Annotated in this window: 55 protein-coding genes, 1 tRNA gene and 1 riboswitch (1 of these 57 running past the window's edge); of the genes, 18 read left to right on the forward strand and 38 right to left on the reverse strand. The window is 68.0% G+C overall.

The genetic code is table 11. From position 1 onward, the window contains the following. Positions 1-244 precede the first annotated feature (244 nt). The 3 genes from VD964_RS29430 to VD964_RS29440 are packed head-to-tail and all read right to left on the reverse strand — an operon-like array spanning position 245 to position 2,752. Positions 245-1,495 (reverse strand): CCA tRNA nucleotidyltransferase, encoded by a 1,251-nt coding sequence (locus VD964_RS29430; RefSeq protein ID WP_324871979.1) that lies wholly within the window; start codon positions 1,493-1,495, stop codon positions 245-247. A gap of 43 nt (positions 1,496-1,538) precedes the next feature. Beyond that, positions 1,539-2,216: a CoA pyrophosphatase gene (locus tag VD964_RS29435; protein ID WP_324871980.1), complete on the reverse strand. Its 678-nt coding sequence runs from the start codon at positions 2,214-2,216 to the stop codon at positions 1,539-1,541. Positions 2,217-2,248: 32 nt separating this feature from the next. Further along, entirely contained in the window at positions 2,249-2,752 is a 504-nt protein-coding gene (locus VD964_RS29440; RefSeq protein ID WP_324871981.1) for a DUF1285 domain-containing protein, read from the reverse strand. 382 nt (positions 2,753-3,134) lie between these two features. Between VD964_RS29440 and VD964_RS29445 the strand changes: the two genes are divergently transcribed. From VD964_RS29445 to VD964_RS29465, 5 genes are all read left to right on the forward strand, one after another. Next, positions 3,135-4,100, forward strand: coding sequence for an AAA family ATPase (locus VD964_RS29445; RefSeq protein WP_044549782.1), 966 nt, complete (start codon positions 3,135-3,137; stop codon positions 4,098-4,100). A 21-nt stretch (positions 4,101-4,121) separates the two neighbouring features. Then, positions 4,122-5,051 carry a DUF58 domain-containing protein gene (locus tag VD964_RS29450; RefSeq protein ID WP_324871982.1) on the forward strand — a complete coding sequence of 310 codons (930 nt, stop codon included), beginning with the start codon at positions 4,122-4,124 and terminating at the stop codon, positions 5,049-5,051. A 186-nt stretch (positions 5,052-5,237) separates the two neighbouring features. After that, positions 5,238-7,961 carry a DUF4159 domain-containing protein gene (locus tag VD964_RS29455; protein WP_324871983.1) on the forward strand — a complete coding sequence of 908 codons (2,724 nt, stop codon included), beginning with the start codon at positions 5,238-5,240 and terminating at the stop codon, positions 7,959-7,961. Then, positions 7,961-10,066 carry a hypothetical protein gene (locus tag VD964_RS29460; protein WP_324871984.1) on the forward strand — a complete coding sequence of 702 codons (2,106 nt, stop codon included), beginning with the start codon at positions 7,961-7,963 and terminating at the stop codon, positions 10,064-10,066. The genes VD964_RS29455 and VD964_RS29460 overlap by 1 nt, the downstream gene beginning before the upstream one ends. 132 nt (positions 10,067-10,198) lie before the next feature. Next, positions 10,199-10,273, forward strand: a tRNA-Gln gene (locus VD964_RS29465). Positions 10,274-10,318: 45 nt separating this feature from the next. Here the strand turns inward: VD964_RS29465 and VD964_RS29470 are convergent. Further along, complete coding sequence (locus VD964_RS29470) at positions 10,319-11,500, reverse strand: MFS transporter (RefSeq protein WP_324871985.1); 1,182 nt, start codon at positions 11,498-11,500, stop codon at positions 10,319-10,321. 141 nt (positions 11,501-11,641) lie between these two features. On the opposite strand from VD964_RS29470, the gene VD964_RS29475 reads away from it, so the two are divergent. Beyond that, on the forward strand, positions 11,642-12,544 hold the full coding sequence (locus VD964_RS29475; RefSeq protein WP_324871986.1) for a LysR substrate-binding domain-containing protein: 903 nt from the start codon (positions 11,642-11,644) through the stop codon (positions 12,542-12,544). 87 nt (positions 12,545-12,631) lie between these two features. Here the strand turns inward: VD964_RS29475 and VD964_RS29480 are convergent, their stop codons facing one another. The 3 genes from VD964_RS29480 to VD964_RS29490 form a co-directional block, all read right to left on the reverse strand. Next, positions 12,632-13,141 (reverse strand): single-stranded DNA-binding protein, encoded by a 510-nt coding sequence (locus tag VD964_RS29480; protein ID WP_324871987.1) that lies wholly within the window; start codon positions 13,139-13,141, stop codon positions 12,632-12,634. A gap of 304 nt (positions 13,142-13,445) precedes the next feature. Continuing rightward, positions 13,446-13,874, reverse strand: coding sequence for a response regulator (locus tag VD964_RS29485; RefSeq protein WP_324871988.1), 429 nt, complete (start codon positions 13,872-13,874; stop codon positions 13,446-13,448). Positions 13,875-14,079: 205 nt separating this feature from the next. Next, entirely contained in the window at positions 14,080-14,790 is a 711-nt protein-coding gene (locus VD964_RS29490; RefSeq protein WP_324871989.1) for a hypothetical protein, read from the reverse strand. Positions 14,791-15,223: 433 nt separating this feature from the next. Here VD964_RS29490 and VD964_RS29495 point away from each other — a divergent pair, with 433 nt between their 5' ends. After that, the gene (locus VD964_RS29495; RefSeq protein ID WP_324871990.1) at positions 15,224-16,822 is read left to right on the forward strand and encodes a hypothetical protein; all 1,599 of its coding nucleotides are present in this window, start codon (positions 15,224-15,226) and stop codon (positions 16,820-16,822) included. Between the two features lie 72 nt (positions 16,823-16,894). Here VD964_RS29495 and VD964_RS29500 read toward each other — a convergent pair whose 3' ends face one another. The 3 genes from VD964_RS29500 to VD964_RS29510 all read right to left on the reverse strand — a co-directional run bounded on the left by VD964_RS29500 (position 16,895) and on the right by VD964_RS29510 (position 19,418). After that, positions 16,895-17,452: a hypothetical protein gene (locus VD964_RS29500; protein ID WP_324871991.1), complete on the reverse strand. Its 558-nt coding sequence runs from the start codon at positions 17,450-17,452 to the stop codon at positions 16,895-16,897. Further along, positions 17,449-18,096 (reverse strand): hypothetical protein, encoded by a 648-nt coding sequence (locus VD964_RS29505; protein ID WP_324871992.1) that lies wholly within the window; start codon positions 18,094-18,096, stop codon positions 17,449-17,451. The genes VD964_RS29500 and VD964_RS29505 overlap by 4 nt, the downstream gene beginning before the upstream one ends. Before the next feature lie 149 nt (positions 18,097-18,245). Further along, positions 18,246-19,418 carry an acetoin utilization protein AcuC gene (locus tag VD964_RS29510; RefSeq protein ID WP_324871993.1) on the reverse strand — a complete coding sequence of 391 codons (1,173 nt, stop codon included), beginning with the start codon at positions 19,416-19,418 and terminating at the stop codon, positions 18,246-18,248. Positions 19,419-19,498: 80 nt separating this feature from the next. After that, positions 19,499-19,605: riboswitch (TPP riboswitch) on the forward strand. A gap of 41 nt (positions 19,606-19,646) precedes the next feature. On the opposite strand from VD964_RS29510, the gene VD964_RS29515 reads away from it, so the two are divergent. The 4 genes from VD964_RS29515 to VD964_RS29530 all read left to right on the forward strand — a co-directional run bounded on the left by VD964_RS29515 (position 19,647) and on the right by VD964_RS29530 (position 23,053). Next, the gene (locus VD964_RS29515; RefSeq protein ID WP_324872044.1) at positions 19,647-20,396 is read left to right on the forward strand and encodes an ABC transporter ATP-binding protein; all 750 of its coding nucleotides are present in this window, start codon (positions 19,647-19,649) and stop codon (positions 20,394-20,396) included. Further along, positions 20,393-21,160: an ABC transporter permease gene (locus tag VD964_RS29520; protein ID WP_324871994.1), complete on the forward strand. Its 768-nt coding sequence runs from the start codon at positions 20,393-20,395 to the stop codon at positions 21,158-21,160. Before VD964_RS29515 ends, VD964_RS29520 begins: the two co-directional genes overlap by 4 nt. 16 nt (positions 21,161-21,176) lie before the next feature. Beyond that, positions 21,177-22,118, forward strand: coding sequence for an ABC transporter substrate-binding protein (locus VD964_RS29525; RefSeq protein ID WP_324871995.1), 942 nt, complete (start codon positions 21,177-21,179; stop codon positions 22,116-22,118). A 107-nt stretch (positions 22,119-22,225) separates the two neighbouring features. Then, complete coding sequence (locus tag VD964_RS29530; RefSeq protein ID WP_324871996.1) at positions 22,226-23,053, forward strand: universal stress protein; 828 nt, start codon at positions 22,226-22,228, stop codon at positions 23,051-23,053. Between the two features lie 163 nt (positions 23,054-23,216). On the opposite strand, the gene VD964_RS29535 is transcribed toward VD964_RS29530, so the two are convergent. The 12 genes from VD964_RS29535 to VD964_RS29590 all read right to left on the reverse strand — a co-directional run bounded on the left by VD964_RS29535 (position 23,217) and on the right by VD964_RS29590 (position 36,324). Next, positions 23,217-24,029 carry an inositol monophosphatase family protein gene (locus VD964_RS29535; RefSeq protein WP_324871997.1) on the reverse strand — a complete coding sequence of 271 codons (813 nt, stop codon included), beginning with the start codon at positions 24,027-24,029 and terminating at the stop codon, positions 23,217-23,219. A 37-nt stretch (positions 24,030-24,066) separates the two neighbouring features. Further along, positions 24,067-24,678 carry a hypothetical protein gene (locus VD964_RS29540; RefSeq protein WP_324871998.1) on the reverse strand — a complete coding sequence of 204 codons (612 nt, stop codon included), beginning with the start codon at positions 24,676-24,678 and terminating at the stop codon, positions 24,067-24,069. Positions 24,679-24,762: 84 nt separating this feature from the next. Continuing rightward, on the reverse strand, positions 24,763-25,068 hold the full coding sequence (locus VD964_RS29545) for a hypothetical protein (RefSeq protein ID WP_194914752.1): 306 nt from the start codon (positions 25,066-25,068) through the stop codon (positions 24,763-24,765). Positions 25,069-25,265: 197 nt separating this feature from the next. Continuing rightward, complete coding sequence (gene hflX, locus VD964_RS29550) at positions 25,266-26,534, reverse strand: GTPase HflX (RefSeq protein WP_324872045.1); 1,269 nt, start codon at positions 26,532-26,534, stop codon at positions 25,266-25,268. A gap of 52 nt (positions 26,535-26,586) precedes the next feature. After that, complete coding sequence (hfq, locus tag VD964_RS29555) at positions 26,587-26,835, reverse strand: RNA chaperone Hfq (RefSeq protein ID WP_012974114.1); 249 nt, start codon at positions 26,833-26,835, stop codon at positions 26,587-26,589. A 63-nt stretch (positions 26,836-26,898) separates the two neighbouring features. Beyond that, the gene (locus VD964_RS29560; protein ID WP_324871999.1) at positions 26,899-27,627 is read right to left on the reverse strand and encodes an HAD family hydrolase; all 729 of its coding nucleotides are present in this window, start codon (positions 27,625-27,627) and stop codon (positions 26,899-26,901) included. A 179-nt stretch (positions 27,628-27,806) separates the two neighbouring features. Continuing rightward, on the reverse strand, positions 27,807-29,207 hold the full coding sequence (locus tag VD964_RS29565; protein ID WP_149221641.1) for a sigma-54-dependent transcriptional regulator: 1,401 nt from the start codon (positions 29,205-29,207) through the stop codon (positions 27,807-27,809). Further along, positions 29,197-31,515: a PAS domain-containing sensor histidine kinase gene (locus tag VD964_RS29570; protein WP_324872000.1), complete on the reverse strand. Its 2,319-nt coding sequence runs from the start codon at positions 31,513-31,515 to the stop codon at positions 29,197-29,199. Before VD964_RS29570 ends, VD964_RS29565 begins: the two co-directional genes overlap by 11 nt. A gap of 205 nt (positions 31,516-31,720) precedes the next feature. After that, a complete protein-coding gene (gene ntrC / locus VD964_RS29575) occupies positions 31,721-33,166 on the reverse strand; it encodes a nitrogen regulation protein NR(I) (RefSeq protein WP_324872001.1) in 1,446 nt (481 codons plus the stop codon). Then, positions 33,166-34,365 (reverse strand): two-component system sensor histidine kinase NtrB, encoded by a 1,200-nt coding sequence (locus VD964_RS29580; RefSeq protein ID WP_324872002.1) that lies wholly within the window; start codon positions 34,363-34,365, stop codon positions 33,166-33,168. Before VD964_RS29580 ends, ntrC begins: the two co-directional genes overlap by 1 nt. Positions 34,366-34,379: 14 nt before the next feature. Further along, positions 34,380-35,366 carry a tRNA dihydrouridine synthase DusB gene (gene dusB / locus VD964_RS29585; protein ID WP_324872003.1) on the reverse strand — a complete coding sequence of 329 codons (987 nt, stop codon included), beginning with the start codon at positions 35,364-35,366 and terminating at the stop codon, positions 34,380-34,382. 130 nt (positions 35,367-35,496) lie between these two features. Continuing rightward, a complete protein-coding gene (locus tag VD964_RS29590; protein ID WP_324872004.1) occupies positions 35,497-36,324 on the reverse strand; it encodes a cytochrome C assembly family protein in 828 nt (275 codons plus the stop codon). Positions 36,325-36,528: 204 nt separating this feature from the next. Here VD964_RS29590 and VD964_RS29595 point away from each other — a divergent pair, with 204 nt between their 5' ends. From VD964_RS29595 to VD964_RS29605, 3 genes are read left to right on the forward strand one after another with little or no spacing between them, the layout of a single operon-like run. Continuing rightward, on the forward strand, positions 36,529-37,701 hold the full coding sequence (locus VD964_RS29595) for a bifunctional 2-C-methyl-D-erythritol 4-phosphate cytidylyltransferase/2-C-methyl-D-erythritol 2,4-cyclodiphosphate synthase (protein ID WP_324872005.1): 1,173 nt from the start codon (positions 36,529-36,531) through the stop codon (positions 37,699-37,701). A gap of 38 nt (positions 37,702-37,739) precedes the next feature. Further along, positions 37,740-38,243 (forward strand): CinA family protein, encoded by a 504-nt coding sequence (locus tag VD964_RS29600; protein ID WP_324872006.1) that lies wholly within the window; start codon positions 37,740-37,742, stop codon positions 38,241-38,243. A 41-nt stretch (positions 38,244-38,284) separates the two neighbouring features. Then, complete coding sequence (locus VD964_RS29605) at positions 38,285-38,473, forward strand: 4-oxalocrotonate tautomerase (protein WP_324872007.1); 189 nt, start codon at positions 38,285-38,287, stop codon at positions 38,471-38,473. 45 nt (positions 38,474-38,518) lie between these two features. Here the strand turns inward: VD964_RS29605 and VD964_RS29610 are convergent, their stop codons facing one another. From VD964_RS29610 to VD964_RS29650, 9 genes are all read right to left on the reverse strand, one after another. Continuing rightward, positions 38,519-38,974 (reverse strand): type II toxin-antitoxin system RatA family toxin, encoded by a 456-nt coding sequence (locus VD964_RS29610; RefSeq protein ID WP_324872008.1) that lies wholly within the window; start codon positions 38,972-38,974, stop codon positions 38,519-38,521. A gap of 36 nt (positions 38,975-39,010) precedes the next feature. Beyond that, entirely contained in the window at positions 39,011-39,967 is a 957-nt protein-coding gene (gene lipA / locus VD964_RS29615) for a lipoyl synthase (protein ID WP_109085480.1), read from the reverse strand. A 62-nt stretch (positions 39,968-40,029) separates the two neighbouring features. Next, a complete protein-coding gene (locus VD964_RS29620) occupies positions 40,030-40,515 on the reverse strand; it encodes a DUF29 domain-containing protein (RefSeq protein WP_324872009.1) in 486 nt (161 codons plus the stop codon). Positions 40,516-40,558: 43 nt separating this feature from the next. Then, positions 40,559-41,956 carry a dihydrolipoyl dehydrogenase gene (gene lpdA / locus VD964_RS29625; RefSeq protein WP_324872010.1) on the reverse strand — a complete coding sequence of 466 codons (1,398 nt, stop codon included), beginning with the start codon at positions 41,954-41,956 and terminating at the stop codon, positions 40,559-40,561. 15 nt (positions 41,957-41,971) lie between these two features. Further along, on the reverse strand, positions 41,972-42,274 hold the full coding sequence (locus VD964_RS29630) for a chorismate mutase (protein WP_324872011.1): 303 nt from the start codon (positions 42,272-42,274) through the stop codon (positions 41,972-41,974). Between the two features lie 19 nt (positions 42,275-42,293). Then, positions 42,294-43,631: a pyruvate dehydrogenase complex dihydrolipoamide acetyltransferase gene (locus tag VD964_RS29635; protein ID WP_324872012.1), complete on the reverse strand. Its 1,338-nt coding sequence runs from the start codon at positions 43,629-43,631 to the stop codon at positions 42,294-42,296. Positions 43,632-43,647: 16 nt separating this feature from the next. Continuing rightward, complete coding sequence (locus VD964_RS29640; protein ID WP_324872013.1) at positions 43,648-45,063, reverse strand: pyruvate dehydrogenase complex E1 component subunit beta; 1,416 nt, start codon at positions 45,061-45,063, stop codon at positions 43,648-43,650. A gap of 120 nt (positions 45,064-45,183) precedes the next feature. After that, positions 45,184-46,203, reverse strand: a complete 1,020-nt coding sequence (gene pdhA, locus VD964_RS29645; protein ID WP_310113615.1) for a pyruvate dehydrogenase (acetyl-transferring) E1 component subunit alpha — start codon at positions 46,201-46,203, stop codon at positions 45,184-45,186. Positions 46,204-46,395: 192 nt separating this feature from the next. Then, complete coding sequence (locus VD964_RS29650; protein ID WP_324872014.1) at positions 46,396-46,767, reverse strand: FtsB family cell division protein; 372 nt, start codon at positions 46,765-46,767, stop codon at positions 46,396-46,398. A 371-nt stretch (positions 46,768-47,138) separates the two neighbouring features. On the opposite strand from VD964_RS29650, the gene VD964_RS29655 reads away from it, so the two are divergent. After that, positions 47,139-47,450 carry a hypothetical protein gene (locus tag VD964_RS29655; protein ID WP_324872015.1) on the forward strand — a complete coding sequence of 104 codons (312 nt, stop codon included), beginning with the start codon at positions 47,139-47,141 and terminating at the stop codon, positions 47,448-47,450. Between the two features lie 82 nt (positions 47,451-47,532). On the opposite strand, the gene modC is transcribed toward VD964_RS29655, so the two are convergent. Genes modC through modA form a run of 3 tightly spaced genes read right to left on the reverse strand, consistent with a single transcriptional unit; the run spans position 47,533 to position 50,169 of the window. After that, on the reverse strand, positions 47,533-48,651 hold the full coding sequence (gene modC / locus VD964_RS29660; RefSeq protein WP_324872016.1) for a molybdenum ABC transporter ATP-binding protein: 1,119 nt from the start codon (positions 48,649-48,651) through the stop codon (positions 47,533-47,535). 2 nt (positions 48,652-48,653) lie between these two features. Then, positions 48,654-49,349, reverse strand: coding sequence for a molybdate ABC transporter permease subunit (modB, locus tag VD964_RS29665; protein WP_324872017.1), 696 nt, complete (start codon positions 49,347-49,349; stop codon positions 48,654-48,656). A 10-nt stretch (positions 49,350-49,359) separates the two neighbouring features. After that, complete coding sequence (modA, locus tag VD964_RS29670; protein ID WP_324872018.1) at positions 49,360-50,169, reverse strand: molybdate ABC transporter substrate-binding protein; 810 nt, start codon at positions 50,167-50,169, stop codon at positions 49,360-49,362. 228 nt (positions 50,170-50,397) lie between these two features. Here modA and rpe point away from each other — a divergent pair, with 228 nt between their 5' ends. After that, entirely contained in the window at positions 50,398-51,051 is a 654-nt protein-coding gene (rpe, locus tag VD964_RS29675; protein WP_324872019.1) for a ribulose-phosphate 3-epimerase, read from the forward strand. A 91-nt stretch (positions 51,052-51,142) separates the two neighbouring features. On the opposite strand, the gene VD964_RS29680 is transcribed toward rpe, so the two are convergent. Beyond that, a complete protein-coding gene (locus VD964_RS29680) occupies positions 51,143-51,964 on the reverse strand; it encodes a DUF4142 domain-containing protein (RefSeq protein ID WP_324872020.1) in 822 nt (273 codons plus the stop codon). 246 nt (positions 51,965-52,210) lie between these two features. Here VD964_RS29680 and VD964_RS29685 point away from each other — a divergent pair, with 246 nt between their 5' ends. Continuing rightward, positions 52,211-52,468 carry a GlsB/YeaQ/YmgE family stress response membrane protein gene (locus tag VD964_RS29685; protein WP_324872021.1) on the forward strand — a complete coding sequence of 86 codons (258 nt, stop codon included), beginning with the start codon at positions 52,211-52,213 and terminating at the stop codon, positions 52,466-52,468. A 104-nt stretch (positions 52,469-52,572) separates the two neighbouring features. Here VD964_RS29685 and VD964_RS29690 read toward each other — a convergent pair whose 3' ends face one another. From VD964_RS29690 to VD964_RS29700, 3 genes are all read right to left on the reverse strand, one after another. Next, the gene (locus VD964_RS29690) at positions 52,573-53,376 is read right to left on the reverse strand and encodes a PhyR family response regulator anti-anti-sigma factor (RefSeq protein WP_324872022.1); all 804 of its coding nucleotides are present in this window, start codon (positions 53,374-53,376) and stop codon (positions 52,573-52,575) included. Positions 53,377-53,619: 243 nt separating this feature from the next. Then, positions 53,620-54,165: a thermonuclease family protein gene (locus VD964_RS29695; RefSeq protein ID WP_414637300.1), complete on the reverse strand. Its 546-nt coding sequence runs from the start codon at positions 54,163-54,165 to the stop codon at positions 53,620-53,622. 4 nt (positions 54,166-54,169) lie between these two features. Further along, the gene (locus tag VD964_RS29700; protein ID WP_324872024.1) at positions 54,170-54,943 is read right to left on the reverse strand and encodes an SOS response-associated peptidase; all 774 of its coding nucleotides are present in this window, start codon (positions 54,941-54,943) and stop codon (positions 54,170-54,172) included. A 160-nt stretch (positions 54,944-55,103) separates the two neighbouring features. Here VD964_RS29700 and VD964_RS29705 point away from each other — a divergent pair, with 160 nt between their 5' ends. After that, on the forward strand, positions 55,104-55,739 hold the 5' end (the start) of the coding sequence (locus tag VD964_RS29705) for a xanthine dehydrogenase family protein molybdopterin-binding subunit (protein WP_324872025.1). 1,698 nt of this gene lie beyond the right edge of the window; 636 of the gene's 2,334 nt are visible here — the first part of the coding sequence; its start codon is at positions 55,104-55,106; the stop codon falls past the right edge of the window.

Consider the following 55,739-nt stretch of genomic DNA (forward strand, 5'->3'; position numbering starts at 1 on the left):
AGGATGATGGCTCGGCGATCGTCGCCGCCGTCAAGCCCTGCGCCTGCGGCGCACCGCGAAGCGGCGATGGGGCTTGACCGCGCCGCCGAGCCGATCCCAAACGCATCCATGCCAGATATGCCGAAAAAGGCCGCCCCCCCCCGACACACCGTCAAGCCTAAGCCTGACCTACTGACAGTCCTACTTTGCGCAAACCACTGACATTTCTATCCGGTTGCAACATTGCCCCCCCTTTCGGCCAAGCTCAAGTTTGCTGCTCGCCGGTCAGACCGCGTGCAATCTCCAGGCAAACTTCCCGGCCCGGCTGGAAATCCTCGGCGATCCACCAGCCCTCAACACGTTTCAGCATTTCGCCGACCGCCGGGCCGCGCGGGATGCCGAGCTCCAGCAGGTCGCGGCCGGCTATCGGCAGGCGAAGGTTCGGCAGGTCGCCGGCCACGGACATCGCCGCGCGCAACGCGGTGAGGTCGAGCGGGCCGTCATGGACGGCGGCGGCAACCAGGAGCAGGTCGCAGAACAGGTCGCCATCGCCGATGCGGTAAAGCCCCTGGCGCAGCGCCTTGCGGTCGTCGGACGGCATCAGAACCATCGGCGGTTCGACAAGCGCCAGCATCCGGTCGCGCTCATGGTTGGACAGCCGGAGCGCTTCCGCCGCGCGCAACGCTCCCGGTCGGTCGCTGTCCAGCACCGCGGCCAGCCGGCGGGTCGGATCGGGCATGATGCCCAAGTCGCGCTCCACCGCGATCAGCCGATCCAGTCGGTCGGTATCCATCGCCTCCGGCAGCAAGTGGACCATGATCCCCTGCCCCATCATCAGCCGCCAGACCGCCGCTGCGCAAGCTGCCGTCAGCAGGCGGAACAGCTCTCCCCGCACCCGTTCGCCGGACAGCGTCGGCAGGCGCGGCGCCAACTCGCGGCAGGCGGCCATAGCCTCGGCATCGGGTTCGCCGCGGCCGTAATGGGCGTGGAAGCGGAAGAAGCGCAGCAGGCGCAGCACATCCTCCTCGATCCGCCGCCGCGCCTCGCCGACGAAACGGACGCGGCCGGCGGCAAGATCGGCCAGACCGCCGAACGGGTCGAACATCGCGCCGTCCGGCGTGCAGCTCAGGGCATTCATCGTCAGGTCGCGGCGGGCGGCGTCCTCCACCCAATCGTCCGTGAACTCTACGCGGGCATGGCGGCCATCCGTCTCAACATCGCGCCGCAGCGTGGTGATCTCGTAGGGCTTGCCGCCGCACAGCGCGGTGACGGTGCCATGGGCGATGCCGGTCGGGATGACGCGGATGCCGGCGGCCTCCAGCAGTTCAATCACCCGCTCCGGCGGCGCGTGGGTGGCGATGTCGATGTCCTTGACCGGCCGGCCGAGCCACGCGTCCCGCACGCAGCCACCGACGAAGCGCGCATCGGCGCCGCCCGCGTCGAGGGCGGCGAATACCGCCCGGCTTTCGGGCGCGGTCATCCAGGGCTGGGGCGACAGGCGTGCGGCAACGGTCATGGTGCGCGACGCTATCCGATTCCCGATGGCCGTTCCACCGCCGTCAGAGCGGACCGGAGGATGCCCCGCCCTCCCCGGCTTCGCGCGCGGCGGCACCCAGCACGTCGCGCAGGTTCACCAGCATGCCGGCGGTCGCGCCCCAGATGTAGCGCTGCGGATATGGAAAGGCGTAGAACCAGCGCGGCTTGCCCAGGAATTCGCGGCTGTGGCGCTGCGGGTTGGACGGGTCGAGGATGAAGGACAGCGGCACCTCGAACACCTCCGCCACCTCGGTCGGGTCGGGCGTCAGGATGAAGGGCGGAGTCACCACCCCCACCACCGGCGTCACCCGGAAACCGGTGCGGGTGACATAGGTGTCCAGCCGGCCGACGATTTCGATCCGGCCGCGCTCCAGCCCGATTTCCTCCGCCGTTTCGCGCAGCGCGGTATCCTCGGGGCCGTCATCCTCCGGCTCCATCCGGCCGCCGGGAAAGCTGATCTGGCCGGCATGGGAGCTCAGCGTCGCGGTGCGCTGGGTGAAGATGACGGTCAGTTCCTCCGGCCGGTCGACCAGGGGGACCAGCACCGCCGCCTCGCGCAAACTATCCGGCGGTCCCATCTCCGGGTTCAGATCGTGATCGCCGCGGATTTTGGCCGCGTGCCGGGGCGCCGTCCGGTTGGACCGGACCGCGTTCTCCACCGCCGCATCAATCGCCTCAACGGGCGTCTCATCGGGGCTCATCGCCGGAAAGCGCCGGCGGACCTCCTCCAGGCTCAGTCGCCAGGCAGCCTGCCCAGCGCGAAGAAGACCTTGTTGCTCCATAGACCCACCTCGGACTCGCCGGTTTCGGTGCGGCGCGCCTCGCTGCGCTCCACCATGTCGTAAAACACGGGCCGCAGGATTCGCGCCTCCAGCCGGCTTCTGATCTGGATGTAGGGTGCCGGCTCCCCGGTTTCAGGGTTCACGGCTACACGGATCGGATGGTCGGGGCCGGCCTCCACCCAATGGTCGAGGTTGGTGCGGAATGACAGGACCTGATCGGCCCCGCTGCCCGCCACCGTCATCTCCACGGCGACGAAGGGTGCATCCTCCACCACGATCCGGCCGCGTTCGACCGGCGTGATCAGCCAGTAATCGCCCTCGTCATCGCGCTGCAGAACGGTGGAAAACAGCTTTGCCAGTTCGATCCGGCGGATCGGATCGCCATTGTGGAACCAGGTGCCGTCACGCGCAATGCGGATGTCGTACTGCTCCAATGTCGGAGTCCGGCCCAGCACGGACGGAACATCCGGCGGCGTTTCCGAAGCGGTTGGCCCATCTGCGCGCTTGTCTTTCGCCATCGCGTTACCGACCTTCATGGAATTGGGAACCGTTTTGTCCCCGAACATGCGTATTTTCGCCACACTCGACCGTTAGGTCCACTCCAATGGTCCGTCGGCCCTACCCGGTCCGGCAGCAGGATCCGGAAAATGGGTGTCGACAACGCGCAGGAACAGGGCCAACCATGCGGATCCCGTGTTTCCCGTCGCGGACGACCGCGACTGCCACGCCGAACCGGCCCATCTCGGGGCCAGCTCATCATCGGGGGAGCAGCAGACCTTGAGCGCACAGGACATCCTGAGGGGGCAGCCTCCCGTGCCGGAGGACCCGCAACGGCTGATGGAGGAGATCGAGGCGCTGGGCGATCGTCTGGCGTCCGTCCGCGACCGTATCGGCCGCGTGATCTTCGGCCAGCAGGAGGTGATCGATCGCACGCTGGTCACGCTGCTGGCTGGCGGCCATGTGCTGCTGATCGGCGTTCCCGGCCTTGCCAAGACGCGGCTGGTGGAAACGCTGGGCATCGTGCTGGGCCTCGCCGAAAAGCGCATCCAGTGCACGCCCGACCTGATGCCCGCCGACATCCTCGGCTCCGAAGTGCTGGAGGAGGGCGACAACGGCCGCCGGTCCTTCCGCTTCCTCCCCGGCCCGGTGTTCAGCCAATTGCTGATGGCTGACGAGATCAACCGCGCCAGCCCGCGCACCCAGTCGGCGTTGCTGCAGGCGATGCAGGAGCATCGCGTGTCGGTCGCCGGCCAGTACCATCCGCTGCCCCAGCCCTTCCACGTCCTGGCCACCCAGAATCCGCTGGAGCAGGAAGGCACCTACCCGCTGCCGGAAGCCCAGCTCGACCGCTTCCTGATGCAGATCGACGTCGAATACCCGGACCGCGAGGCGGAACGCCGGATGATGATCGCCACCACGGGTTCCGCCGACGAGCGCGCGGTGACGGTGCTGTCCGCCGCCGACCTGCAGGCGGCGCAGCGCCTCGTCCGCCGCGTTCCGGTGGGCGAAGGGGTGGTCGACGGCATCCTCGACCTCGTGCGCCGCGGCCGGCCGGAAATGTCGGAGCTGATGGAGGTGCGCCAGCACGTCGCCTGGGGTCCCGGCCCGCGCGCCAGCCAATCGCTGATGCTCGCCGCCCGTGCCCGCGCGGTTCTGGACGGCCGGCTGTCGCCCTCGCTGGACGATGTGGTGGCGCTGGCCAAGCCGATCCTGAAGCACCGCATGGCGCTGAATTTCGCCGCGCGGGCGGACGGGGTGACGCTGGACGACGTCATCGACCGCCTCTGTGCCCCCCTGATGTGACCCCTCCAGAGCGGAGCCGCGATGCCGCGCAGCCCAGCCCCACAGCCGAAGACCCCGGCCAAGACCCCGGTGGCAACGACGCTGCTCGCCCGCCATCGTGCGGAGGAGCTGGCCTCGGCCCTCCCCCCGCTTCTGGTCGCGGCGGAGCGGGTGGCCGCCACAGTTGCCCAGGGCGTGCACGGCCGGCGCCGCGTCGGGCTGGGCGAAACCTTCTGGCAGTTCCGCCGCTACCAGCCCGGCGACGCGCCGTCGATGATCGACTGGCGCCAGTCGGCCAAGACCCAGCCGGTCTATGTGCGCGAGAATGAATGGGAGGCGGCGCAGAGCGTCTGGCTGTGGCGCGACCGCTCGCCTTCCATGGATTTCCGCTCCGCCCCCGGCCTGCCGACCAAGCGCGAGCGGGCCGACCTGCTGACGCTCGCCACCGCCGTCCTGCTGGCGCGCGGCGGCGAGCGGGTGGCGCTGCTGAACAGCGGCGTGCGCCCCGATCATGGCAAGACCGCCATCGACCGCATCGCCCGGCTGATGACCGACCCGCGCGCCGTCGCGTCGCCGGATCCCCTGCCGCGGGTGGAGCCCCTGCCCCGCCATGCCCAGACCGTGCTGTTCGGCGACCTGCTGTCCCCCTTGCAAGAAATCCATGCCGCCGTCGCCGGCCTGACCGGCCGCGGTCTGCGCGGCCATCTGGTCCAGATCCTCGACCCGGCGGAAGAGACGCTGCCCTATGACGGCCGCGTCGATTTCTACGGGATGGAGGGCGAGCAGAACCTGCTGGTCCCACGGGTGGAGGCGGTGCGCGAGGCCTACCGCGAACGCCTGAAGGCGCAGCAGGATGGTCTGGCCGCCCTGGCACGCACCGCAGGATGGAGCTTCGCCGTCCACCGCACCGACCGTTCCCCGCAATCCGCGCTGCTCACCCTCTGGGGTGCGATGGCGATGGAGGCGGTGTGAAGCGGCGGCCGGAGTCCCCTCCCCCGCATTCACCGTCATCTCCGCGCAGGCGGGGATCCAGGCCTCCCTGCGGCGCCACGCAGCCCAAGGTCCGGATCCCCGCCTGCGCGGAGATGACGGTCGCTTACAGCCGCAGGCCCGTATGGCTTGTGCGGCCGATCCCCTCCCCCTCTTGAAGACGCGCCAATGCTGGGTCTCGGACCGATCGCCTTCGCCGCCCCCTGGGTCTTGACCGCACTGGCCGCCTTGCCGGTCCTGTGGTGGCTGTTGCGCGTCACGCCGCCGGCGCCGCGCGCCATCCAGTTTCCCGCCATCCGCCTCCTGCGCGACCTGACCGCGCAGGAGGAGACGCCGGCCCGCACGCCCTGGTGGCTCCTGCTTCTGCGGCTGATCGTGGCGGCGCTGATCATCCTGGCGCTGGCCGGGCCGCTGCTGAACCCGCGCGCGGCGCTGCCGGGCGGCGGACCGCTGTTGCTGGTCGTCGACAATGGCTGGGCCGCCGGCCGCGACTGGCCGACGCGCAAGCGCACGATGGACGAGATGATCGCCCAGGCCGAGCGCCAACAACGCCCGGTCATCCTGCTGCCGACCGCCCCGCCGGCCGATGGCCAGCCGATCCATGCCAGCGCCGTCCTGCCCGCCACCGAGGCCCGCCGTCTGGCCCAGGCGCTGGCCCCCCTGCCCTGGCCGACCGACCGCGCCGCGGCGCTGGAGGCGCTGAAGGCGGTCGCCGCCCAGGCGAACGGCAGCGGCTCCATCCACGCGGTCTGGCTCAGCGACGGTGTCGGCGACGGGCGCGCCGCGGCGTTGGCCGCCGGGCTGCAGCGGCTGGGCTCCGCCGATGTGCTCGACGATTCGGCAGAGCGCCCCCCTCACCTGCTGCTTCCGCCGTCGAGCGAGGGGACGGTGCTGACCGCCCGCATCGTCCGCGCCGACCCGTCCCGGCCGGAGCCGGTGACCGTCCGCCTCACCGCCGCCGATGGCCGCCTGCTGACCCGGCAGACCGTGGCTTTCGAGCCCGGCCAGAAGACGCGGGAGGTGCGTCTGGACGTGCCCACCGAGCTGCGCAACGACGCCGCCGCCCTGCGGGTGGAGGGCGACACCACCGCCGGCGCCACCGTGCTGCTGGATGAGCGCTGGCGCCGCCGTCCGGTCGGGCTGGTTTCCGGCCGGTCGGAGGGGGAAAGCCAGCCGCTGCTGTCGGACCTCTATTACCTCGAGCGCGCATTGTCGCCCTACAACGAGGTGCGGCGCGGCGACACGCTGGACCTGCTGAAGCGCGATCTTGCCGTGCTGATCCTGTCCGACATCGGCGCCCTGACCGGCAGCGAGGTGCAGGACATCGAGGATTGGGTGAAGAAGGGCGGCGTTCTGCTGCGCTTCGCCGGGCCGCGTCTGGCCCAGCATGCCGACACGCTGGTGCCGGTCCGCCTGCGCATCGGCGACCGTGCCCTGGGCGGCGCCCTGTCCTGGTCGGAGCCGGCGCGGCTGCAGCCCTTCCCGGCCAAGTCGCCCTTCGAAGGGCTGACGATCCCCGCCGACGTTCAGGTCAACCGTCAGGTTCTGGCCGAACCGGCGCTGGATCTGGCCGACCGCACCTGGGCGCGTCTGGCCGACGGCACGCCGCTGGTGACCTCGCAGAAGCGCGGCGACGGCTGGATCGTGCTGGTCCACACCACGGCAAATCCGGACTGGTCGAACCTGCCGCTGTCGGGCCTGTATGTCGACATGCTGCGCCGGCTGGTGGCGCTCAGCGGCGGCGTGACGGGCACCGCGGCGACCACCTCGCTCGACCCGGTCGAGGTGCTGGACGGCACCGGACGGCTGGTGCCGCCGCCGCCCACCGCCTTCCCGATTCCCGGCAATGCCGGCGCCGACGTGATCGGACCGCGACATCCGCCGGGCTTCTACGGGACCGATGATGCCCGCCGCGCCCTGAACCTGTCCTCCGCCGTCACCACGATCGACCCGCTGCCGCCCCTGCCGGCCGGTGTCGGGCGCGACGGCTATGGCGGCCGCGGAGAGGTGCCGTTGAAGCCGTCGCTGCTGGCGGCGGCGCTCGCCCTGCTCTCCATTGACCTGCTGATCGCGCTGGCGCTTCGCGGCCTGCTGCGCGCTCCCCGCCTCCGCCGCGGGGCCGGCGGCGCGGCGGCCGCGCTGCTGCTGGCGGCCGCACTAACCGCCGCACCTCAGCCGGTCCGGGCGCAGGACCAGGACAATGCCGTGAAAGTGACGGCGGAGACCTATCTCGCCTATGTCCAGACCGGCGACAGCGGCGTCGACGACACCTCGCGCGCCGGGCTGGAGGGGCTGGTCAGCGTTCTTGGCCTGCGCACCGCGGTGGAGGCGGCGGGAGCGGTCGGCGTCGATCCCGAGCGGGACGAGCTGGCCTTCTATCCCCTGCTCTATTGGCCCGTCTCCGACCGGCAGAGGCCGCTGTCGGATCAGGCGCGCCAGCGGGTGAACGAATACATGCGCAGCGGCGGCACCATCCTGTTCGACACCCGCGACCAGGCGCCGGGCGGCGGTTCCGGCATTCTGCAGCGTCTGGTCCAGGGGCTGGACATCCCGCCGCTGGCGCCGGTGCCGCAGGACCATGTGCTGCGCAAGTCCTTCTATCTGCTGACCGACTTCCCCGGACGGCAGGCCGGCGGCCAACTGTGGATCGAGGCGCGGGAGGGGCCGGCGAATGACGGCGTCTCCTCCGTCGTGATCGGCGGCAACGACTGGGCCTCCGCCTGGGCGGTCAGCCGCAACGGCCAGCCGATGTACGCGGTCATCCCCGGCGGCGAGCGCCAGCGCGAGATGGCCTATCGCTTCGGCGTGAATGTCGTGATGTACGCCCTGACCGGCAACTACAAGGCCGATCAGGTCCATGTGCCCGCCATCCTGGAAAGGTTCGGCCAGTAATGCCCGTCGATCTGCTCTCCGGACTTTCGGTGGCTCTGGCGCCGCTGCTGCCCTGGCCGGTGCTGGGCGCCCTGGTCGGCTTCGCCCTGCTGGTGGTGCTGGTCGCCGCCTTGCGCCGGGCGCGCGGCACGCTGCTTCGCCTGCTGGCCGTCATCGTGCTGGCGCTGGCCCTGATCAACCCGTCGCTGGTGCAGGAGAAGCGTGACCCGATCAAGGATGTCGCGGTGGTCGTGGTCGACGATTCGCCCAGCCAGGCCATCGGCGACCGCCGCGCCCGCACCGACCGGGCGGTGGAACAACTGACCGAACGGCTGAAGCGCTTCGACGACCTGGAGGTGCGCGTGGCGCGCACCGGCGAAGGAGCCGAGACCGGCGGCACGATCAACGAGACGCATCTGTTCGACGCGCTGAACCGCGCGATGGCCGACGTTCCGCGCCGCCGCATGGCCGGTGCGGTCTTCATCACCGACGGTCAGGTGCACGACGTTCCGCAGGTGCCGGGCAAGCTGGCCGACATCGGCCCCGTCCACACCCTGCTGACCGGCGACCGCAACGAGGGCGACCGCCGCATCGCCATCGTGCAGGCGCCCAACTACGGCCTTGTCGGCAAGTCGGTGGAATTGACCATCCGCGTCGACGACATGCCCGGACGACAGTCCCCCGACGCCGCGGTGACCCTGCGCCAGGACGGCGGCGCGCCCGGCACCATCCGCGTTCCGGTGGGACAGGACGTACGGATCGACCTGCCGGTCACCCATGGCGGGCAGAATGTTCTGGAACTGGAGGTGGAGGCGGCGAAGCAGGAGCTGACGCTCGCCAACAACCGCGCCGCAGTGGTGGTGAACGGCGTCCGCGACCGGCTGCGCGTTCTGCTGGTCTCCGGCGAGCCCCATGCCGGCGAGCGCACCTGGCGCAATCTGCTGAAGGCCGACCCGGCGGTCGATCTGGTCCATTTTACCATCCTGCGCCCGCCCGAGAAGCAGGACGGCACGCCGATCCGCGAGTTGTCGCTGATCGCCTTTCCGATCCGCGAGCTGTTCGAGGTGAAGCTCGACGAGTTCGACCTGATCATCTTCGACCGCTACCGCCGCCGCGGCGTGCTGCCCCAGATGTATCTGGAGAACATCGCCGACTATGTCCGCAAGGGCGGCGCCCTGCTGGAGGCGTCGGGCCAGGGCTATGCCTCCCCGCTGTCGCTCTACCGCACGCCCCTGGGCGCCATTCTCCCCGCCGCCCCCAATGGGCAGACGGTGGACCGCCCCTTCCTGCCGACCGTCACCGATGTCGGCCGCCGCCATCCGGTGACCGCCGGACTGCCAGGTGACCGCATCGATGCCCCGCCGACCTGGGGCCGCTGGTTCCATCAGGTCGATGTCGCCCCAAATGGCGGCACCGTGGTCATGCAGGGGGCCGACAACCGCCCGCTTCTGCTGCTGGACCGCGTCGGCAAGGGCCGGGTGGCGCAGCTTGCCTCCGACCAGATCTGGCTGTGGAGCCGCGGCTTCGAAGGCGGCGGTCCGCAGGCGGAGCTTTTGCGCCGTCTCGCCCACTGGCTGATGAAGGAACCGGAACTGGAGGAGAACGACCTGCGCGCCCGCGTGGACGGCAACCGCATCACGGTGGAACGCCGTTCCCTCACCCCGGATCCGCGCTCTGTCACCCTCACCGATCCGTCCGACCAAACAAGCACGCTGCAACTGGCCGACGACAAGACCGGCCGCGCCATCGCCACGGTGACGGCCAGCGCGCCCGGCATCTACCGCATATCAGACGGGGAGCGGACGACGCTGGCCGTGGTGGGCGCGGTCAACACGCCCGAACTGGCCGACGTGCGCTCCACCGGTGACCGGATGCAGCCGGTGGCCGAGGCGACCGGCGGCGGCATCCACTGGATCACCGACACCGACAGTGGGCCCAACCCCGGCATCGACGTGCGCCGCACCCAGGCCGACCGCAGCCAGAGCGGTTCCGGCTGGATCGGCCTGCGGGCCAACGGCGACTATACGGTGACCGGTGTCACCGAAGTGCCGCTGCTACCGGTCGGTGCGGTTCTGGCCCTGGTGTTGGGCGGCCTGTTGATGGCGTGGCGCCGGGAGGGACGCTGATCGGTCGGGAGGTGACCTGCCGGGAGGCTGTTTTCGCGGCGAAAATTTTTCGAAAACAGCCTGTTGCGTTCGGCCGGGCTTCCGATTATGGTGCCGCTCCTTCCGGCGATATGAGTTGATCGCCGCGCCGGTTGGGGCGTCGCCAAGTGGTAAGGCAGCGGTTTTTGGTACCGCCATTCCCAGGTTCGAATCCTGGCGCCCCAGCCAACTTTCCCTCCGGTTTTTCAAAGTCGTGACTGCCGGCCTGCGCTATCAGCAGACAGCCGGCTCGGCCCGTTCACGCCGGTCGAGCGCGCCGCTCGCCAGCGTCAGGACCAGCCCGCCCAGCACGAACAGTCCGCCGATCCAGGGTGTGGCGCCGAGGCCGAGCGGCGACGACACCACTTGTCCGCCGAAAAAGGCCCCCGCGGCAATACCCAGGTTGAAGGCAGCGATGTTGAGCGCGGATGCCACGTCCACGGCGCCCGGCGCATGGCGCTGCGCCAACTGCACGACATAGAGCTGAAGCCCGGGGACGTTGGCGAAGGCCAGCGCGCCCATGCCGGCGAGCGTGATCAGCGCCGGGATCTTGGCGTCGGCGGTGAAGGTGAAGACGATCAGCACCAGCGCTTGCAGGGCGAACAGCCAGGCCAGCGCCCGCACCGGCCGGCGGTTGGCGAGCCGGCCGCCAATGACGTTGCCGACGGCGATGGCGGCACCATACAGAACCAGCACGAGGCTGACGGTGGCGCTGGAGAATCCGGTGATCGTCTCCAGGATCGGCGCCAGGAAGGTGAAGGCGACGAAGGTGCCGCCATAGCCGAGTGCGGTGATCGCGAAGGCCAGCAGAAGCCGCGGCTTCGCCAGAACCGCTACCTGCGCACCCAGCCCGGCGGCCGGAGGCTGGCTGAGGCGGGCGGGAACCAGGGCCGCGACACCCAGGCCGCCGATGACGCCCAGGGCCGAAACCGCCAGGAAGGTGGCGCGCCAGCCGAAGGTCTGGCCGATCCAGGTGCCCAGGGGCACGCCGGTGACGATGGCGATGGTCAGGCCGGAGAACATCATGGCGATGGCGGAGGCGCGCTTGTCCTCCGGCACCAGATCGGCCGCGATGGTCGACCCGACGGAGAAGAAGACGCCATGGGCGAAGGCGCTCAGCACCCGCGCCACCAGCAGGGTCTCGTAATTCGGACTGACGCCGGCCAGCAGGTTGCCGGCGACGAAGACGCCCATCAGCCCGAGCAGCAGCGGCTTGCGCCGGATTCTCCCGGTTAGGGCGGTCAGGACCGGCGCGCCGAAGGTGACGCCGAGGGCATAGACGCTGACCACCATCCCCGCCAGCGGCAGGCTGACGTCCAGGTCGCCCGCCACCGTGGGCAGAAGGCCGACGACGACGAACTCGGTCGTCCCGATCGCATAGGCGCTGATCGCCAGCGCCAGCAGTGCGAGAGGCATTTCAAAAGTCTCCATTCGAAGGACTGTCCCGGCAGGGACTGCTCTGGGGAGACCATGTGCGTCATAAGGTCTGGAACGGGAATGCCCGCTGTGTTCCCATGATCTTGTCGTCCAGTGACAAGGTTGGTGAAAGATGGTTCGATGAGCGATCCTCGTGCCTGGGAAATGCGGGTGTTCCTGCGGGTGGCCGCCCATGGCAGTTTCAGCGCGGCCGGTCGCGATGTCGGCATGACGCCCTCCTCCACCGCAAAGCTGATCACCCGGCTGGAGGAGCGACTGGGCGTGCGGCTGGTGGAGCGGTCGACCCGGAAACTTCGCCTGACCGCGGAAGGTGAGCTTTACCGCGAACGGGCCGAGGCTCTGCTGGGGGAGATGGACGCGCTGGACGCCGAGATCGGCGGTGGCGCGCGTACGCCGACCGGACTGATCCGTGTGAACGCCTCAGTCCCTTTCGGCCAGCATTGCCTGCTGCCGCTGTTGCCGGAATTTCTACGCGATCATCCCGGCATCACGATGGATGTGACGATGACTGACGAGGTGGTGGACCTCTATGCCGCCCGGGTGGACGTCGCCTTCCGCGCCGGTCCTTTGAGCGATTCGGCGCTGCTGGTCCAGAGGCTTGGCGTGGTGCGCCGGCGGATCGTCGCCTCTCCCGCCTATCTGGAGCGGCGGGGCGTGCCGCAGACCGCGGCCGACCTGGAGGCGCACGACTGCCTGGGCTTCAACTTCCGCCGTGCAGCCGCGGTCTGGCCGCTGAAGTCCGGAGGGCGGCTGGTCGACCGGGAAGTGCCGACACGCATCCTGGCGAACAATGGCGAGACGGTCCGGCACATGGCGCTGCTGGGCCTGGGGCTGGCGCGGCTGGCCGACTATCACGTGCGCGACGATCTGCGCGACGGGCGGCTGGTGGCGGTGCTGGACGATGTGCTGGTGGACATGGAGGAAATCCACGCCGTGTACACCGGCCGCGACCGCGCTCCGCGCCGTGTCCGCGCCTTCCTGGACCACATGGCACCGCGTCTGCGGTCGCGCTTGGCGGAGTGACCGCGGAACAGTTCCCGTTTCCCGAAAACGACATCGGCCGGATGACAGGCATCCGGCCGATGAGGTGTGCCGTTGAAGCGTTCAGCCTCAGAACGGGATTTCGTCGTCGAGGTCCTCGTGACGGGGCGGAGCGCCGCCGCCGCCGCCGCTGCGGCCGCCCGACGAACCGCCGCCATAGTTGCCGCCGCCGCTGCCACCACCATAGCCGCCGCTTCCACCGCCGCTTCCACCGCCACGCGATTCGTAGCCGCCACCACCGCCGCCGAAGCTGCTGCCGCCGCCCTCTTCACGGGCGCCGCCGGTGAAGTCGATCTCGGCGACGCGGACCGACAGGCCGGCGCCGCGGGTGCCATCGCGCTTCTCGTACTCGCGCAGGGTCACCTCGCCCGACACGACGACGCTCTTGCCCTTGGTCAGGTGCGGAGCGAGCGACTCGGCGCGGCGGCCCCAGATGGAGCAATCGACCCATTGGGTCGTCTTGCGATCACCGAAACCGACGTCATTGGCGACGCGGAAACCCAGCACCTTCTCCCCGCTCTGGGTCGTGCGCAATTCGCCGTCCGCGCCCAAGCGTCCCGTAAACGTCCAAACATTCATCGCTCGTTGCTCCTAAGCGCGAGTGTCCCAGCATCCATGCCGACCCGTCAGGATGCCCGGCGGAGGCACCCAGATGCCGAGGGTTCCCATTCGCAGGGCCGGCTGTTCAATGGCGACCATCCCCCCGGTCCCGCGCAACGAAGCACGAGGGACCGACGCCGGTCAACCGCCGTCGGAAATGCACTGGCGATCCCCGGACTGGCGCACTCGCCCTGCCGTTCCGGACCAGAACACTCCATGAACAAATATAGCAGAGCAGCAGGCGCCGGAAAACCGTTTCCTTCGAAGTAGCGCCGGTAACCGGTCAGCGCAGACGCCGCGCCGCCAGATCCAGTGCGACTTTCAGCTGCGCATGGGAGAAGGGCCTGTGGACGACGCCGAGCGGATAGGTCTCGGTGATGCGGGCCATGGTGCCGTGGTCGCTGTTGCCGGACAGAAAGATGCAGCGCAGGCCATGGTCCAGGTTCAGCCGCCGGGCCACCGCGATGCCGTCACCGCCGCCGAGCCGGACATCAAGCAGCGCCAGATCCGGCCGTTCGCGCAGAGCGAAATCCGCTGCTTCCGCCTCGGTTCGGGCGACACCGCAGACGGTATGGCCAAGGTCGCTGACCACCACCGCCAGGGCATCGGCGGCTGTCTCGTCATGCTCCACCACCATCACGCGCAGCGGTTGGCCGGGCGCGCGGGCGCGGTAGGTTGACTGCGTTTTGGCGATGGCGTCGATCCTGAGCATGCGACCGACCTCCGGGAGACAGGGCGTTGAGCGACAAGCGACGAATTTTGGCAAAATTGCGCTTAATGCTACGCCGTTTGTACTACACCACCCCGAATTTGCAAGATCAATCGTTCAGGATCTGACCTTTTTCGCCAATCGGTGCAGAAACACATCACCTCGAGTCGGATGGCCTCGGACAGCAGCAGCAATGCCGGAAAGATGGTCAGCGTCCTGCCGGGCCGAGCCAGTCGATGCCGCCGGGCGGGCGTGGTCTGCCGGTTCCATTGCTGCGCGCCGTCGCCGCCCTTGACGGCGGCGGCGGCGGAACAGGCTCGCCGGAGAGCCAGGCGGCCTGGGCATCGGCAGGCGAAGTGGGGGCCGCGGGCAAAGCTGCCGGCGTCTGGGCAGGTGGGAAAGGCGAGACCGGTTCGGCGGTGGTCGGCGTGGATGAGCCCGCTGCCGGACGGAACGGCTCGGCCACCGGAGCCTGCGCGGTCGGTGCCGCCAATGCCTTTTGCGCCGGCCGGGCCGGCAGATCTGCCGGCAGGTCGCCCGGTGATGCGGCCGGCTGGACGGATGGCGGAACGTGGGCCACGGGGTGAGGCCGGGACGGAGGCGTTTCCTCATCCCATGCCTCGCCCCAGGCGGGCGGCGGCGCAGAGGGGCGCAGGCGTGGCGCCTCCGCGGCCCCCATCCAGGAGGGACGCTCGTCGTCGGCCAGCGGGCCGGTGCTGGTGTTGAGCTGCCGCGCCTGCTCGCGAATCTCCAGCAAGGTGGTTACCGCGAGTTGCAGCAGTGGGGCCAGGACCATGGGATCGGCCATTTCCTCCGCACTCAGGGCGGCGAATCGGTCGCGGACATCCTCCACTGCCTGTTCCACACCGTCACGCAACGCGCCGGCCTCGTGGGCCAGCCGTTCTAGATCCTCGCGCAACGCAGAGATCTCGCAGGCCTGCCGCAACTCGTGGAAACCAATTCCCGCCCCCGGTGCGGATGCGGATCGCCGGTCCCGTGACGAACCAAAATCGTGAGGCATCCTGCCCAACCCCGGTTCCAAGCCCAGCCCAGTGAAAACAGACGTCGCGACGAATACAGCCGGACGTGCGTACTGCAAACCGCGCAACCGGACAGCGGTTCCAAAAGCCGACGTCATGGCGCGGTCAGCCGGAGCGTCGGCGAAGTTGCCGCACGTCACGGCCGGCGCCCCCAATCGGAGAGCGATGTTTAGCGCCGTTGAAGTCGTTTGGAAACCGTTTGCGCGTGATGGCCGCTTGTACTATTTTTTCGGCCCCAGGGGAAAGGATTCCTTGTGATCCAACGTCCCGGCGCCTCCCCGCCGCCATTTCATCTTGCCGGAATCCCATACGGTGTCGATCGACCGCTCGGAACTTGAACGGCTCCTTGCCGATCGCCCGGCTGGCAACCGCAGCGCCATGCAGGCGGTGCGCGAAAGCTATGCCGATATCGGACTGATGCGCGAACGCGGTCTGTCCTGGGCCGAAATCTCCGATCTGCTGGCGAAGCTGGGCATTACCGCCCGCGACAGCCAACCGATCTCGCCGGTCACCCTGCGCTCCGCTTTCTTCCTGGTCGGGAACGAGGGACGTGGTGAGGCGGTCGGCGACCATGGCGGTGCCGCCGCGGCAATGCCGGCGGAAACGCTTGCCGCCGTCCACGAGGCTGCGCTGTCGGCCGGGCTGATGGGCGAGGACGAAGAGCCCCCGGAGACCGCCCTGATCGCCGGCTCCGATCATGCCGACGAGGCCGCCGCAGTGTCCGTCGACGCTGCTCCCGTCCCGCCGCCGGCGAAGACGCCTGAAGCCGACCCTGAAGCCGACATGGAATCGGCCGACTCCGTCCCCGAACCCGAACCCGAATCCGAACCCGCCTCCCCTGCCCCGAGCCTGCTGGCTCCGGCTGCGAAGGAGGCTGAGGATCAACCGGCGGCGGACGGTGAAACGGGCGCGGAGACCAGTGCCCCGGAACCGGAAGCCGCTGTAGAGAGCGACGCGGAAGAGGCACCGGCCCCCGAACCTGTACCTGAACCGACCCCCGAGCCGGCCGCGCGGCCGGCTCCCCAACCGACGTCCACGGCGGCCGCGCAGAACACCGGCTCCTTGATGTCCCCCCCGATGCTCCAAGACGACTCAACAAACGTACACTGGAAAGGCGATCGCATGCTGGGCACGATCTTCGTCCTCAATGACCGCGGCGGCGTCGGCAAGACGCTGCTGTCCCATCACCTGATGGCGACCGCCATGCTGGAAGGCCTGCAACTGAAGGTCGTCGAGTACGAGGTGAACGAGCGACTCGCCCGCCTGTTCGGCCCGGACGTGGTCGAACACCGCCGCATCACTCAGGACTTCATGAACATGATGGGGTCGGGCGACGGCTTCTACGAGTTCTGGGACCTGATCGGGCCGGAGCTGCAGCGCGGTGGCCGCCTGTATGATTTCGGCGGTAACATCTCGCAGTGGTTCTTCAACTGGGCCGAGGTGTCGGGCTTCGACTATTACGTCGGCGACGGCGAGCGGCTGACCTTCATGGTGCCGGTGACCGTCGATCTCGCCTCGCTGTCCACCGGCATGACCACGCTGGAGCGGGTGGCAACCATCGCGCCGAAGGCCAAGCGCGTCCTGGTGGAGAACGGCTTCTCCGGCCCCTTCTCGCAGCTCGAGGACAGCCAGTATGCCCGCCGCAAGGCGGAGATGGTGGAGCGCGAGGGGCTGCAGGTCATCTCCATGTCGCCCTGCGCCGCCCCCGCCTGGGCCCGCCTGACCGGCCACCGGCTGGATCAGGTGGCGACGATGACCCGCGAGGACCTGGTGAAGCTGGGCATGACCCCGCCCGTCGCCTCCCGCTCGCTGATCATCATCCATGAATGGCTGCGCAACATGCGTCAGGCGCTGTCGCCCTACCTGCACGACGCCTTCCGCCAGACCCCGGCGACCGCCAAGGCACGCTGAGACTTACGACCTCACCGGTCCGCTCTTCGAAGCCCTTCTTCCCCCGCGGGAGAAGGGCTTTCTCTTTGCCGGTCAGGCCGCAGCGTTGCGGGCGGCGCTTGCGCTGTAGAGGTCTTCCTTCACCGCCGTCACCGATTTCACCTGATAGCCCGGCCTTGCGCTGAACCGGCGGGTGGCGCGTTCGGCGGCCTCGCGTTCCGATTCCGCCCAAACCAGATAATCGCGTCCGCGCGCCCATTCGACGGCCAGCGGGTGGGCGGCGTCGATCTCGCCGATCTGCTGGTTCACCATGGTGACCAGCCATTCCTTGTCGCCGGGGTTGCGGCGGTCGGTCAGGATCAGGATTTGCGGACGGCGGCGGTTCTGCGCCTCGGTCAGGCGCTGATGCACCTCGACCTGCTTCTTGCGCAGTTCCACCATGTCGCGGACCAGCTCTTCGATCTCGCCATGGAGGTTCTCCTCCTCCCGGTGCAAGCGATGGATGGTCGCGTCCAGCTTGTCCAGCGTACCGCGGACGCCGCGGACGCGCTGCCGGGCCTGCGACACCCGCTGTTCGACCGACAGCAGCACGTTGCCGAGCCATGCGCCGATGGCGATGATCCCCAGAACGATGATGAAGTTGATCATCATGTGGCTGCGCCGGATGTGACGGCGCCGGATATGGCGGAAGCGGCCTTGGCCCGCGCCGTCGCCGGGGGCTGGGGTGCGCCGCCCTTCGCACCCCCCTTACCGCCGCCGGTCCGCGCGTCGCCGCGCATGAACGACTTCTGGAAGCCCAGCTTGAAGGGAAAGGCGACGTCGACCATCTGCTTGGCCTCGTCGAAGCTGGACGCCCACACCTCCGCCACATTGGCGCAGCGCCAGATCGGGTTGACCGGCCCGCGGTCACCGGCGGCCCGCGCGGCGGCCGATGCCTTCTCCTGCGTGACGGTCGCGACGAACTTCATCAGGCCGGCCTGCGGATCGCCGACCTCATGCACGAACAGCGGCGGCTGTTCCGCCAGATCCCTGATCTGCTTTTCCGCCTTGCGGATGTCGGTTTCCAGCCGGTGGCGTTCGGAAGACTGGCTGTTGCGGCGCTGGACCAGTTGATTGACGCGGTTCTGAAGCTCGTGCGCCTCGGCATGCAGCACGTAGACGCGGTTCTCGATCTGCTCCAGACCGCTGCTCTTTTCCAGGATGTTCGGCAGGAAATCCTTCAGCATCATGGCGACCGGGACGGCGGCCAGCATGATGATGACGATGGCGATCAGGAACAGCGTCGTGTTCGACATCCGCCCGCCCGTTCTCCTCCGGTAATCCGCACCGCCCGACCTGCCGGACTGGGCGCGATCAGCATCGGTGCGGAACTTCGAGGATCAACGAACAATCCAACCCCGTCAACGAATCGTCTCGGCTTCGCTCCAAATTCGTCGGAAATGAGTCAGGATGCCGCCATCTCCGCCACCCGCCTCACCGCATCGCGCACCGGTCCCGGCCGGCGTTCGTCCGCCAGGGTGGTGAACCAGTGCTCCGGCGGGTTGCGACCGGCGGCGCGGTTCCAGGTTAGGGCGCGCAGCACCGCTTCCGCCTCCGCCGTCGGCGGCACGGCAGGGTCGATCCCGTTCATCACCGCCCAGATGCCGGCCCAGCAGCGCCCGACCGTCCAGGGGTTGTAACCGCCGCCGCCGACCACCAGCACCCGCGGCGCCAGCGGCAGCAGGGCCGCCACCGCCTCCCACAGCGCATGGTTGGACAGTTCCAGCCGGCTCAGGGGATCTTCGGCCAGGGCGTCGGCGCCGGTCTGGATCACCATCGCCTGCGGACGGAAGGCACGGGCCAGCGGCAGCACCGCGGCCTCCATCACATGCTCCATCTCGCTGTCGTTGAAGCCCGGCGGGACCGGCAGGTTGCGGGCCATGCCGCCGGCCCGGTCCTCCGCCTTGCCGGTGTAGGGCCAGCGTCCGTCCTCGTGGATGGAGATGGTCAGCACCCGGTCGTCGTCGGCGAAGGCCTCCTCCACCCCGTCGCCATGGTGGGCGTCGAGGTCGACATAGAGAACCCGCTCCAGCCCATGGTCGAGCAGTTCCAGGATGCCCAGCACCGGCGCGTTGAAATAGCAGAAGCCGCTGGCCCGGTCGCGGCGCGCATGGTGCGTGCCGGCCGCCGGCGCATAGACCAGCCCGGCCGGACGGTCGCCCAGGATGCGCGCCGCCTGCAGGGCCGACCCGCTGCTGTGGGCCGGCCGCCGGTACATTTCGGCGAACACGGGATTCTCCAGCTTGCCGAGATTGTGGCGGGCCGCCGTCGCCTCGTCCACCCGCTGCTCCGCCTCCGCCCGCTTCAGCGCGGCGATGTAGTCCGCCGTGTGGAAGCGGGCCAGTTCGCGTTCGCTCGCCACATGGGTGTCGAGATAGACCTTGTCGGGCAGCCACCCCATGGTGCGGCTGAGGTCGATGACGGTCGATACGCGCGGGATCGCCAGCGGATGCTTCGGGCCATAGGTCGAGCCGCGATAGATGTCGCCGCCGATGAACAGAGGGGTGCGGAGAGGCGTGGTCAGGGGATGATCTCCATCGGTCCCGCCAGAAACTAGGCGGAGCTGCGCGCCGGTCAAGCGGCACCCCGCCGCTTCCGCGCTTTGGAAGGGCCAGCGGCAATGCTTGCGGTCACGGATCGTCCGCGCCTATAGTCGCCGCCTTCACTGGGGGGAGCCGATGGGCGGCTGAGAGGTCCCGTTGCGGGACGACCCCTGGAACCTGATCCGGTTCATGCCGGCGTAGGGATCAGTGATGCCAGACCGCACGCGCACCCTCTCCGCCCTTCCGCCAGGCTTGCCGCGATGATGGCCCAAATGCCGGCGATTCCGCCGCTTTCGGTGACCGTCTCGCAGGCGCGGCTGACCTATGGCGGTACGCTGCTGTTCTCCGATCTGACGCTGGATCTGCCGGCGGGGCGAACCACCTGCCTGTTGGGGCCGAGCGGCGTCGGCAAGACCACGCTGCTGCGCATCCTCGCCGGGCTGGCCGAACCGGAGCCGCCGACCTGCGTCGCCACCGGCGACGGGCAACCCCTGGCCGGCCGCATCGCCTACATGGCGCAGCAGGATCTGCTGCTGCCCTGGCTGACGGTTCTGGACAATGTCCTGCTCGGCGACCGGCTGCGTCACCGCCGCCCTGATGCCGCGCGGGTGGAGCGTGCCCGTGCGCTGCTCGACCGCGTCGGTCTGGCGGGGCGGGAGCGCGACCGTCCGGCCGCCCTGTCCGGTGGGCAGCGGCAGCGGGTGGCGCTTGCCCGCACGCTGATGGAGGACAAGCCGCTGGTCCTGATGGACGAGCCCTTCTCCGCGCTCGACGCCATCACGCGGCTGCGGCTGCAGGAGACGGCGGCGGAAACGCTGGCCGGCCGCACCGTCCTGATGGTCACCCACGACCCGCTGGAGGCGCTACGCATCGGCGACCGCCTGCATGTGATGACCGGCCGCCCCGCCGTCATGGGATCGGCGCTGGAGCCGTCCGGTCCGGTGCCGCGCCGGGTCGACGATCCCGGATTGCTGGCGCTGCAGGCGGAGCTGCTGCGGAGGCTGGCCGAATGAGGGCGCTGCTGCGCGCCCTGGTCACGCTCGCCGTGCTGGTCGCCGGCTGGCAGGCGCTGGTCTGGGCCACCGGGCTGCCGCGCTATCTGCTGCCCGGTCCGTTGGCCGTGGCCGATGCAATGCGGCGGCAGGCACCCCTGCTGTGGAGCCATGGGCTGACCACCCTGTCCGAGATCCTGATCGGGCTGGTGGCCGGGGTGGCCCTGGGCGGCGTCAGCGCGCTGCTGCTGGCGCGGTTCCGCACGGCGCGGCGCTGGCTGATGCCGCTGCTGTTGGTCAGCCAGGCGATCCCGGTTTTTGCGTTGGCGCCGCTGCTGGTGCTTTGGCTGGGCTACGGCATGGCGTCCAAGATCGCCATGGCCGTGCTGGTCATCTATTTCCCGGTGACGACCGCGCTGTTCGACGGGCTGCGCCGCACCGATCCCGGCTGGCTCGACCTTGCCCGCACCATGGGCGCCTCGCCCGCCGCGATCCTGTGGAACATCCGCCTGCCGGCCGCCCTGCCCGCCTTCTGGTCGGGCGTGCGGGTGGCCGCGGCGGTGGCGCCCATCGGCGCGGTGATCGGCGAGTGGGTCGGGTCGTCCTCCGGCCTCGGCTACCTGATGCTGCACGCCAACGCCCGCATGCAGATCGACCTTCTGTTCGCCGCGGTGCTGGTGCTGGGGCTGTTCGCGGTGACGCTCTATGCCGCCGTCGACGCGCTGGCCCGCCGCGCCCTGCCCTGGCAACCCGATACCCAACCGGCCGAAGACACCAATCCTTGAAGGGGAGAATGACCCGATGAAGCACCTGTTCGCCGCCGGCCTGATGGCGGCCGGCCTGATGACCGCGCTTCCCGCGCTGGCCCAGGACAAACTGTCCGTGATGCTGGACTGGTTCGTCAACCCGGACCACGCCCCGCTGGTGGTGGCGCAGGAGAAGGGCTTCTTCAAGGATGCCGGTCTTGAGGTGACCCTGACCGCCCCGGCCGATCCCAACGACCCGCCGAAGCTGGTCGCCGCCGGCGGTACCGACCTTGCCGTATCCTACCAGCCGCAGTTGATCCTGCAGGTGGCCGAAGGGCTGCCGCTGGTCCGTGTCGGCACCCTGGTCTCGACTCCGCTGAACTCCGTCGTCGTGCTGCGCGACGGGCCGGTGAAGACGCTGAAGGACCTCAAGGGCCGCAAGATCGGCTTCTCCATCGCGGGCTTCGAGGATGCGCTGCTGGGCGCCATGCTGGAAAAGCACGGGCTGAGCCTGAAGGACGTGGAGTTGGTGAACGTCAACTTCTCGCTGTCGCCGTCGCTGTTGTCGGGGCAGGTCGATGCGGTGGTCGGCGCCTTCCGGAACTTCGAACTGAACCAGCTGGACATCGAGAAGCATCCCGGCCGCGCCTTCTATCCGGAGGAGGAAGGGGTGCCGCCCTATGACGAGCTGATCCTGGTCGCCCACAAGGCCAAGGCCAACGATCCGCGCTTCAAGCGCTTCCTGGCGGCGGTGGAGCGGGCGACGCTCTACATCCTGAACCATCCGGAGGAATCGCAGGCCGCCTTCGTCAAGGGCCGGCCGGAGTTGAACGACGAACTGAACCGCCGCGCCTGGGCCGACACGCTGCCGCGCTTCTCTCACAGCCCGGCCGCCCTGGATGCCGAGCGCTACACACGCTTCGCCGAGTTCCTGAAGGCGCGCGGCATGATCAAGGAGGTGGCGCCGGTCGACCAGTATGCGGTGGTGGTGAAGTAATCAGCAGCTTGACGAGATTGCCTTCCGGGCCGGCGGCGCGTTACCTAGAGGAAAACCGCTCCGCCGCCCAATGATCGGCGACAGCATAAATCGGGAGATGCAAGGGTATGCCGATCAAGACCATCCTGCTGCACATGGCCAACGACGACGCCCACGCCGGCCGGATGGCCGTTGCCGCAGCGCTGGCCAAGCAATTCTCCGCCCATATCCAAGCGCTCTACGTCGCCACCCCGGTGTCGATGCCGGCGGGCGCCACCGGCCGGGCTGCGTCATACGTCTTCATGGCGGAAGCCACCGCCGTCGCCCACGAGAATGCCGAGCGGATCGAGCGGGAGGTGCGGCAGGCGCTGAACGGCCTGTCCTTTGACTGGACGGTCGAGGAAGGCGATCACGTCGAATTGCTGGCCGAACGGGCTTCCTACGCCGATCTGGTCGTGGTGGCGCAATCGGCGGCAGTCCGGGCGGGGGAACGCGTGTCCCTTCACAACATCCCCGACCGCCTCCCCCTGGAGACCGCCACCCCGGTGCTGGTCCTGCCGCCGGGCCAGCCGGCGACCGCCGCCATCGGCCGGCATGTGCTGGTCGCCTGGAAGAACAGCCGCGAATCGGCCCGTGCCGTCCGCGCCGCCATGCCCTTTCTGGAGACGGCGCAATCCGTCACTGTCCTGACGGTGGAGCCGCCCGGCCAACGCAGCGACGAGGCGGCCGTGCTGGTCGACTGGCTGCACCGCCACGGCATCGCCGCCCGCCCGCAATCGGTCATCGCGTCCGGCGGCGAGGTCGGCGAGATGATCCTGTCCTGCTGCACCGACCAGGGCGCCGACCTGCTGGTGATGGGTGCCTACGGCCACTCCCGCCTCCGCGAACTGGTCCTGGGCGGCGCCACCCGCACGGTGCTGGAGGAGCTGACGCTGCCAGCGTTGATGACGCATTGAGGGGGAGTTCGAAGAGCCCCCTCCCTATCCCTCCCCCGCTTTGCGGGAGAGGGAACTCCGCTGCGCTTTTGGGCAACATCACGCTGACGAGCATCCAATCCCCTCTCCCGCGGAACGCGGGAGAGGGATAGGGTGGGGGCAAAACGCTCGCCCCGCTCAGCACTCACCCAAACAGCTGCCCATGCAATGCCCGCCAACTGTCGCGGTCGGGCGCCAGCAGGATGCTGCCCCGCAGCAGCCCCGGCCGATAAGGCGTGCCGTCGATCAGCGCAGAATAGCCGCCGGCCTCGGCGTGCAGGAGCACGCCGGCCGCGTGATCCCACGGCATCAGGCGGTGGTAGAGCGAATAGTGCGCCCGCCCCTCCAGCAGGCGGAGATACTCCTGCGCGGCACTCGACAGGCAGGCGCGCTCGCCGAGGCCCGCGCTCCGCTCTTCCAACTGCCGGCTCATCTCTTCGGCGCAGAATCGGGTGGACAGCGCGCCGACCATCTGCGGCAGCGGCACCGCCGGCGCGACGTGGACCTGGTGGCCGTCGAGCCATGCCCCCTGCCCTTTCGCCGCCGTCGCCATCCGCCCGTCCACCGGGTCGTGGATCCAACCGGCGACCGTCTCGCCCTTGCAGGCGAGCGCCACGATCACCGCAAACATGGGCCGGCCCTGGGCGAAGTTGATGGTGCCGTCCACCGGATCGATGATCCAGACCGGATCGTCGCCATGGATGCGGTCGAGCACGCGCTCGTCCTCCGACGCCGCCTCCTCGCCGATCACGCGGCTGCCGGGCAGCAGGGCCGACAACGCGGGGGTCAGCGCGCGTTCCGCCGCTTCATCCGCCAGGGTGACGAGGTCGGTCGGCCCGGTCTTCTGCCGGATGCCGGAGGCGTCCAGTTTCTGGAAGTAAGGCATGATCTCCGTCCGGGCGACGGAACGGATCAGGTCGGATACGCGGTCGAGGTCGGGAAGCGGGAAATCCGTCATGGTTGGACGCTCTCACTGCATTCGTGGTGTTGGGCCGTCACGGCTTTGCCGCCGGCTTGGCCGGATGGCTGTCCAGCTTCAATGTCGGATCGCCGCCGCTGGGGTTGGTCAGCAGCACCTTGCCGTCCAGTCCGCTGTCCTTCAGCGCCTTCGACAGCGCGTCGAGCGTGGCGCGGTCGGCTGCTGCAGCCGCGGCCTCCTTGGCCTGATCGGGCGGCGGCGGCGGCATCGGACCGCCCTGTGCCGGTTGTCGCGGCGCATTGGGGTCGATCCGCGGTGGCGGCGGTGGAGTTGGCGGGGGGCCGGCGGTTTCCTTCTCGGGCTCCGGCGGTGGAGGCGGCGGCTGCCAGAGGCGGAAACAGTCGGTGAAGGCCGGCTGCTTGCACTCCTTCAGCAATTCGACGGCATCCGGTGCGATGACCAGCGGTTCGTCGGGGGCGAGGGGAAGTGGTTGCGGCGGGGGCGGAAGCGGGTCTTCCGGCGGGACGTCCGGCTCTTCGACATAGCCGGGCGGAAGGGGCGTTCCGGGCCGCAAGGGCTCCGCCGCATACGGCGCCGCAGACGGCAGGGCGAGCGCCAGAAGCACCGGCAAGGCCGGCAGCAGGCGACCGGCACCGGTCAGGACGGAACGGGAGGAGCAACGGAGCACGACAAGACCGCGGCGATGGCGAACGGCCCATTATGGCCCGCCATCACCCGCGCAGTCATCCATCAAGCGTGTGTCAAATCACCATCATGCGGCGGCGCGGTGGTTCCCTTCGGGGAAGCCGGCGGACCGCCGCCCCTCGCCATAGCCCCAGGCCGACAGTTCGCGGCAGATCGCGGCGATCTTCGCGGCCTCGTCGGCATTCGGCTCCCGCTGCGCGGCAGCATCGATCAGGCGGATCAGCTTGGCACGTCCTTCGGGGGTGCGCGACAACTCCTGCAACCGCAGCAGCGCCGCACCCGGCGGCAATTTCTCCTCACGGGCCACGAGAGCCACCTGATCGGCGAGGAAAGCCGTGATCGAAAAACACGACGGATCGGTTTGCAACCGCATTGGCAGTCCTCCTCCTGGGGGAGCGCGTTGCTCCGTTCCCATAATCGGACCCCAACGGGGAAATGACCACGCCGCATTCGTCGTAAGACCGGAGTGGGGTGCAACAGGTCATAGCCGATGGTTGCACCCATTCCGTTTGGCCAGTGCAGCGGGGCACCGCTTAAGGTTGCCCCAGCCGCATGGGTCGTACCGTACCGTCAGGCCTGAGAGTGCGGCTGGAACCGCTTCTCGAAGCGTGCGAGGTCGGCCGGATCGAGGGAGACGTGCAGATGCGCCCGTTCCTCGTCGTCCCGGCGTTCCAGCACCTCGCCCTTGGCATAGAGCCAGGCGAGCGCCGCACCGTCGCCCAACTCGACCGACAGGTCGACCACCTGCCGGTTGACGTTCATCCGCCGGTCCAGCAGGCGGTCGAGGTCGTCGATCCCCTCGCCGGACAAGGCGGAAACCGCAACCGCGCGCGGGTTGCGGCCGGTCTGGGCCAGGATCGCCGCGCGGCTTTCGCCGTCCAGCGCGTCGATCTTGTTCAGCACCTCGATCACCCGGTCGTCCGTTTCCGGATCGATGTCCATATCGGACAGCACCTCATGGACGTCGGCCTTCTGGGCGTCGCTGTCGATGTGGGCGATGTCGCGGACATGCAGGATGATGTCGGCGGCATCCACCTCCTCCAGCGTGGCGCGGAAGGCGGCGACGAGGCCGTGCGGCAGGTCGGAGATGAAACCGACCGTGTCCGACAGGATCACCTTGCGCCCGGAAGGCAGAGTCACCTGCCGCATGGTGGGATCGAGCGTGGCGAACAGCAGGTTCTGGGCGAAGACGTCGGCATTCGCCAGCCGGTTGAACAGCGTCGATTTGCCGGCGTTGGTGTAGCCGACCAGCGCCACCACCGGGTACGGCACCTTGGCGCGCGCCTTGCGGTGCAGGCCGCGGGTACGCCGCACCTCCTCCAGTTCCTTCTTGATCTTGATGATCCGGTCGCCGATCAGACGACGGTCGAGTTCGAGCTGGGATTCACCGGGACCGCCGAGGAAGCCGAAGCCGCCGCGCTGCCGTTCCAGGTGGGTCCAGGACCGGACGAGCCGCGACTTCTGGTAGGTCAGCGAAGCCAACTCGACCTGCAGCATGCCTTCCCGCGTGCGGGCGCGGGCGCCGAAGATCTCCAGGATCAGGCCAGTCCGGTCGATGACCTTGGCCTTCAATGCCCGTTCGAGGTTGCGCTGCTGCACCGGCGACAGGGCATGGTCGAGGATGACCAGCGTCGCCTCGTTCTCCTCCACGACCTGTGCCAGATGCTCCACCGTGCCGGAGCCGAGCAGGGTCGATGGCTGCGGCCGGTTCACCTTGGCGCATTCGGCATGGATCACTTCCAGCTGAATCGCCTGGGCAAGACCGATCGCCTCATCAAGCCGTGATTCGGGAGGGCGCAAGTCCCCGTCCGCCTCGTTGCGGAGGACGGGGTGGACCACGATGGCCCGCGCGGCGCCTTCCGGGGCCGCGCCGTTACCATTGGTCAAGGGATCAGACGCTTTCACCTTCCTTGGGCGGCTCGAAAAGTTGAATGGGATGGGCCGGCATGACCGTCGAGATTGCGTGCTTGTAAACGAGCTGGGAGTGCGCGTCGCGCCGCAGCAGTACCGAGAAGTTGTCGAACCAAGTAATGATGCCCTGGAGTTTCACGCCGTTCACGAGAAAGACGGTTACGGGAGTCTTGTTCTTGCGGACGTGGTTCAGAAACACATCCTGCACGTTCTGGCTTTTTTCAGACATTTTTCATGCCCCCTTCTTCAATGTTCTTGGGACCCCTTGTCTAAAGGCGGTCCGCTCCCCGTTTCACGGTGTAGGTTTGGTGCGCGCAGGTACCGTCTCGACAGCCGTATGGAGGGATATGGTATCACCATTGCCATCCACCAAGCCACACAGGACGCTCTGCAGCGCCGTGCAGTCGGTGTGGCGATGGGCGGGAGGAAAACGGTCGAAGCCGCTCCCCTCGCCGAGCCCTATTAGCACCGGAACGAGACCGGCGCCATGGGCGCATTCCATGTCTATGTCGGCATCGCCGAGAAACCAGACGTCGGGCCCGGGTTCGATCCCCGCCGGCTCCAGCGCCATCCGCACCGGGGCGAGGTGCGGCTTGTCGAACTCCGCGTCCTGGGCGCCGACAAGCTTGCCGAAATAGCGGGTCCAGCCCAGCGCATCGGCTTCCGCCCGCAGGAACTTGCCGTTCTTGTTGGAGACGACAGCCTGATAGACGCCCTGCTCGTGGAAATGGCGCAGAAGGGTCTCCGCGCCGGGCAACGGCTTCAGCCCGTCCAGGTGATGTGCTGCGAAATAGCCGTAGAAGAGGTCGCGCGCATCGGTCCAGCTGTCGCCGAAGATTCTCGGAAAGCTGTCGCGCAGCGACGCCTTGATCCGCTCGCGCGCCTCCTCCGCACTCCAGGGGGCGAGGCCGAAGGACACCAGCGCATGGTTCAACGCCTCGCGCACGGTGTCCCAATTGCTGACCAGGGTGTTGTCCCAGTCATAGATGACGGCGCGCGGCAGGGTGATGGGGGCGGACAAAGGGGAGCTCCGGTAACCGTGGATATGGTCGGCGCAAGGCCCCCCTCACGCGGAGGTCATCCCCGCGAAGGCGGGGATCCAGGCTATCCGACAGTAACTCCTATGCGAACGCTGGATTCCCGCCTTCGCGGGAATGACGGCCGGAGTGAGAAGTGGTCGGCCTCAAGTGATTGCACCACTCACTCGATGAACATCTTCCCCTTCTCGCTGCCATGGACGCCGAGCGACTTCAGCTTGCGGTGAAGGGCGGAGCGCTCCATGCCGACGAAGGACGCGGTGCGGGAGATATTGCCGCCGAAGCGGGTGACCTGGGCCAGCAGATATTCGCGCTCGAACACCTCGCGTGCCTCGCGCAGCGGCAGGCCCATGATCTCGCCGCCCTTGTCCCATTTCAGGACGGTCGGCGTGATGGCGCCGATTTCCGGCGGCAGGGTGTCGGCGCGGATCGGCTCCTTCGGGTCGCCATGCGCCATGATCAGCAGCCAATCCACCACGTTGCGCAGCTGGCGGACATTGCCCGGCCAGTCATAGGCCTGGAGGGCCGCCATCGCATCCTCGCCAAACTCGCGGATCGGCAGGCCCGACGCCTCGGCGGAGCGCTGCATGAAGTGGCGGGCCAGCACCGGGATGTCCTCCCGCCGCTCTGCCAGCGAAGGCACGCGGATCGGCACCACCGACAGGCGGTAGAACAGGTCCTGGCGGAAGCGGCCCTGCTCGATTTCCGCCTGTAGGTCGCGGTTGGAGGTGGCGATGACGCGCACGTCCACCTCGACCCGCTGGCCGCCACCGACGCGCTCGAACACCTGCTCCTGCAGGGCGCGGACGATTTTGCCTTGGGTTTCCAGCGGCATGTCGGCGACCTCGTCCAGCAGCAGCGTGCCGCCATGGGCCTGCTCGAAGGTGCCGATCTTGCGGCCGGGGCCGTCGACGCCGGCCTCGGTGCCGAACAGCTCCATCTCCAGCCGTTCCGGCCGCATGGTGGCGCAGTTCAGCCCGACGAAGGGGCCACCGGCCCGGCGGGAACGGGCATGGATCAGGCGGGCGACCACCTCCTTGCCGGCGCCGGGCGGGCCGGAGATCAGCACGCGGCTGCCGGTGGGCGCGACCTTGTCGATCGACTGGCGCACCTGGTTGACCGCCGATGACCGGCCGATCAGTTCGGCGTCGCCGCCGGCGCGCAGCTTCAGTTCCTGGTTCTCGCGCTTCAGCCGCGCCGCCTCGATGGCGCGGTCCACCATCAGCAGCAGGCGGTCGGCCTTGAACGGCTTCTCGATGAAGTCGTAGGCGCCGACTTTGATCGCCTGCACCGCGGTTTCGATGTTGCCGTGACCGGAGATCATGATGACCGGCAGGTTCGCATGGTCGCGCATCAGCTGTTCCAGGATTTGCAGGCCGTCCAGCCTGCTGCCCTGCAGCCAGATGTCGAGCACGACGAGGCTCGGCCGGCGCGCCGCCACCTGGGCGAAGGCCTGATCGGCGTCGGCGGCCTCGCGGGTCTTGATGCCTTCGTCGTTCAGGATGCCGGCGATCAGCATCCGGATATCAGCTTCGTCGTCGACGATCAGAATGTCATGCGCCATGGGCTTCGTGCCTCAACTCTCCGCCGGTCTCCGCCGGCCTGTCGTTACGGCCGCCCGCGTCGTTCGCGGCCGCAACCGGGTGTGGAACGACCAGGGTCACGCGCGCCCCGGTCCCGCCATCGCGGTCCTCCAGGGTCAGCACGCCGCCATGGTCCTCCATGATCTTCTTGACGATGGCGAGCCCCAGCCCGGTGCCCTTGGCCCGCGTCGTCACATAAGGTTCGGTCAGCCGGTCGCGCTGCTCGCCGCCGGGAAGGCCCTTGCCGTTGTCCTCGACGGTGACGACGACCTTCTCGCCGTCATCCTCCACCGCGATCGATACCTCGCCGGGCGGCAGTTCCGACCCATCGGCGGGTTGGCCGCGCCCTTCGATGGCGTCCGCCGCGTTCTGCAGCAGGTTGGTCAGCGCCTGGGAGATCTGGCGGCTGTCGCAGGCCACCGTCAGCGGTCCCGCCGGCAGCCGCGTCTCGAACCGAATCTTGCCGCTGTGCGCGCTGGATTGCAGGAACACCGCCTGCCGGACCAGATCGTTGATGTTGACCGGCTTCATCACCGGCTGCGGCATCCGCGCGAAGGCGGAGAACTCGTCCACCATGCGGCGGATGTCGTCCACCTGCCGGACGATGGTGTCGGTGCACATGGTGAAGACCTCCGTATCGCTGGAGATCTCCTTCAGGTACTTGCGGCGCAACCGTTCGGCCGAAAGCTGGATCGGCGTCAGCGGGTTCTTGATCTCATGCGCGATGCGGCGGGCCACGTCGGCCCAGGCCGCCTTGCGCTGTGCCGACACCAGTTCGGTGATGTCGTCGAAGGTGACGACATAGCCGCGGACGTTGCCGTCACGCACCTCGGCGGCGATGCGGACCAGCAGGGTCAGCATCGGCTTGCCCGGCCGGCGGACATGGATCTGGTCCTGCACGACACGGCCCGGCTTCTTCGGCGCGTTCTCCAGCAATTCGCCCATGTCCGGCAGCAGCTCGACCAGCGGCAGACCGACCAGCCGCTCCGGATCGTCCTCGCCCAGCAGGCGCGCGGCGGACAGGTTCGGCAGGTTGATGACGCCGTCGGCATCCAGGCCCAGCACGCCGGCCGACACGCCGGACAGCACCGTCTCGGTGAAGCGGCGGCGTTCGTCCAGCAGGCGGTTGGTCGACAGAAGTTCCCGCCGCTGCCCCTCGATCTCGGTCGTCATGCGGTTGAAGGCGCGCGACAGCAGGACGAACTCGTCCTCTCCGGGCGGCTCCGAAACGCGGACGGTCAGGTCGCCGGCACGCACCCGTTCGGCGGCGCCGATCAGCGCGCTGATGGGGCGGACCAGCCGGGTGGCGAAGTTCAGCCCGGCCCACACCGCCGCCAGCAGCAGCAGCATCGCCACCATAAGGAAGATCAGGGTGAAGGTGATCTGCAGGCTGCCGCGCTGGTTCTCCAGCGCGCTGTATTCCTTAACCGCCCCCTCGGCGGCCGCCATGTGCTGCAGGACCCGCGGCTCCACCATGCGGCCGACATAGAGGAAGGTGTCGGACATCCGGTCCAGGCTGACCAGCGCGCGCACGCGGTCGTCGGATTCCTTGACGATCAGCGCGACCTCGCCGTTGCGGGCCTGCTGGAGCTTCTCTTCCGGGATCGGTTCGAATTCCAGGGTGAAGGTGTAGCCGACGCGGGCGACGATGGCGCCGGTGGTGCCGTTGAAGACGATGGCCTCCGACAGGGCGCGCAGCATCGCCTGCGTGGCGACGACCTGCTCGAACCGCTGCGGATCGCTGGAGAAGCGCGCCTCCTGCGACAGGTCGTTGGCCATGGCGAGCGCGTCGGCGCGGATGTTCTGCTGGTGCTCGTGCAGATAGGCGCTGGCGACCACCAGTGATTCGTTCACCGCCGTGCGGACGCGGTCGCTGAACCAGCTCTGCACACCGGCATAGAAGAACAGGGTCGAGAAGACGGTCATGATGATGGCCGGCGCCACCGCCAGCACGCTGAACACCAGGACCAGCCGGGTGTGCAGCCGCGATCCGGCAAGCCCGCGCCGCCGGCCGATCATGATCGCCACGATCCGCCGCGCGATCAGCACGCCCAGAGTCAGCAGGATCGCAAGGTCGAGCGTCAGCAGAAGCGTGACCGTGCGCGGATTGGACTGCCCGAAGGGCGCGCTTTCGGTCATCGCCGCGTAGGTGGCGAACCCGGCGGCGAGCGCCGCCAGCGACAGCGCAAAGGCCAGCCGCTTGCCCAGGCCGACCCGCCGGGACCATTGAAGGAATTTCTGCCAAACCGGCATCGGGCCGGCTGCAGGGGTGTCGGTTGTCAGGGGCATGGTCCGGCGCTAATCTGTTGCCGGAAAGATACACCTCTGTTGCGGCCCTGCCAAGATGCAATGGCTCTGTCTTTCGGACAGGGCGTCGATATGCCGGCCGATATGGGGTGCAGGGACGGACATGTGCCTTGGGGAGCGCATCCGTCCGTGCCTGGGACGTGTCACAATTTTGGCACGGACGGGTTGCGGCGGCGTGGCGGAACCGCTACTTGATCCCGCGCATCACCTGAATATCGAGATCGCGGATCTTCTTGCGCAGGGTATTGCGGTTCAGACCCAGCAGTTGGGCGGCCTTGATCTGGTTCCCGCGGGTCGCCGACAGGCTCAGCGAGATCAGCGGCCGTTCGATTTCGCGCAGCACGCGGTCATACAGGCCGTTGGACGGCATGCCGTCCTTGTGCGCGGCGAAATAGTCCTTCAGATGGCGTTCGACCGCCGACGACAGCCCCTCGCTTTGCGGCTCTTCCACCGGCTGGGCGGCGGGGGTGGCGTCGGCAAGCTCCGCCTCCACCACGTCGAGGCCGATGACTTCCTGCGAATAGAGGGCGGCCAACCGGCGGACGAGGTTTTCCAGTTCGCGGACATTGCCCGGCCAGCGGTAACGCTTCAGCCGGTCCATCGCCGCCTGGTCGATGCTCTTGGCCGGAAGCCCTTGGGCGATGCCGATGTTCAGGAAATGGCGGACCAGCAGCGGGATGTCTTCGGTGCGCTCGCGCAGCGGCGGCAGGCGGATCGGCACCACGCATAGGCGGTAGAACAGATCCTCGCGGAACAGGCCCTGGCGGATCAGCGTGCGCAGATCGCGGTGGGTGGCTGCGATGATGCGGACGTCGGTCTTGATCGCGGTGCGCCCGCCGACCGTTGTGTATTCGCCCTCCTGCAGCACGCGCAGCAGGCGGGTCTGGGCGTCGAGCGGCATGTCGCCGATCTCGTCCAGGAACAGGGTGCCGCCCTGGGCCTGCTCGAACCGGCCGGTCGACCGGTTGGTTGCACCGGTGAAGGCCCCCTTCTCGTGGCCGAACAGTTCGGATTCGATCAGTTCGCGCGGGATGGCCGCCATATTGATGGCGACGAAGGCGCCGTTGCGCCGCTTGCCGTAATCGTGCAGCGCGCGGGCAACCAGTTCCTTGCCGGTGCCGGACTCGCCGGTGATCATCACCGTCAGGTCGGTGCCCATCAGGCGCGCCAGCACCCGGTAGATTTCCTGCATCGCCGGCGACCGGCCGATCAGGGGAAGCTGTTCCTCGCTCTCCTGATCGCCGCCGGGCATGGCGGCGGGCGCGTTGTTGGCGTTCAGCGCGCGTTCGACGACCGACACCAGCTCCTTCAGGTCGAAGGGCTTGGGCAGATATTCGAAGGCTCCCCGCTCCGCCGCCTTCACCGCCGTGATCAGCGTGTTCTGCGCGCTCATGACGACGACGCGCAATTCCGGCCGCAGCTTCTTGATGCGCGGGATCAGGTCCAGGCCGTTTTCGTCCGGCATCACCACGTCGGTGATGACCAGATCCCCCTGCCCGTCCGCAACCCAGCGCCACAGGGTCGCGGCGTTGCCGGTGGTGCGCACCTCGTGCCCCAGGCGGGCGAGGGCTTGCGTCAGGACGGTGCGGATGGCGCGGTCGTCATCCGCGATGAGAATGGTCGCCGCGCTCATCAACGACTCCCCCGGCCGCCCTTGGACTGCGAGCCAGCGTCAGAAATCTTCGAATTCCCGGTAAGTTTCGAGTCTTCGTATTTCGAATCATCGTACATCGGCAGCGACACCTTGAAGACTGTCCGGCGAGGCTGGCTGTCGAACTCGATGGTTCCGCCATGGTCGCCTATGAGTTTCGCCACCAATGCAAGACCAAGGCCAGTCCCGTTCACCTTGCTGGTCACGAAGGGATCAAACAGGTTCGACTGCAGGTCTTCCGGAATGCCGTCGCCATTATCCTGAACCGTCACCAGCAGCGGCAGATGCCTGCGCGTGTCGCCACCCGGCAGGGCCATGCGCACACCATGCTGGTAGGAGGTCGTCAGCGTGATCTCGCCGCCTGATTCCGGTGCAGCCTCTGCCGCATTTTTGATCAGATTCAGGAAAACCTGCACAAGTTGATCGCGATTGCCGTAAACGGGAGGCAGTGACGGGTCGTAACGCTCGACAAAGCGTATTTTTCGGGCAAACCCGCTCTGGGCGACCTTGCGCACATGCTCCAGCACGGTGTGGATGTTCACCGCGGCCCGTTCCAGCGGCCGTTCGTCGGAGAACACCTCCATCCGGTTGACCAGCGCCACGATGCGGTCGGCCTCGTCGCAGATCAGGCGGGTCAGCACGCGGTCCTGGTCGCCGGCATTCTCCTCCAGCAGCTGGGCGGCGCCGCGGATGCCCGACAGCGGGTTCTTCACCTCATGCGCCAGCATCGCCGCCATGGCGGTGACGGAGCGCGCGGCGTGGCGATGGGTCAGCGAATGGTCGATCTTGCGGGCCAGCGAGCGCTCATGGATGGTCAGCACCACATGGTCGGGCGGATCGCCCATGGCCGCCACCTGCACCGTCACATGGTGCGGGCCGATGCGGGGCGTATCGATGACGACGCCGTCCTGCGACACCCGGCGGCTGCCGCGGCGCACCTGCTCGATCAACCCCATCACCGGGCTGTCAGGCGGCAGCAAATCGGGCAGCGGCATGCCTTCCATGGCGTTGGCGGACAGATCGAAGAACTCCTGCCCTTCCAGGTTGACGAAGCGGATTTCCCCATTGCCGTCCACCACCAGCACCGGATCGGGCAGGCTGTTCAGCACCACCAGCGAGTCCAGCCTCGGCGCCCGCGAGGCACCCGTCCGGCTGCGGCCACGCTGGCCCGGGGCGGTCATCGGTACGGGATCCATCAAGCGGCCATCCTTTCGATTGCCGGTTCGTAAAAGGCACGGATGCGGTCACGCACCGCGTTGGGATCGCCCAGCCGGTTGACCTCCTGCCGGAACTCGTTGGAGTCGCGCAGACCGGTCGAATACCAGGACACATGCTTGCGGGCGACCTTGATGCCGCCGTCCGTGCCGTAATGGCTCAGCATGCTGTCGAAATGCTCCAGCAGCGTGTCCATCTGCTCATGCAGCGGCGGATCGGGAAGCCTTTCGCCTGTGCGCAGGTAGTGCATGACCTGGGAGGGGAACCAGGGGCGGCCGTAGCTGCCGCGGCCGATCATCACGCCGTCGGCGCCGGATTCCGCCAATGCCTGGTCCACCGCCTCGAAGTTGGTGATGTCGCCATTGACCACGACGGGGATCGACACCGCCTCCTTGACGTGGCGGACATAGGTCCAGTCGGCGGTGCCGGTGTAGAACTGCATGCGGGTGCGGCCATGGACCGTCACCATCCTGATGCCGCACTGTTCGGCGATACGGGCCAGATTAGGGGCGTTGCGGTTGGTCTCGTCCCAGCCCAGCCGCATCTTCAGCGTCACCGGGATGCCGACGGCCTTCACCACCGCCTCCAGAATGCGGCCGGCCAAAACCTCGTCCCGCATCAGGGAGGAGCCCGCATGGCCATTGACCACCTTCTTCACTGGGCAGCCGAAATTGATGTCGACGACTGCGGCGCCGCGATCCTCGTTCAGCTTCGCCGCCTCGGCCATAACCTCGGGCTCGCAGCCGGCGAGCTGGACGGCCATCGGAAATTCCTCGGGCTCGGTCTCCACCATGCGCAGGGTTTGGCGGTTCTCGCGGATCATCGCTTGGCTGGCGATCATCTCCGACACCACGAGACCGCAGCCCGCGCGCTTCACCAGCCGGCGGAACGGCAGGTCGGACACGCCCGACATGGGCGCCAGGATCACCGGTCCGGCGAGCGTGATGGGGCCGATTTGTATGGTCATTCTCACCTGCCCGATTGATGGGCAAAACAACAAAGTGCCAACATTTTAAGCAAGTTATCACGCAGGTACGGCGCGGTGCAAGGGCGAAGCCCACGGCAACGGTCAGGCAGCCTTTACCAAGTCCGCCCTTTTACCAAGTCCATTGCCCGATCAGCACGTTGGACACGAACTTCACGCCGGGATAGGCGAGCGTCGCCAGCAGATAGACGATCAGCATCGTCCGCGCCGCCGTCCGCCCGCGCACACCGGTACGGTATTCCGCCAGCAGCAGGATGCCGATCACCACGAAGGTCGCCAGCGACAGCAGGCTCTTGTGATCGGTGCGGAACAGCTGTCCCTGCTCGAAATACAGAACCGCCATGCCGGTGGCGAGGCCGGCGCCCAGCACCACTTCCGACGCGATCAGCAGGCGCAGCTGCAGCCGCTCGCTCTCGGCCACCGGTGGCAGGAAGCGGCTGAGCGGGGTCGGCCGCTTGGTCTTCAACGCCCTCGTCTGCAGCACCGCGGCCAGCGACGCCACGGCGCTGAGCGTCAGCAGGGCATAGGTGAAGACCGACACCGCGATGTGCAGATCGATCCAAACGCCGGGGGCGTTGCCGCGCATGACCGGAGCCGGCGCATCCTCCGTCAGGGTGGCGAACAGGCAGACGACCAGCAGATAGGGCAGCAGCAGCGGCGCAAGCCTCCAGGCCGTGCCATGGAACAGGCTGAGCCCGATGAACAGCGCCATGCAGGCGGCGGTGGTCACCCAGAGGGCGGTGGAAAAGCCGGTGTGCCACTGCCCCGCGACCTGCAGGAGTGCCCAGATTCCGGGGCCGGCGGCGGCCAGCAGCAGGGCGCCCCAGAAGGACCAGCCGCGCCCGTCCGCCCCCTGCCCTGCGATGCGCCGGTAAGGATAGAAGGCGGCCGGCACCAGGGTCACCAGCGCCGTCAGGCTCAAGAGGATGTTCTGCGACATGGACCCGAACGCACTCCCGTCTTTCCGCCCCGACATGCCGCCCTGTCATGTGGCCCCTTCATGTGGCCCCGTCACGTGACCATTGGCCCGCCGGGAACCGTCCGGCGATGAAACAGGCAGGCTCGGCACTTGGCGGAACCACGGCGACAGGCTAGGCTCCGCGACGTTTCCGTCAAGTGGCTATCATATCTTACGGTTTGCCTCATGCCCACCTGCATCGCGCCCACCTGCATCGCACTGATCGTCGCCGGCGGATCCGGCCAGCGGTTCGGAGCCGAACGGCCGAAGCAATATATCGACCTTGCCGGGAAGCCGGTGCTGCGCCGCACGGTTGAGGCCTTCCTGCGCCATCCGCAGGTCGACGGCGTCCGTGTCGTCATCGACCCCGCCTGGCGCGACGTCTATGACGCCGCGGTCGCGGGGCTCGGCCTGCCCGATCCGGTCGCCGGCGGAGCCAGCCGGCAGGACTCGGTGCGCAACGGGCTGGAGGCGCTGGCCGCCGACGGCGCCCCCAACCTTGTCCTGATCCATGATGCCGCCCGCCCCCTGATCGATGAGGCCACCATCGGCGCGGTGGTCGCCGCGCTGGACGAGCAGCCCGGCGCCATCGCCGCGGTGCCGGTGGCCGACACGCTGAAGCGTGGCAAGGACGGTGCAATCGGCGCGACGGTGGACCGTGACGGGCTGTGGCGGGCGCAGACCCCTCAGGGCTTCCACTTCCCCGCCATCCTGGAGGCGCACCGCGCCGCCGCCGGCCTGTCGCTGACCGACGATGCGGCGGTGGCGGAGCGCGCCGGGCTGGCCGTCGCCCTAGTGCCGTCCAAGGAGGACAATTTCAAGGTGACCACCCCCGACGACCTGACCCGTGCCACCCGCGCGATCTTGAGCAGCCTGTGGGATATCCGCACCGGCAGCGGATTCGATGTCCACCGCTTCACCGACGGCGACTTCGTGACGCTCTGCGGCCTGCGCGTGCCGCACGACCACGGGCTGGAAGGCCATTCCGATGCCGATGTCGGCCTGCATGCGCTGACCGATGCGATCCTTGGCGCGCTGGCCGCCGGCGACATCGGCAGCCACTTTCCGCCGACCGATCCGCGCTGGCGCGGGGCGGACAGCGCCAAGTTCCTCCGCCATGCCGCCGATCTGGTGGCGGAGCGCGGCGGCGTCATCGCCCATGCCGACGTGACCATCATCTGTGAGCGGCCCAAGGTCGGTCCCCACCGCGCCGCGATGGCGGAGCGGATTGCCGAAATCCTGGGCATCGAGGTCGGGCGGGTCAGCGTCAAGGCGACCACCACCGAACAGCTGGGCTTCACCGGCCGCCGGGAGGGCATCGCCGCGCAGGCGGTGGCGACCGTCCGGCTTCCCGGATAAGATCCCCACGCCGACACCACCAACCGGGAGAGGCCGTCATGTTTCCCGAATCCATCCGCGAGCTTGCCGCCCAGACGCTGGCTGAATACGGACTTGCCGGCTACATGATCGCGACAGCCGAGTCCTGCACCGGCGGGCTGATCGCCGGCGCGCTGACCGACATCGCCGGGTCGTCCAAGGTGGTTGACCGCGGATTCGTCACCTACACCAACATCGCCAAGACTGAGTTGCTGGGCGTTCCGGCCAGCCTGCTGCATGCCCATGGCGCCGTCAGCCCGGAGGTGGCGGTCGCGATGGCGGTGGGCGCGCTGGCGAAGTCGCGGGCGGACGTGACGGTGGCGGTGACGGGGATCGCCGGCCCCGGCGGCGCCACCGAGACCAAGCCGGTCGGCCGCGTCTATATCGCCACCGCGGTCCGCGGCGGTGCGGCCAAGGCCAAGGAATACACCTTCCCCGGCGACCGCGACGCCGTGCGGATGGCGACCGTTCAAGCGGCGTTGGAGCGGTTGCGGCTGGCCCGCCCGAACGGAAGCCTGCGCTGAAGAAACGTCTGCAAGCTTTTCACACAAAGGGAAAAGGTTCGATGCCGACCATCAATATCCAGCTTTTCGAAGGCCGCACGATCGAGCAGAAGCGCGAATACGCCAAGGCGCTGACCGAGGCCACCGTCAAGGTGCTCGGCTGCTCGCCCTCGGCGGTGGACATCATCTTCCAGGACGTGAAGAAGAGCGACTGGGCCAGCGGCGGGGAGTTGTGGTCGGACAAGACCTGACCCGCCTGCCCTGACCCAACCTTCTACCATCTGGCCCGCAGGGCGTCACGCCGGTTGCGTCGCCCTGCCCGGTCCATAAAGCTGTGCCGCCCGCGTCTCGAAGGCCTGTACCATGCGGCGCACCGCCTCGTTGAACAGCAGGCCCATGATCTTCTGCAGCATCTTCGAGCGGAATTCGAAATCGACGAAGAAGTCGACGCAGCAGCCGCCGGGATGTTCTCTGAAGATCCAGTGGTTGTTCAGGTACTGGAACGGACCGTCGGTGTATTGCACGTCGATCCGGCAAGCGGATTCGCTCAGTTCCACCCGCGAGGTGAAGCGTTCGCGGACCATCTTGAACCCGATGATCAGGTCCGCGAACATGACGTTGCCTTCGCGCTTGCGGATGCGGGCCGCCAGGCACCAGGGCAGAAACTCCGGATACTTCTCCACATCGGCGACAAGGTCGTACATCTGCCGGGGGGTGTAGGGAAGAACCTTCTTTTCCGCGTGCGTGGGCATGCCCGTACCATATCCTTTCTTATTGAGCCGCCTGCATCAGGCGGCCGCGACCCCCAGCTTGCGCAGCCGGGCTTCGCGCAGCTTCTCGAAATCGGCGCCCGCATGATAGGACGAGCGCGTCAGCGGCGACGAGGCCACCAGCAGGAAGCCCTTGCCGCGGCCGACAGTGGAATAACCGTCGAACTCCTCGGGAGTCACGAAGCGATCCACCGCCGCATGCTTGGGCGTGGGCTGGAGATACTGCCCAATCGTCAGAAAGTCCACATCGGCGGAGCGCAGATCGTCCATCACCTGTCCGATCTCCTCCTTGGTCTCCCCCAGCCCGACCATCAGGCCGGACTTGGTGAAGATCGTCGGATCCAGTTCCTTCACCCGCGCCAGCAACTGCAGCGAGGCGAAATAGCGGGCACCCGGACGGATGTTGGGGTACAGGCGCGGAACCGTCTCCAGATTGTGGTTGAAGACGTCGGGCTTGGCCTCCACCACCACCTCGACCGCACCCTTCTTCTTCTGGAAGTCGGGGGTCAGGATTTCGATGGTCGTCGTCGGCGACGCGGCACGGACGGCGCGGATGGTGCGGGCGAAATGCTCGGCACCGCCGTCGGCCAGATCGTCGCGGTCGACGGAGGTGATGACAACGTGGCTCAGCTTCAGCTTGCCGACCGCCTCGGCCACATTGTCGGGCTCATGCGGGTCCAGCAGGTCCGGGCGCCCGGTCTCGACGTTGCAGAAGGCGCAGCCGCGCGTGCAGATAGAGCCCAGGATCATGAAGGTGGCGTGCTTGTGCTTCCAGCACTCCCCGATGTTCGGGCAGGCGGCCTCTTCGCACACGGTGTTCAGCTTCAGCCCGCGCATCAACTGGCGGGTCTCGTTGTATTCCTGGCTCATCGGCGCCTTGACCCGGATCCAAGCCGGTTTGCGCTGGATCGGGTTGTCGGGCTTATGGGCCTTCTCGGGGTGGCGCAGCTTCTCGGTCTGGTCGACGAGGGTCATGGTCTAAAGCTCCCGATGGCCGACGCGATGCCCCGGCCCCGACAATAGGTGCGATGAGGGTGTTAAACCCGCCATTCCGGCGGAAACAGCTCGGCCGGATAGGCTGGATCGAGCGCCTGGTCAAGCGTGAAAGGCGGCTCGACCGGGAAATGGCCGTCAGGGGTATCCGCCTCGACGGCTGCCCGCAGCCGGGCGTCCGAGTAAACGTCGGCGAAGACCTCGGCAATGTAGGGCCGAAGGCTGGGGCTTTCCTTGATTTCCCGGATCAGCTTCTTGCGCTGCTCCCGGACGGTCAGGCGCCAGCCACGCGCGCAGCGCTCACGCAGGTCGGGACAGAACATCCATTTCAGCAAATGGACCAGCAGAACGCCAAGGCGACTGTCGATCTCGGATTTCTGGCTGCGGCCCATGCACTCGATCTCCTCGGCGACGTTCTCCCAGTCGACCGGGGCATTGTTCCGCTCGGCGCCGGCACGGCGAAGCTCCTGCGCCTGGGCTTGGGTCCAGGCGTAGAAATCCTCGTCATAGGCGGCGCTGCTGCGGTCCATGGCTCCGTCCAAAGGGGAAAAACGTCACCTCGGAAAATCTTATTTAAAAGTGGATCGCCCGGCCATAGGCATCAAGGACCGACTCATGCATCATTTCCGACAGGGTCGGATGCGGGAACACCGTATGCATCAGCTCGGCCTCGGTCAGCTCCGACGACTTGGCGATGCCGTAGCCCTGGATCAGCTCGGTCACTTCCGCGCCGATCATATGGGCGCCCAGCATCTCGCCGGTCTTGGCGTCGAAGATGGTCTTGATCAGGCCCTCCGGCTCCCCGAGCGCGATGGCCTTGCCATTGCCGACGAAGGGGAAGCGGCCGACCTTGATCTCGTAGCCGGCTTCCTTCGCCTTCTTCTCCGTCAGGCCGACCGACGCGATCTGCGGGTGCGAGTAGGTGCAGCCCGGGATGTTGCGGACGTTCAGCGCATGCGGATGCTTGCCGGCGATGTGCTCGGCCACGATCACGCCCTCGTGGCTGGCCTTGTGGGCGAGCCAGGGGGCGCCGGTCACGTCGCCGATGGCGTACACGCCCGGCTCGTCCGTCTCGCACATCGGGTTGGTCTGGATGTGGCCGCGGTCGGTCTTGACCTTGGTGTTCTCCAGCCCCAGCCCCTCGGTGTTCGGGCTGATGCCGACGGCGACGATGACGCGGTCGACCGTGATGTCCTCGGTCTTGCCGCCGGCCTCCACGGCCACGGTCACGCTGTCGGCGGCCTTGCGCAGGTTGCCGGCCTTGGCGCCGGTGATGATGCGCATGCCCTGCTTTTCGAAGGCTTTCCGGGCCATTGCGGAGATTTCCTCATCCTCCACCGGAAGGATGCGGTCCATCACCTCGACCACTGTAACCTTGGCGCCCAAGGCATTGTAGAAGCTTGCGAATTCAATGCCGATGGCACCGGACCCGATGACCAGCAGCGACTTCGGCATGGCGTCCGGCGTCATCGCCTTGCGGTAGGTCCAGACCAGCTTGCCGTCATCCTCCAGGCCCGGCAGCGTGCGGGCGCGCGCGCCGGTGGCGATGATGATGTGCTTGGCGCCGAAGGTGCCGACCGGGGCGTCGCCCTTAGTGACCGCCACCTGACCCTTGCCGATCAGCTTGGCGGAGCCTTCGATCACCGCGACCTTGTTCTTCTTCAGCAGGTGCTTTACGCCGCCGTTGAGCTGACCGGCAACCTTGCGCGAGCGGGCGACGACCTTGTCCAGGTCGAAGGACGGGTTCTGGATGACCAGCCCGTAGTCGGACGCATGCTTGGCGAGATGCAGCACCTCGGCCGAGCGCAGCAGCGCCTTGGTCGGGATGCAGCCCCAGTTCAGGCAGATGCCGCCCAGGTTCTCACGCTCGATGACCGCGGTGTGCAGGCCCAGCTGCGCGGCGCGGATCGCCGCCACGTAACCGCCCGGCCCGCCGCCGATGACGATGACGTCGTAATTCATGTCGGCCAAGGGTGTTCTCCCCATTCAGGAGCGAGGCGCATCCTCGCGGCCGGCGGCAAAGATGCCTTCCTCGACCCGGCACGCCTCGTCGATGATCGTCTGGTACAGGGTGGCCATGAAGTCCGGATCCAGGCCGTAAGCCAAGCCCGCCTCGGCCGCCCGCCGTTTCACCGCTTCGACGCGGTCGGGCAGGACGGCCGGCAGGTTTTCCGCCATCTTCACCGATGCTACGCGGTGGACGACGGACAGGCGCTTGCCCAGCAGCGCGACGATCTCGTCGTCGATGGCGTCGATTTCGGCGCGGAGCGGGGCAAGGCTTTTCGACATGGAACCGGTCCTCAAACCGTCAGAGCAGCATCGAGAGCGGATCCTCGAGCAGCTTCTTCACCGCTCCGAGGAATTCCGCACCGACGGCGCCATCGGCCACGCGGTGGTCGAAGGTGCCGGTCAGGCTCATCACCGTGGCGATGGCCAGCGCGCCGTCCTTCACCACCGGGCGCTGCTCGCTGGCGCCGATCGCCAGGATGCAGGCCTGCGGCGGGTTGATGATCGCCTGGAACTGCTTGATCCCCATCATGCCCAGGTTGGAGATGGAAATCGTGCCGCCCTGATACTCTTCCGGCTTCAGCGCGTTGTCGCGCGCCTTCTTGGCCAGTGCTTTCATCTCGTTGGAGATGTCGGCCAGACCCTTGGTTTCCGCCTTCTTGACGATCGGAGTGATCAGCCCGGTCGGGGTGGCGACGGCGACCGAGATGTCGGCATGCTGGAACTGCAGCATCGCTTCGTCGGTCCAGGCGGCGTTCAGCGCCGGAACCTTCTTCAGCGCCAACGCCACGGCGCGGATGATGAAGTCGTTCACCGACAGCTTGTAGGCGTCGGACCGGCCGTTCAGCTCGGCGCGGACCTTCATCAGCGCGTCGATCTCGACATCCACCGTCAGGAAGTAGTCGGGAACCGTGCGCTTCACCTCGCCCAGACGCTTGGCGATGGTCTTGCGCATGCCGCTGTTCGGCACGGCGGTGTAGGCCATGCCCAGCTTGTCGGCGAGCGCCTTGGCGTCCACACCCTCGGCCTTCGCCGGGGCCGGGGCCGGAGCTGCGGCGGGAGCCGGAGCGGCGGCGGCCGGCGCGGGAGCCGCCGCGGGAGCGGCAGCGGCCTTGGCCGGACCGGCGGCCTTGGCGGCTTCGACGTCGGCCTTGACGATGCGGCCGTGCGGGCCGGTGCCCTTGACGGTCTTCAGGTCGACGCCGACCTGTTCGGCGATGCGGCGGGCCAGCGGGCTGGCGAACACGCGCTCACCGGAAGCCGCCTGCGCCGGAGCGGCGGCGGGAGCCGGAGCCACAGCCGGAGCCGCAGCGGTCGGAGCGGGAGCCGCCGCCGGAGCGGCGGCAGCTGCCGGGGCGGGAGCGGAGCCGGCCGAGGCCAGCGCGCTCTCGTCCTCGCCCTCTTCCAGCAGGATGGCGATGGGGGTGTTCACCGCCACGCCCTGGCTGCCGGCCGGCATCAGGATCTTGCCGATGCGGCCTTCATCGACCGCTTCGACTTCCATGGTGGCCTTGTCGGTCTCGATCTCGGCGAGCACGTCGCCGGACTTCACCGTGTCGCCTTCCTTCTTCAGCCACTTGGCGAGGTTGCCCTCGGTCATCGTGGGAGAGAGGGCGGGCATCAGAATCTGAACGGTCATCCTATCAGCCCTCCTCTCAGCGATAGCAGGCTTGCTTCGCGGCCTTGACGATGTCGGCGACCTGCGGCAGCGCCAGCTTTTCCAGGTTGGCGGCGTAGGGCATCGGCACGTCCAGGCCGGCCACGCGGGCCACCGGCGCGTCGAGATAGTCGAAGGCCTGCTCCATCATCAGCGCGCACATTTCCGACCCGATGCCGGCGAAGGGCCAGCCTTCCTCGACGGAGACGAGGCGGTTGGTCTTCTTGACGCTGTTGACGATGGTGGCGGTGTCCAGCGGACGGATCGTGCGCAGGTTGATGACCTCCGCGTCGATGCCTTCCTTCGCCAGCTCCTCGGCGGCGGCCAGCGCATGCCCGACCATGATCGAGAAGGCGGTGATCGTCACGTCCTTGCCGGCGCGTTCGATCTTGGCCTTGCCGATCGGCAGGACGAATTCCTCGTCCTCCGGAACCTCGAAGCTCTGGCCGTAGAGAATCTCGTTCTCCAGGAAGACCACCGGGTTCGGGTCGCGGATCGCCGCCTTCAGCAGGCCCTTGGCGTCGGACGCCGACCAGGGGGAGACGACCTTCAGGCCCGGGCAGTGGGCATACCAGGAGGCATAGCACTGCGAATGCTGGGCGGCGACGCGGGCGGCGGCGCCGTTCGGGCCGCGGAAGACGATCGGGCTGCCCATCTGGCCGCCGGACATGTACAGCGTCTTGGCGGCGGAGTTGATGATGTGGTCAATCGCCTGCATGGCGAAGTTGAAGGTCATGAACTCGACGATCGGCTTCAGCCCCTTGAAGGAGGCGCCGACGCCCAGACCGGCGAAGCCGATCTCTGTGATGGGCGTGTCGATGACGCGACGCTCGCCGAACTCCTGCAGCAGGCCCTGGGTCACCTTGTAGGCGCCCTGATACTGCGCGACCTCCTCGCCCATGACGAAGACCTTCTCGTCACGGCGCATTTCCTCGGCCATCGCGTCGCGCAGGGCCTCGCGGACCGTCTTCTTCACCGTCTTGGCGAAGAACTTGTCCTCGTCGGAGTCCGGAGCCGACACCGGGGCGGCCGGCACGGTCGGAGCCGGGGCCGGCGCAGCGGCCTGCACCGCCGACGGGGCGGCCTTGGTCTCTTCGGAAGCGGGGACGGCGTTGGTCGGGCCGGCGACGGTCGGCTTGTTGCCGCCTTCGCGCAGCGCGCTCTCGTCCTCGCCCTCTTCCAGCAGCATGGCGATGGGAGTGTTCACCGCGACGTTGTCGGTGCCTTCCGGCACCAGGATCTTGCCGACGCGGCCTTCATCGACCGCTTCGACTTCCATGGTGGCCTTGTCGGTCTCGATCTCGGCGAGCACGTCGCCGGACTTCACCGCGTCGCCTTCCTTCTTGAGCCATTTCGCCAGCTTGCCCTCGGTCATGGTGGGCGACAGGGCCGGCATCAGCACTTCGATCGGCATTCCTCAACCTCCGGCGGCGCGGGGGAACCCGGTTGCCGCTCCCAATCTGGGGGCAACCTGTTCCGGTCGGCGCCGCTCCTGCTTTTCGTTGACGTCAGGACCAGACGGTGGATTCGACGATCAGGTCTCGACCAGGATGTCGGTCCACAGTTCCGACGGATCGGGCTCGGGGCTCTGCTGCGCGAACTCGGCCGATTCGGTGACGATCGCCTTCACCGCGCGATCGATCTCCTTCAGCTTGTCCTCGTCGGCATGGCCGCCGCCCAGCAGCTTGGCCTTCAGCTGGTCGATGGGATCGGATTCCGACCGCATCTTCTCGACCTCCTCCTTCGTCCGGTACTTGGCCGGATCGGACATGGAGTGGCCGCGGTAGCGGTAGGTCTTCATCTCAAGGATGACCGGGCCGTTGCCTTCGCGGATGTAGTTCACCCACTGGTCGGCGGCGGCCTTCACCTCGAGCACGTCCATCCCGTTGACCTGATAGCCGGGGATGCCGTAGGCGGCGCCGCGCTGGTGCAGTTCACCGGCCGAGGCGCGCTCCTGCGAGGTGCCCATGGCGTACTTGTTGTTCTCGATGACGAACAGCACCGGCAGCTTCCAAAGAGCCGCCATGTTGAAGCTCTCGTACACCTGGCCCTGGTTGATGGCGCCGTCGCCGCAATAGACCGCGGAGACGCCGCCGTCATTGAGGTACTTGTGCGCGAAGGCCAGACCGGTGCCGAGCGGAACCTGGCCGCCGACGATGCCGTGGCCGCCGTAGAAGTTCTTCTCGCGGCTGAACATGTGCATCGAGCCGCCCTTGCCCTTGGAGTAGCCTCCGATGCGGCCGGTCAACTCGGCCATCACGCCATTGGCCTCCATGCCGCAGGCCAGCATGTGGCCGTGGTCACGGTAGCTGGTGATGACGGTGTCACCCTGCTTCAGGGCGGCCTGCACGCCGACCACGACGGCTTCCTGGCCGATATACAGATGGCAGAAGCCGCCGATCAGGCCCATGCCGTACAGCTGGCCCGCCTTCTCTTCGAAGCGGCGGATCAGCAGCATCTCGCGATAGTAATGAAGAAGCTCTTCGGAAGAGACGGCTTGAGCGGGCGCGGTGTCGGTCTGCGCCTTGGTCGGACGGCGTCGGGACGCGGCCATGATTCCTCCCCAGGGTTCACGCGGCAATGGGCCTTAAACAACCCTTGCCGCCACGCGTTGCGGGCATGCGAGAGCCCGCACCGGAAGCGAATATGGCGCGCACACTACACGAGCTTTTTGGCCCGCGCAAATGCCTGTTTTTGCAGCGCTATTTTCGATTAACCGCATTTCGGTTAATCAGCTGATTTCCCCTTACTTCTGCGGGACCGCCCCCTGAGGTTCGGCGACCTTGGGCAGCTTGACGATGACGTCGCGCGGGTTGGAGAAGTTCAGCATCAGCCGCGCCCTCTCCTCCAGCATGTCGCGGTCGAGCCCGTCGCCGCGCAGAAGCTGGGCGCGCCGTTCCATCTCCTCCCTTTCGGTGCGGAGCTGGTTCAGGACCTCTTCGGCCTGGGCGATCTCCCCCTGGATCTGCTTCATCGCCACCAGCCCGCGATCGCCATGGATCGCGTAGTAGGCGAAGTAGGCGACCACGCAGGCGCACAGCGCCGGCATGATGGCTTGGCGGATCGCGCTCTTGGCAGCGCGGGCGAGCGTGTCGGTGAAGTCGGCGATCATCGTCATGGTGGTTGGATGGAATCACAGCGACTTTCCACCGGTCAAACGAAAAAGATGGAACAGCCAAGTCGCAAAAGTGTCGTGTTCTTTGCGCAACCCAGTAATGGGTACCGGCCACGCCTGCGCCACAAGTTGTCAGAACGTTCCGTGAAAGTTCTCCGCGCGCCCCGGTAGGATATTCCGGGCGCTCCGCCGGTGGCCCTGCCCCACCGTCGCACGGCACCCACTCGACATAGTGCTAAGGACGGATGGAATGAAACCGGCGGTGGCGTGTTTGGACCCACACGGCGTTGCCGGAGCCGTACCGGGTCAGCGAATGCGCTTCCGGTTGCCGGCTTCCGGGGCGGCGCCGCCCAATGGCTGAGGAGACGCACTCCATGCGCAGCAAGATTCTGATCGCGGCCCTTCCCGCCCTGCTTCTGGGGCTGGCGGCTTGCGACGACCAAAACGCCCAGAACTCCAACGCGGCGAACCAGACCAGCCCGACCACCAGCAGCGGGTCCAGCAGCGGTTCAACGACGGTTCCGCCGCCCTCCACCGGCGTTCCGGTTCAAGGCGGAACCTCCGGCAACTCGATGAACGACAGCAGCGGTGCCACCACCACGGTGCCGGGTGGCTCCACGGCCGGCGGGTCTGCCGGCGGCGGCGCCAGCACCGGTGGCTCGGCAACCCCGTCCGGCGGCCAGTAAGCTCCGGAGGTCAGGTCAGCACGCCTGCGGAACATCCCCTCTCCCACTGCGGGAGAGGGGATGTTCCGATTGCCGGACAGAGTCACACATCGACGACCCGCCGCCCTTCCGCGGGGGCACCGGTGCTGCCCGGTTCGAAGGCGATGCCCTTTACCAGCGCCACCACGGGGCGGCCTGGCGTCAGGTCCAACTCCCGGACGGCCGCGCGGGTGATGCGCGCGATCAGGAATGAACCGCCGACCGCCAGCCGCACGTCGGCGGAGGATGGTCCCGACTCGGCGACTTCCACAACCGTCGCCGCCAGCGCGTTGCGCACGCTCACGCCGACCGGCTGCTGCAAGGCGACGATGACGTCACGGGCATGGATGTGCAGGCGCACCGAGGCGCCTGGCGCACGCTCCACCCGCGGCACGGTCAGATGCCCGCCGTCGAAGGCCAGCACGGTCAGGCCGTCTTCGGGGATATGGCGCTCCACCGTCAGGTCCAGCACGGCGCCGGCATCCTGCGCACCGGTCACCGCCGACAGGTCGAGCCTGCCCATCACCGTGCCCACCGGCCCGACGGCGCGCACCCTGCCCTCCCCGATCAGCACCATCGTCGTGGCGAGGCGCACAACCTCGTCCAGCGCGTGGCTGACCATGACGATGGGGATGTTCATCTCGTCGCGCAGACGCTCGATGTAGGGCATGATCTCCGCCTTGCGGGCGGCGTCGAGCGAGGCCATCGGCTCGTCCATCAGCAGCAGGCGCGGCTGAGCCAGCAGGGCGCGCCCGAAGGCTACCCGCTGCTTCTCCCCGCCCGAAAGCCCGCGCGGACGGCGGTCCAGCAGATGGCCCAGCCCCAGCAGTTCCACGACCGGGCCGAAGGCGATGCGGCGATCCGCGGCCGGCACCCGGCGCAGGCCGAATTCCAGATTGCTGCGCACGGTCATGTGCGGGAACAGGCGCGCATCCTGGAAGACATAGCCGATGCGCCGCCTTTCCACCGGCACGTCGATGCGCAGCGCACTGTCGAAGAACACCGTATCGCCGATGCGGATATGGCCGGCATCGGGCCGCGTCAGCCCGGCGATGGCGTTGATGACGGAGGTCTTGCCGGACCCCGAACGGCCGAACAGGGCCGTCACCCCGCGCTCTTCCGCGGTGAAGGCGATGTCGAGCGCAAAGGCGCCCAGCGTCTGGCGGATCGAAAGGTCAAGCATGGTCAAGTCTGCCCGATCAGCCGCCGAACACGGTGCGCCAGGAACTCCGACAGCATCAGTGCGATCAGGGCGACGCCGAAGGATATGGCCGCGAGCCGCGCCGCCACCGCGTCACCCCCGGGTTCCTGGGTGGCGGCATAGATCGCCAGCGGCAGGGTCTGCGTCTGGCCGGGAATGTTGGAGACGAAGGTGATGACCGCCCCGAACTCGCCCATCGCCGCCGCAAAAGCGACGATGGCGCCGGACAGCAGGCCGGGGGCCATCAGCGGCAGCAGGATGGTGAAGAAGCGGTCGACCGGACCGGCGCCAAGCGTGCGCGCCGCCGCCTCCAGCCCGCCGTCGATCGCCTCCACCGACAGGCGGATCGCCCGCACCATCAGCGGGAAGGACGTCACGGCGACCGCCAGCGACGCACCTTCCGCTGTGAAGATCAGCTTGATGCCGAAGGTCTGGTACAGCCAGCCGCCGACCACCCCCTTGGTCCCCATCGTCACCAGCAGGATATAACCGGTGACCACCGGCGGCAGAACCAGCGGCAGATGGACCAGCCCATCGACCAGCGTCTTGCCCGGAAAGGAATAGCGCCCGAGCACCCAGGCGGCGAGCACGGCAACCGGCAACCCCAACGCGATGGCGACGCCCGCGACACGCAGGCTCAACAGCAACGCGGTGGTCTCCATCGGCGTCAGGATATCCATGCCGCAGAGCTTACGGTGCTTTGGGCGCCGGAACGAAGCCGAATTCCGTCCACACCGCCATGCCCTCCGGCGACTTCATGTGGTCGAGGAAAGCGGCGGCGCCGGCGCTTTTGGATGCCGCGACCAGCGCTGCCGGATAGACGATGGGCGGGTAGCTGTCCGGCGGAAACACGGCGGCGACCTCCACCCCCGGATCGATGGCGGCGTCGGTGCGATAGACGATGCCCATCGGCACCTCGCCCCGGCTGACCAGCACCAGCGCCGCCCGCACGCTGTCGGCCCGCGCGAGCTTCGGCTCGACCGCCTTCCACTGGCCAAGAGACTCCAGTGCCGCCTTGGCGTACTTCCCGACCGGAACGTTCGATGGGTCGCCGGTGGCGAGCCGCCCGTCGCCCAGCTGCTCGGCCAACTTGCCGCCCTTCGACAGGTCCGGCTTCAGCGCCGTTCCCTTCGGCACCACCACCACCAACTCGTTCCCCAGCAGGTTCGTCCGGCTGTCGGTCTTGATCAGATTACGCTTCTGCAAATAATCCATCCAGTCGAGATCGGCCGAGATGAAGATGTCGGCCGGCGCATCGTTCTCGATCTGCTTTGCCAGGGCGGACGACGCGGCGAAGGATGCAGTCACCGACAGGCCGGTCTTCGCCTTGAACTGGGACGCGAGCTTGTCCACCGCATTCTTGGTGGAGGCGGCGGCCAGAACAAGCACGTCCTGCGCCATTGCCGCCGGGGCCGCGAGGGTGAGGCTGAAGCCCAGCACCGCCGCCGACATCGCAAGTCTGAACCCGCTCCTTCCCAGGATCGAACGCACACCGACCATCGTCATCTCCTGCCATGCCTGATGCTGCACCTATATCCAGATGGATACAACGCTTCGCGATGGCGGTAAAGGGCAAACGGCCGGGCTCGCGCTGTGGGAGCCCGGCAGGGGTCCTTCCCGCGGCCTTGCGGAATTCACATCATGTCATGACTTGCCGCGCCGGCCCGTGATAGGAAGTGCGGCGAATCGGACCCGGTCCCAGCCCTCCCTCTGCTTCAGGAACTTCCCATGCGCGCCGTGAAGATTTCCCCCTCGATTCTCTCCGCCGACTTCGCCCGGCTGGGCGAGGAGGTCCGCGCGGTCGACGCCGCCGGCGCCGACTACATCCACATCGATGTGATGGACGGGCATTTCGTCCCGAACCTCACCATCGGGCCGGGCGTGGTGAAGGCGCTGCGGCCGCATTCCGCCAAGGTCTTCGACGTGCATCTGATGATCTCGCCGGTGGACCTCTTCGTTCCGGAATTCGCCAAGGCCGGCGCCGACATCATCACCGTCCATCCGGAAGCCGGGCCGCACCTTCACCGCACGATCCAGCTGATCAAGTCGCTCGGCAAGAAGGCTGGCGTGTCGCTGAACCCGGCGACGCCGGTGGACGCCATCCAGCATGTGCTGGAGGACATCGACCTCGTGCTGGTGATGACGGTCAACCCCGGCTTCGGCGGCCAAAGCTTCATCAAGAGCCAGCTGCCGAAGATCCGCGACCTGCGCGCCCGCATCGATGCGCTGGGCAAGCAGATCGACCTGGAGGTCGATGGCGGCATCAACCCAGAAACCGCCCGCTTGGCGATCGAGGCCGGTGCCGACGTTCTGGTCGCCGGCACCGCCACCTTCACCGGTGGTCCGGAGCAGTACGCCGCCAACATCAGCGCCCTGCGCTGATCGGCACCTGAGAACAGGAACGGCCCCGCGCCGCCCCCAAGGGGGAGCGGTACGGGGCCGTTTCCATTATCGGCCTCTCAGGTTCGCCGGATCAGCGGGAGCTGGCGAGCGGGGCGCTGGCCGCGATGCCTTCGATCTGGTTCAGGTGCTGCTGCAGCTTCGGCAGCGTCTGCTGTGCCAGGCTGCGGTAGGGCTGCAGGTCAGGATCGGTGCTGCGGGCGACGGTGCCGTACAGGTCAACCGCCTCGCGGTGCGCCAGCACCTGCTGGTTCACATACATGCGGTCGAAGGCGACACCGCGAAGGCCCTGCAGCTGGCTCAGCTTCTGCTGCTGGTCGAGATCCGGCTGGGCAGGCGGCTCAAGGCCGCTGGCGCGGGCCTGGGTCTTCACCAGTTCGCTGGTGGTGGTGTGGTCCATGATCATGTGGCGGGCGAACTGGCGCACCGGCTCGGTGGTGGCGCGGTCGACGGCCATGCGGCTCGACGCGATCTCGAACAGGTCGCTCTGCGAAGCGCGGTTCACGAAGTCGGCTGCGCTGGCCACCGGCGCCATGCGGGCGGCGCGGTCCTGGTCGGCCGTGCTGCCGCCGGCGATGCTGCTGCCGGTCATCGCCGCGCCTGCACCGGCGGTGGACCCGGCGATGCCGGTCGCCATCTGCTGTTCCATGCGGCGCTCTTCGGCAAGCCGGCGGGCGCCGATGCCTTCGCCCAGCACCACCACCTTGCCGCCCTGCGGCGTGTCGGTGACCGGCAGGCCGCGGGCCGGTGCGTCCAGCGGCGGGATGCCGCCCGACGGCGTGCCCATGGTGTAGCTCGATCCGGCCTGCGGCGAGGTCGCGCCGCCCACCTGGGCCATCGCGGTGGTCGACAGCAGAACCGCGCCCATGGCGGTGAAAATGAACGTCCTGGTCATTAGAATTCTCCCAGCTTTCCTTGCGGAACGGCCCGGCCGGCAGGGCCTGGAGGCGTCCCGGTCCACCGCGTCAGCACCGAAGCGCGACGGCGGTCATGTGCTGCGGAGAACATGGTGCCTATGCAAAAAGTTCCGGCTGCCCAAAAGAGCATCGGGCCAAAAGATCCGCCGGGAAGGAGAACCAATCGCCTCTTTGCCCGTTATTGGGCATGGGAAGACGGTCCCGCAACGGAAGGGAAAACAACCATGGGCATTCTCTGGACGATCATCATCGGCTTCATCGCCGGCATCGTCGCCAAGTTCCTGATGCCGGGTCGCGATCCGGGCGGCTTTATCATCACCACGCTGCTGGGCATCGCAGGCGCCTTCGTCGCGACATATCTGGGGGCCGCCGTCGGCTGGTACCGGCCGGGTGAAGGAGCGGGATTCATCGGCGCCATCGTCGGCGCGATCATCATCCTGGCCATCTACCGCATGATCGCCGGTCGCCGGCACACGGTATAGCGGGCGCTGTTTGAAGGCGGCTTGCCTGAAAGCCGCCTTACGAAAAAAGGGACCACCGGATCGCCGGCGGTCCCTTTTTTCATTGGCTTGACCGTCGAAAGTCGTCAGGCCAGCGCCACCGGCTGCGGCATGAAGATGGCGCGCGAAATGGCCGCCTGGATGCCGGCGTTGGTGAAGGGCTTGCGCACGATCTGCCCCAGATGGCGGGCGTCCAGGGCGCGAATGTCGTCATCGAAGGCGGTGACGAAGATGGTGCGCAGGTCGCGCACGCGCTTCAGCCGGCGGGCGATCTCGATCCCGCTGCCGCCATCCGCCAGCCGGACATCCAGCAGGGCCAGCGTCGGCTTCTCCGCCTTCAGCAGGGCCAATGCCTCCGTCTCGTTGCCGGCGGTGCCGCAGACGACATGGCCCATGTCGGCCACCAATTCCCCCAGCTCCATCGCCAGCAGGGCGTTGTCCTCGACCACCATGACCCGCTGGACCATCGCGGCGCGCACGCGGGCACGGGCCGCCTTCAACCGGTCGATGGACTCCCCCGCCGGCAGCTGCAGCACCTTCGCCGCCTGCCGGATGCTCAATCCTTCCAGCGCGGTCAGCAGATACAAGCGGCGCTCGGCCTCCGGCAGTTCGGCCAGCGCGCGCTCGATGGGATGGGGCGATGGCAGCGGCCGGCCGGGTGGGCCGAACTCTTCCGGAGAGCGGTCGAACAGCAGGTTCAGCAGGGCGTACATCGACAGCCGCGACCCATCGCCGCCGCGGTCCAGGCCAAACCGGGACGGTGCCATCACCGCCGCTTCGACACAGCGCGTCACCAGCGCGTCGCCACGGTCGGTGGCACCCGTCAGCGCCCGCGCATAGCGGCGCAGGATCGGCACCACCTCGAACAGTTCACATTCGTAAACGAGCATACCCGTGACTCCGCTCCCTGCCGGGAGTTACCGCTCTGGGATTCAGCCTCTCCGATCGTTCGCCAGGCAAACCTGCCGGCCTGTGGAGGTCGTTATTCATCTTGTCGGAATCTTATCATGCCATTCGGGGCGGTCGAATGGGAAATGGGGGTGCGGCACGCCAACGTACGGCCACAGCCCGTCAGTCACTGCCAAAGGGCCAGACCCGAACGACAAGCCCAGGCTGCCCAAAAGGCGGTTCGCTCACTTTGCCTTCTCGCGCAACTGGCGCGAGCGCCATTGCCACGGCTTCTCCACCTGCCCGGCCCACAGCCCCATCCGCTTGCTCTGGGCATAGGCCTCGCCCTTCTGGTAGGCGGGCGACAGGCTGGCATACTGAAAGGCCCAGCCGCGCGACACCATCGCCGCCCCCAGATCGACCCCGCGCACCCGGCATTCGCCCTTCTTCTCACCGGTACGGTCCTGTTCGGTAATGGTGCAGGTCACCTCCTCGCCCTTCACCATGTTGGCGAGCACGGCGGTGGCGACCTTGAAGCAGTCGAGTTCATGGCCGTAGCGGTTCTTGCACTTCTGCCCCGGATCCGGCGCGTCGATGCCCATCAGCCGCACCGCCATGCCGTTGACGGTCAGCAAATCCCCTTCCACCGCCATGGCGGAGCCCGTCACGGTCTGGTCCGGCGTGTTGGCGATGGGGCCGCGCCCTTTGGCAGCCTGGTTGGTCTGCGCCGCGGCGGGACCGGCAAGGACCAGACCGCAGAGCACGACCAGTGTAAGTCTCCCCACCCTCATCGGCTCAGAACAGGCTGGGCTGTTTGTCGTCGGGCTTTCCTTTGGCCGGCTTCCCCTCGACCTGCTTCCCCTCGACCGGCTTTTCCGTGACGGCCGCCGCCTCTTCCGGCGGATCCAGGCAGGAACAGTCGTCGTTGCGCACGCTGTTCACCCGCGGCCCCACCGGGACCACGTCTAGCCAGTCGTCCGGCGCCGAACGGATCAGCCCTTCCACCACCGGCAGCGGGGTCGCCGGGTCGAGCCAGGCGTCCCAGTCGGCGGGATCCAGCACCACCGGCATGCGGTCGTGCAGGAAGGACAGGGTGGCGTTGGTCGCCGTCGTCACCACCGTCGCGGTTTCCAGCGGCGGGTCCAGCGGTGCGGCGCCCTTCGGACCGCGCCAACGCTCCCACAAGCCGGCCAGAGCGAACAGGCCGCGGTGTCGGCGGCGGATGACGTGCCCCTGCTTGCGCGGTTTCGCCCCCTCCCCCACGCTGGTCCATTCATAGAACCCGTCCAGCGGGATCAGGCAGCGGCGCTTGCGGAAGGCGTCGCGGAAGGCCGGCTTGTCCGCCACCGATTCGCCGCGCGCGTTGATCATCCGCCCGCCGATGGACGGATCGTCGGCCCAGGGCGGCACCAGCCCCCAGCGGACCATCGACAGATGGCGGCCGTCCTCATCGCGCCGGATCACGGGAATGTCCTGCGTCGGGGCGATGTTCCAGCGCGGCATCAGGTTCGGCCGCTCGGGCACGCCGAACAGGCGCTGGACCTCGCTGACCGGGGTGGTGAGTAGCATGCGTCCACACATGCCCAGGAATATGGTCGCTGCGGGCAGTGGGCGCCAGTCCGCAATGGCGCGCGCTGCTAGCCACCGCCGGGGGTTTCCCTCACGCTTCAGCCGGCCTATCTTCGCGGAGCACAACAATCGCATCGAACCGGAAGTCGGGAGTTCACCCATGAAGTTCGGCATCGGACAGGCGGTTCCGCGCACCGAAGACGCCCGGCTGCTGACCGGCGGCGGCCGCTACACCGACGACGTGTCTCTTCCCGGCCAGGCCTATGCGGCCTTCGTCCGCTCCCCCCATGCCTTCGCCGCCATCGGCTCGGTCGATGCGTCGGACGCGCTGGCGCAGCCCGGCGTGCTGGCGGTCTACACCGTCGCCGACCTGGATGCCGAGAATGTCGGCATGATCCCCTGCCAGGCGGTGCTGAAGCAGCGCGACGGATCGAACTATGTCCGCACGCCGCGCCCGGCGCTGGCCCGCGGCTTCGCCCGCCATGTCGGCGATCCGGTCGCGATGGTGGTGGCGGAGACGCTGGAGGCCGCGCGCGAGGCGGCCGAACTGGTGATGGTCGATTACGAGGACCGCGATTCCGTCACCGGCACGCTGGAGGCGCTGGAGCCCGGCCGTCCGCTGGTGTGGGACGCGGCGCCCAACAACCTCTGCTTCGACTGGGACACCGGCGACGAGGCGGCGGTGGAGGCGGCGCTCGCCGGCGCCCACCGCGTGGTGGAGCTGGAACTGGTCAACAACCGCGTCGTCGCCAACCCGATGGAGGGCCGCGCCTGCGTCGCCGGTGTCGAGTCCGGC

Source organism: Azospirillum sp., assembly GCF_035628975.1.
Classification (GTDB): domain Bacteria; phylum Pseudomonadota; class Alphaproteobacteria; order Azospirillales; family Azospirillaceae; genus Azospirillum.

Bases quoted from the DNA above. Each gene is read 5' to 3' on its own strand.
- VD964_RS29430 (WP_324871979.1), bottom strand. From the start codon at position 1,495: ATGACCGTTGCCGCACGCCTGTCGCCCCAGCCCTGGATGACCGCGCCC.
- VD964_RS29435 (WP_324871980.1), bottom strand. From the start codon at position 2,216: ATGAGCCCCGATGAGACGCCCGTTGAGGCGATTGATGCGGCGGTGGAG.
- VD964_RS29445 (WP_044549782.1), top strand. From the start codon at position 3,135: ATGGAGGAGATCGAGGCGCTGGGCGATCGTCTGGCGTCCGTCCGCGAC.
- VD964_RS29450 (WP_324871982.1), top strand. From the start codon at position 4,122: ATGCCGCGCAGCCCAGCCCCACAGCCGAAGACCCCGGCCAAGACCCCG.
- VD964_RS29455 (WP_324871983.1), top strand. From the start codon at position 5,238: ATGCTGGGTCTCGGACCGATCGCCTTCGCCGCCCCCTGGGTCTTGACC.
- VD964_RS29460 (WP_324871984.1), top strand. From the start codon at position 7,961: ATGCCCGTCGATCTGCTCTCCGGACTTTCGGTGGCTCTGGCGCCGCTG.
- VD964_RS29470 (WP_324871985.1), bottom strand. From the start codon at position 11,500: ATGCCTCTCGCACTGCTGGCGCTGGCGATCAGCGCCTATGCGATCGGG.
- VD964_RS29475 (WP_324871986.1), top strand. From the start codon at position 11,642: ATGAGCGATCCTCGTGCCTGGGAAATGCGGGTGTTCCTGCGGGTGGCC.
- VD964_RS29480 (WP_324871987.1), bottom strand. From the start codon at position 13,141: ATGAATGTTTGGACGTTTACGGGACGCTTGGGCGCGGACGGCGAATTG.
- VD964_RS29485 (WP_324871988.1), bottom strand. From the start codon at position 13,874: ATGCTCAGGATCGACGCCATCGCCAAAACGCAGTCAACCTACCGCGCC.
- VD964_RS29500 (WP_324871991.1), bottom strand. From the start codon at position 17,452: ATGATGATCAACTTCATCATCGTTCTGGGGATCATCGCCATCGGCGCA.
- VD964_RS29505 (WP_324871992.1), bottom strand. From the start codon at position 18,096: ATGTCGAACACGACGCTGTTCCTGATCGCCATCGTCATCATCATGCTG.
- VD964_RS29515 (WP_324872044.1), top strand. From the start codon at position 19,647: ATGGCCCAAATGCCGGCGATTCCGCCGCTTTCGGTGACCGTCTCGCAG.
- VD964_RS29520 (WP_324871994.1), top strand. From the start codon at position 20,393: ATGAGGGCGCTGCTGCGCGCCCTGGTCACGCTCGCCGTGCTGGTCGCC.
- VD964_RS29525 (WP_324871995.1), top strand. From the start codon at position 21,177: ATGAAGCACCTGTTCGCCGCCGGCCTGATGGCGGCCGGCCTGATGACC.
- VD964_RS29530 (WP_324871996.1), top strand. From the start codon at position 22,226: ATGCCGATCAAGACCATCCTGCTGCACATGGCCAACGACGACGCCCAC.
- VD964_RS29535 (WP_324871997.1), bottom strand. From the start codon at position 24,029: ATGACGGATTTCCCGCTTCCCGACCTCGACCGCGTATCCGACCTGATC.
- VD964_RS29545 (WP_194914752.1), bottom strand. From the start codon at position 25,068: ATGCGGTTGCAAACCGATCCGTCGTGTTTTTCGATCACGGCTTTCCTC.
- hfq (WP_012974114.1), bottom strand. From the start codon at position 26,835: ATGTCTGAAAAAAGCCAGAACGTGCAGGATGTGTTTCTGAACCACGTC.
- VD964_RS29565 (WP_149221641.1), bottom strand. From the start codon at position 29,207: ATGGCGCATGACATTCTGATCGTCGACGACGAAGCTGATATCCGGATG.
- VD964_RS29570 (WP_324872000.1), bottom strand. From the start codon at position 31,515: ATGCCCCTGACAACCGACACCCCTGCAGCCGGCCCGATGCCGGTTTGG.
- ntrC (WP_324872001.1), bottom strand. From the start codon at position 33,166: ATGAGCGCGGCGACCATTCTCATCGCGGATGACGACCGCGCCATCCGC.
- VD964_RS29580 (WP_324872002.1), bottom strand. From the start codon at position 34,365: ATGACCGCCCCGGGCCAGCGTGGCCGCAGCCGGACGGGTGCCTCGCGG.
- dusB (WP_324872003.1), bottom strand. From the start codon at position 35,366: ATGACCATACAAATCGGCCCCATCACGCTCGCCGGACCGGTGATCCTG.
- VD964_RS29590 (WP_324872004.1), bottom strand. From the start codon at position 36,324: ATGTCGCAGAACATCCTCTTGAGCCTGACGGCGCTGGTGACCCTGGTG.
- VD964_RS29595 (WP_324872005.1), top strand. From the start codon at position 36,529: ATGCCCACCTGCATCGCGCCCACCTGCATCGCACTGATCGTCGCCGGC.
- VD964_RS29600 (WP_324872006.1), top strand. From the start codon at position 37,740: ATGTTTCCCGAATCCATCCGCGAGCTTGCCGCCCAGACGCTGGCTGAA.
- VD964_RS29605 (WP_324872007.1), top strand. From the start codon at position 38,285: ATGCCGACCATCAATATCCAGCTTTTCGAAGGCCGCACGATCGAGCAG.
- VD964_RS29610 (WP_324872008.1), bottom strand. From the start codon at position 38,974: ATGCCCACGCACGCGGAAAAGAAGGTTCTTCCCTACACCCCCCGGCAG.
- lipA (WP_109085480.1), bottom strand. From the start codon at position 39,967: ATGACCCTCGTCGACCAGACCGAGAAGCTGCGCCACCCCGAGAAGGCC.
- VD964_RS29620 (WP_324872009.1), bottom strand. From the start codon at position 40,515: ATGGACCGCAGCAGCGCCGCCTATGACGAGGATTTCTACGCCTGGACC.
- VD964_RS29630 (WP_324872011.1), bottom strand. From the start codon at position 42,274: ATGTCGAAAAGCCTTGCCCCGCTCCGCGCCGAAATCGACGCCATCGAC.
- VD964_RS29635 (WP_324872012.1), bottom strand. From the start codon at position 43,631: ATGACCGTTCAGATTCTGATGCCCGCCCTCTCTCCCACGATGACCGAG.
- VD964_RS29640 (WP_324872013.1), bottom strand. From the start codon at position 45,063: ATGCCGATCGAAGTGCTGATGCCGGCCCTGTCGCCCACCATGACCGAG.
- pdhA (WP_310113615.1), bottom strand. From the start codon at position 46,203: ATGGCCGCGTCCCGACGCCGTCCGACCAAGGCGCAGACCGACACCGCG.
- VD964_RS29650 (WP_324872014.1), bottom strand. From the start codon at position 46,767: ATGACGATGATCGCCGACTTCACCGACACGCTCGCCCGCGCTGCCAAG.
- VD964_RS29655 (WP_324872015.1), top strand. From the start codon at position 47,139: ATGCGCAGCAAGATTCTGATCGCGGCCCTTCCCGCCCTGCTTCTGGGG.
- modC (WP_324872016.1), bottom strand. From the start codon at position 48,651: ATGCTTGACCTTTCGATCCGCCAGACGCTGGGCGCCTTTGCGCTCGAC.
- modB (WP_324872017.1), bottom strand. From the start codon at position 49,349: ATGGATATCCTGACGCCGATGGAGACCACCGCGTTGCTGTTGAGCCTG.
- modA (WP_324872018.1), bottom strand. From the start codon at position 50,169: ATGGTCGGTGTGCGTTCGATCCTGGGAAGGAGCGGGTTCAGACTTGCG.
- rpe (WP_324872019.1), top strand. From the start codon at position 50,398: ATGCGCGCCGTGAAGATTTCCCCCTCGATTCTCTCCGCCGACTTCGCC.
- VD964_RS29680 (WP_324872020.1), bottom strand. From the start codon at position 51,964: ATGACCAGGACGTTCATTTTCACCGCCATGGGCGCGGTTCTGCTGTCG.
- VD964_RS29685 (WP_324872021.1), top strand. From the start codon at position 52,211: ATGGGCATTCTCTGGACGATCATCATCGGCTTCATCGCCGGCATCGTC.
- VD964_RS29690 (WP_324872022.1), bottom strand. From the start codon at position 53,376: ATGCTCGTTTACGAATGTGAACTGTTCGAGGTGGTGCCGATCCTGCGC.
- VD964_RS29695 (WP_414637300.1), bottom strand. From the start codon at position 54,165: ATGAGGGTGGGGAGACTTACACTGGTCGTGCTCTGCGGTCTGGTCCTT.
- VD964_RS29700 (WP_324872024.1), bottom strand. From the start codon at position 54,943: ATGCTACTCACCACCCCGGTCAGCGAGGTCCAGCGCCTGTTCGGCGTG.